The organism is Flavobacterium pectinovorum, from assembly GCF_006438875.1.
GTDB classification, from domain to species: domain Bacteria; phylum Bacteroidota; class Bacteroidia; order Flavobacteriales; family Flavobacteriaceae; genus Flavobacterium; species Flavobacterium pectinovorum_A.
Window position 1 is genome coordinate 115,344 of record NZ_RCZH01000009.1, and the last position, 57,671, is coordinate 173,014.

51 protein-coding genes and 1 tRNA gene (1 of these 52 only partly in view) are annotated in these 57,671 nt (G+C 32.7%); 20 read left to right on the forward strand and 32 right to left on the reverse strand.

The window, feature by feature from the left end:
* The first annotated feature begins 57 nt into the window (after positions 1-57).
* Positions 58-1,269, forward strand: coding sequence for a cytochrome c3 family protein (locus EAH81_RS14835; protein ID WP_140508429.1), 1,212 nt, complete (start codon positions 58-60; stop codon positions 1,267-1,269).
* Here EAH81_RS14835 and EAH81_RS14840 read toward each other — a convergent pair whose 3' ends face one another.
* The 3 genes from EAH81_RS14840 to EAH81_RS14850 form a co-directional block, all read right to left on the reverse strand.
* Complete coding sequence (locus tag EAH81_RS14840) at positions 1,270-2,013, reverse strand: UDP-2,3-diacylglucosamine diphosphatase (protein ID WP_140508431.1); 744 nt, start codon at positions 2,011-2,013, stop codon at positions 1,270-1,272.
* Positions 2,014-2,105: 92 nt separating this feature from the next.
* Entirely contained in the window at positions 2,106-2,558 is a 453-nt protein-coding gene (locus EAH81_RS14845) for a 6-pyruvoyl trahydropterin synthase family protein (protein WP_140508434.1), read from the reverse strand.
* Between the two features lie 139 nt (positions 2,559-2,697).
* Positions 2,698-3,462 carry an enoyl-CoA hydratase/isomerase family protein gene (locus EAH81_RS14850; protein WP_140508436.1) on the reverse strand — a complete coding sequence of 255 codons (765 nt, stop codon included), beginning with the start codon at positions 3,460-3,462 and terminating at the stop codon, positions 2,698-2,700.
* A gap of 105 nt (positions 3,463-3,567) precedes the next feature.
* Between EAH81_RS14850 and EAH81_RS14855 the strand changes: the two genes are divergently transcribed.
* From EAH81_RS14855 to EAH81_RS14865, 3 genes are all read left to right on the forward strand, one after another.
* Positions 3,568-3,641 (forward strand) — tRNA-Ala (locus EAH81_RS14855).
* A 457-nt stretch (positions 3,642-4,098) separates the two neighbouring features.
* Complete coding sequence (locus EAH81_RS14860) at positions 4,099-5,040, forward strand: helix-turn-helix domain-containing protein (RefSeq protein WP_241676570.1); 942 nt, start codon at positions 4,099-4,101, stop codon at positions 5,038-5,040.
* Positions 5,041-5,197: 157 nt separating this feature from the next.
* Entirely contained in the window at positions 5,198-6,679 is a 1,482-nt protein-coding gene (locus EAH81_RS14865; protein ID WP_140508440.1) for a serine hydrolase domain-containing protein, read from the forward strand.
* A 293-nt stretch (positions 6,680-6,972) separates the two neighbouring features.
* Here EAH81_RS14865 and EAH81_RS14870 read toward each other — a convergent pair whose 3' ends face one another.
* From EAH81_RS14870 to pyrH, 3 genes are all read right to left on the reverse strand, one after another.
* On the reverse strand, positions 6,973-9,468 hold the full coding sequence (locus tag EAH81_RS14870; protein ID WP_140508443.1) for a DUF5686 family protein: 2,496 nt from the start codon (positions 9,466-9,468) through the stop codon (positions 6,973-6,975).
* 118 nt (positions 9,469-9,586) lie between these two features.
* Positions 9,587-10,150, reverse strand: coding sequence for a ribosome recycling factor (gene frr / locus EAH81_RS14875; RefSeq protein ID WP_140508445.1), 564 nt, complete (start codon positions 10,148-10,150; stop codon positions 9,587-9,589).
* Positions 10,151-10,225: 75 nt separating this feature from the next.
* On the reverse strand, positions 10,226-10,933 hold the full coding sequence (gene pyrH / locus EAH81_RS14880) for a UMP kinase (RefSeq protein WP_026983543.1): 708 nt from the start codon (positions 10,931-10,933) through the stop codon (positions 10,226-10,228).
* 190 nt (positions 10,934-11,123) lie between these two features.
* On the opposite strand from pyrH, the gene EAH81_RS14885 reads away from it, so the two are divergent.
* Complete coding sequence (locus EAH81_RS14885; protein ID WP_140508447.1) at positions 11,124-11,741, forward strand: thioredoxin family protein; 618 nt, start codon at positions 11,124-11,126, stop codon at positions 11,739-11,741.
* A 406-nt stretch (positions 11,742-12,147) separates the two neighbouring features.
* On the opposite strand, the gene EAH81_RS14890 is transcribed toward EAH81_RS14885, so the two are convergent.
* The 7 genes from EAH81_RS14890 to EAH81_RS14920 form a co-directional block, all read right to left on the reverse strand.
* Complete coding sequence (locus EAH81_RS14890) at positions 12,148-12,687, reverse strand: hypothetical protein (protein WP_140508449.1); 540 nt, start codon at positions 12,685-12,687, stop codon at positions 12,148-12,150.
* Between the two features lie 13 nt (positions 12,688-12,700).
* Entirely contained in the window at positions 12,701-13,390 is a 690-nt protein-coding gene (gene truB, locus EAH81_RS14895) for a tRNA pseudouridine(55) synthase TruB (protein WP_140508451.1), read from the reverse strand.
* On the reverse strand, positions 13,390-14,196 hold the full coding sequence (locus EAH81_RS14900; protein ID WP_140508453.1) for an undecaprenyl-diphosphate phosphatase: 807 nt from the start codon (positions 14,194-14,196) through the stop codon (positions 13,390-13,392). Before EAH81_RS14900 ends, truB begins: the two co-directional genes overlap by 1 nt.
* Before the next feature lie 97 nt (positions 14,197-14,293).
* On the reverse strand, positions 14,294-14,548 hold the full coding sequence (locus EAH81_RS14905) for a DUF3098 domain-containing protein (protein WP_140508455.1): 255 nt from the start codon (positions 14,546-14,548) through the stop codon (positions 14,294-14,296).
* Between the two features lie 84 nt (positions 14,549-14,632).
* Positions 14,633-15,508 carry a cell division protein FtsX gene (locus EAH81_RS14910; protein WP_140508457.1) on the reverse strand — a complete coding sequence of 292 codons (876 nt, stop codon included), beginning with the start codon at positions 15,506-15,508 and terminating at the stop codon, positions 14,633-14,635.
* Positions 15,509-16,339: 831 nt separating this feature from the next.
* The gene (locus EAH81_RS14915; RefSeq protein WP_140508460.1) at positions 16,340-18,895 is read right to left on the reverse strand and encodes a TonB-dependent receptor; all 2,556 of its coding nucleotides are present in this window, start codon (positions 18,893-18,895) and stop codon (positions 16,340-16,342) included.
* A gap of 98 nt (positions 18,896-18,993) precedes the next feature.
* Positions 18,994-19,341: a winged helix-turn-helix domain-containing protein gene (locus EAH81_RS14920; protein ID WP_140508462.1), complete on the reverse strand. Its 348-nt coding sequence runs from the start codon at positions 19,339-19,341 to the stop codon at positions 18,994-18,996.
* Positions 19,342-19,616: 275 nt separating this feature from the next.
* On the opposite strand from EAH81_RS14920, the gene leuS reads away from it, so the two are divergent.
* From leuS to EAH81_RS14945, 5 genes are all read left to right on the forward strand, one after another.
* Positions 19,617-22,484 carry a leucine--tRNA ligase gene (leuS, locus tag EAH81_RS14925; RefSeq protein ID WP_140508464.1) on the forward strand — a complete coding sequence of 956 codons (2,868 nt, stop codon included), beginning with the start codon at positions 19,617-19,619 and terminating at the stop codon, positions 22,482-22,484.
* Between the two features lie 452 nt (positions 22,485-22,936).
* Positions 22,937-23,785 (forward strand): alpha/beta fold hydrolase, encoded by an 849-nt coding sequence (locus EAH81_RS14930; protein ID WP_140508466.1) that lies wholly within the window; start codon positions 22,937-22,939, stop codon positions 23,783-23,785.
* Between the two features lie 2 nt (positions 23,786-23,787).
* The gene (locus EAH81_RS14935; RefSeq protein ID WP_140508468.1) at positions 23,788-24,261 is read left to right on the forward strand and encodes an RNA polymerase sigma factor; all 474 of its coding nucleotides are present in this window, start codon (positions 23,788-23,790) and stop codon (positions 24,259-24,261) included.
* Complete coding sequence (locus tag EAH81_RS14940) at positions 24,248-24,841, forward strand: hypothetical protein (protein WP_140508470.1); 594 nt, start codon at positions 24,248-24,250, stop codon at positions 24,839-24,841. The genes EAH81_RS14935 and EAH81_RS14940 overlap by 14 nt, the downstream gene beginning before the upstream one ends.
* A gap of 228 nt (positions 24,842-25,069) precedes the next feature.
* Positions 25,070-25,762, forward strand: coding sequence for a zinc metallopeptidase (locus tag EAH81_RS14945; protein WP_140508473.1), 693 nt, complete (start codon positions 25,070-25,072; stop codon positions 25,760-25,762).
* 145 nt (positions 25,763-25,907) lie between these two features.
* Here the strand turns inward: EAH81_RS14945 and EAH81_RS14950 are convergent, their stop codons facing one another.
* From EAH81_RS14950 to EAH81_RS14960, 3 genes are all read right to left on the reverse strand, one after another.
* Positions 25,908-26,378 carry an Lrp/AsnC family transcriptional regulator gene (locus EAH81_RS14950; protein ID WP_041518480.1) on the reverse strand — a complete coding sequence of 157 codons (471 nt, stop codon included), beginning with the start codon at positions 26,376-26,378 and terminating at the stop codon, positions 25,908-25,910.
* Between the two features lie 397 nt (positions 26,379-26,775).
* A complete protein-coding gene (locus tag EAH81_RS14955) occupies positions 26,776-27,525 on the reverse strand; it encodes a uroporphyrinogen-III synthase (RefSeq protein ID WP_072964327.1) in 750 nt (249 codons plus the stop codon).
* Positions 27,526-27,539: 14 nt separating this feature from the next.
* Positions 27,540-28,232 carry a DUF4271 domain-containing protein gene (locus EAH81_RS14960; RefSeq protein ID WP_140508475.1) on the reverse strand — a complete coding sequence of 231 codons (693 nt, stop codon included), beginning with the start codon at positions 28,230-28,232 and terminating at the stop codon, positions 27,540-27,542.
* A 107-nt stretch (positions 28,233-28,339) separates the two neighbouring features.
* On the opposite strand from EAH81_RS14960, the gene EAH81_RS14965 reads away from it, so the two are divergent.
* Genes EAH81_RS14965 through EAH81_RS14975 form a run of 3 tightly spaced genes read left to right on the forward strand, consistent with a single transcriptional unit; the run spans position 28,340 to position 30,905 of the window.
* Positions 28,340-29,065, forward strand: a complete 726-nt coding sequence (locus EAH81_RS14965) for a polyprenol monophosphomannose synthase (RefSeq protein WP_140508477.1) — start codon at positions 28,340-28,342, stop codon at positions 29,063-29,065.
* 10 nt (positions 29,066-29,075) lie between these two features.
* Positions 29,076-30,416 (forward strand): dihydroorotase, encoded by a 1,341-nt coding sequence (locus EAH81_RS14970; protein ID WP_140508479.1) that lies wholly within the window; start codon positions 29,076-29,078, stop codon positions 30,414-30,416.
* A gap of 9 nt (positions 30,417-30,425) precedes the next feature.
* Positions 30,426-30,905: a DUF4296 domain-containing protein gene (locus EAH81_RS14975; protein ID WP_140508481.1), complete on the forward strand. Its 480-nt coding sequence runs from the start codon at positions 30,426-30,428 to the stop codon at positions 30,903-30,905.
* A gap of 2 nt (positions 30,906-30,907) precedes the next feature.
* Here EAH81_RS14975 and EAH81_RS14980 read toward each other — a convergent pair whose 3' ends face one another.
* Positions 30,908-31,909: an NAD-dependent epimerase/dehydratase family protein gene (locus EAH81_RS14980; protein WP_140508482.1), complete on the reverse strand. Its 1,002-nt coding sequence runs from the start codon at positions 31,907-31,909 to the stop codon at positions 30,908-30,910.
* A gap of 222 nt (positions 31,910-32,131) precedes the next feature.
* Here EAH81_RS14980 and tyrS point away from each other — a divergent pair, with 222 nt between their 5' ends.
* The 3 genes from tyrS (at position 32,132) to EAH81_RS14995 (ending at position 34,279) form a co-directional block, all read left to right on the forward strand.
* Positions 32,132-33,427 (forward strand): tyrosine--tRNA ligase, encoded by a 1,296-nt coding sequence (gene tyrS / locus EAH81_RS14985; RefSeq protein WP_140508484.1) that lies wholly within the window; start codon positions 32,132-32,134, stop codon positions 33,425-33,427.
* 39 nt (positions 33,428-33,466) lie between these two features.
* A complete protein-coding gene (locus EAH81_RS14990; protein ID WP_140508486.1) occupies positions 33,467-33,670 on the forward strand; it encodes a type II toxin-antitoxin system Phd/YefM family antitoxin in 204 nt (67 codons plus the stop codon).
* Positions 33,671-33,934: 264 nt separating this feature from the next.
* Positions 33,935-34,279 (forward strand): hypothetical protein, encoded by a 345-nt coding sequence (locus EAH81_RS14995; RefSeq protein WP_140508488.1) that lies wholly within the window; start codon positions 33,935-33,937, stop codon positions 34,277-34,279.
* A 383-nt stretch (positions 34,280-34,662) separates the two neighbouring features.
* Here EAH81_RS14995 and EAH81_RS15000 read toward each other — a convergent pair whose 3' ends face one another.
* From EAH81_RS15000 to EAH81_RS15015, 4 genes are all read right to left on the reverse strand, one after another.
* Positions 34,663-35,643, reverse strand: coding sequence for an acyl transferase (locus EAH81_RS15000; protein ID WP_140508490.1), 981 nt, complete (start codon positions 35,641-35,643; stop codon positions 34,663-34,665).
* 143 nt (positions 35,644-35,786) lie between these two features.
* Positions 35,787-36,125, reverse strand: coding sequence for a T9SS type A sorting domain-containing protein (locus tag EAH81_RS15005; RefSeq protein ID WP_099709703.1), 339 nt, complete (start codon positions 36,123-36,125; stop codon positions 35,787-35,789).
* A gap of 105 nt (positions 36,126-36,230) precedes the next feature.
* Positions 36,231-37,421 carry a hypothetical protein gene (locus EAH81_RS15010; RefSeq protein WP_140508492.1) on the reverse strand — a complete coding sequence of 397 codons (1,191 nt, stop codon included), beginning with the start codon at positions 37,419-37,421 and terminating at the stop codon, positions 36,231-36,233.
* Between the two features lie 199 nt (positions 37,422-37,620).
* Positions 37,621-40,437, reverse strand: a complete 2,817-nt coding sequence (locus EAH81_RS15015) for a TonB-dependent receptor (RefSeq protein ID WP_140508494.1) — start codon at positions 40,435-40,437, stop codon at positions 37,621-37,623.
* Between the two features lie 233 nt (positions 40,438-40,670).
* On the opposite strand from EAH81_RS15015, the gene EAH81_RS15020 reads away from it, so the two are divergent.
* The 3 genes from EAH81_RS15020 (at position 40,671) to EAH81_RS15030 (ending at position 44,180) form a co-directional block, all read left to right on the forward strand.
* Positions 40,671-41,354 (forward strand): response regulator transcription factor, encoded by a 684-nt coding sequence (locus EAH81_RS15020; RefSeq protein WP_041518469.1) that lies wholly within the window; start codon positions 40,671-40,673, stop codon positions 41,352-41,354.
* A 282-nt stretch (positions 41,355-41,636) separates the two neighbouring features.
* Entirely contained in the window at positions 41,637-42,716 is a 1,080-nt protein-coding gene (locus tag EAH81_RS15025; RefSeq protein ID WP_140508496.1) for a sensor histidine kinase, read from the forward strand.
* 168 nt (positions 42,717-42,884) lie between these two features.
* Positions 42,885-44,180: a porin gene (locus tag EAH81_RS15030; RefSeq protein WP_140508498.1), complete on the forward strand. Its 1,296-nt coding sequence runs from the start codon at positions 42,885-42,887 to the stop codon at positions 44,178-44,180.
* A 142-nt stretch (positions 44,181-44,322) separates the two neighbouring features.
* Here the strand turns inward: EAH81_RS15030 and EAH81_RS15035 are convergent, their stop codons facing one another.
* The 10 genes from EAH81_RS15035 to EAH81_RS15075 form a co-directional block, all read right to left on the reverse strand.
* On the reverse strand, positions 44,323-45,405 hold the full coding sequence (locus tag EAH81_RS15035; protein ID WP_140508500.1) for a glycosyltransferase: 1,083 nt from the start codon (positions 45,403-45,405) through the stop codon (positions 44,323-44,325).
* 246 nt (positions 45,406-45,651) lie between these two features.
* Positions 45,652-46,248: a hypothetical protein gene (locus EAH81_RS15040; RefSeq protein ID WP_140508502.1), complete on the reverse strand. Its 597-nt coding sequence runs from the start codon at positions 46,246-46,248 to the stop codon at positions 45,652-45,654.
* 63 nt (positions 46,249-46,311) lie between these two features.
* A complete protein-coding gene (locus EAH81_RS15045; RefSeq protein ID WP_140508504.1) occupies positions 46,312-49,743 on the reverse strand; it encodes a hypothetical protein in 3,432 nt (1,143 codons plus the stop codon).
* Positions 49,744-49,825: 82 nt separating this feature from the next.
* Positions 49,826-50,047, reverse strand: coding sequence for an ATP-binding cassette domain-containing protein (locus EAH81_RS15050; RefSeq protein ID WP_140508506.1), 222 nt, complete (start codon positions 50,045-50,047; stop codon positions 49,826-49,828).
* A gap of 16 nt (positions 50,048-50,063) precedes the next feature.
* Positions 50,064-50,912 (reverse strand): carboxypeptidase-like regulatory domain-containing protein, encoded by an 849-nt coding sequence (locus tag EAH81_RS15055; RefSeq protein ID WP_140508509.1) that lies wholly within the window; start codon positions 50,910-50,912, stop codon positions 50,064-50,066.
* 64 nt (positions 50,913-50,976) lie between these two features.
* Positions 50,977-53,133, reverse strand: coding sequence for a peptidase domain-containing ABC transporter (locus EAH81_RS15060; protein ID WP_140508512.1), 2,157 nt, complete (start codon positions 53,131-53,133; stop codon positions 50,977-50,979).
* A 7-nt stretch (positions 53,134-53,140) separates the two neighbouring features.
* A complete protein-coding gene (locus tag EAH81_RS15065; protein ID WP_140508515.1) occupies positions 53,141-53,662 on the reverse strand; it encodes a TlpA family protein disulfide reductase in 522 nt (173 codons plus the stop codon).
* Positions 53,659-53,826 carry a hypothetical protein gene (locus tag EAH81_RS27455; protein ID WP_161595816.1) on the reverse strand — a complete coding sequence of 56 codons (168 nt, stop codon included), beginning with the start codon at positions 53,824-53,826 and terminating at the stop codon, positions 53,659-53,661. The genes EAH81_RS15065 and EAH81_RS27455 overlap by 4 nt, the downstream gene beginning before the upstream one ends.
* A gap of 1 nt (position 53,827) precedes the next feature.
* Positions 53,828-54,463, reverse strand: coding sequence for a hypothetical protein (locus EAH81_RS15070; RefSeq protein WP_140508517.1), 636 nt, complete (start codon positions 54,461-54,463; stop codon positions 53,828-53,830).
* A 497-nt stretch (positions 54,464-54,960) separates the two neighbouring features.
* Positions 54,961-55,206, reverse strand: coding sequence for a hypothetical protein (locus EAH81_RS15075; protein ID WP_140508519.1), 246 nt, complete (start codon positions 55,204-55,206; stop codon positions 54,961-54,963).
* A gap of 1,004 nt (positions 55,207-56,210) precedes the next feature.
* On the opposite strand from EAH81_RS15075, the gene EAH81_RS15085 reads away from it, so the two are divergent.
* Positions 56,211-56,591, forward strand: coding sequence for a helix-turn-helix domain-containing protein (locus EAH81_RS15085; protein WP_140508524.1), 381 nt, complete (start codon positions 56,211-56,213; stop codon positions 56,589-56,591).
* A 50-nt stretch (positions 56,592-56,641) separates the two neighbouring features.
* Here the strand turns inward: EAH81_RS15085 and EAH81_RS15090 are convergent, their stop codons facing one another.
* A protein-coding gene (locus EAH81_RS15090; RefSeq protein ID WP_140508542.1) for an aspartate kinase crosses the window boundary here: on the reverse strand, positions 56,642-57,671 show its 3' portion. 230 nt of this gene lie beyond the right edge of the window; 1,030 of the gene's 1,260 nt are visible here — the last part of the coding sequence; the start codon falls outside the window, past its right edge; it ends in the stop codon at positions 56,642-56,644.

Sequence of the window (57,671 nt, forward strand, 5' to 3'; positions counted from 1 at the left end):
ATTTTTCATTATTGAAATGTATTTTGATTTTATACAAAAAAAAGTATATTTACAGCAATGAAAAAAACATGCATTTTCTTTGCTATACTTGTTTTGGCCGTTTTTTTATCAAACTGCACAAACAAATCTGATGAATATATTGATCCTCGCGGCACTGATTACGCAGGTTCAGAAAGTTGTATTGATTGTCATAAAACACAATATGACATGGCTTTGCAAAGTTCTCACTTTAAGGCAACTGCTCCTGCAATTTTAGGTAATGTTCTGGGTGATTTTGATAAAAAAGATCACGTTTTTATCTATGATAAAAACACCAAATTGGTTATGGAACAACGCAATGACAGTCTTTATCAGGTTTTGTATAAAAACGGAAAAGAAGTTGAAGCGCATCGTTTTGAAATCGTTTTTGGCACTAAACATGCTCAAACTTCCGTTTATTGGCGCGAAAATAATACTTATGAATTACCTGTTTCTTATTATAGTTCTATAAAAGGTTGGGCTACAAGTCCGGGATTTCCTGCTGATAAACCTTATTTTGACCGAATGGTGATGAAGGATTGCTATTCCTGCCATGCTTCAAATATTAGTAGTCGAAATGTAGGGCAGAAATCAACAGAAAAAACTTTTATGTCTATGGACGTTGAAGATATTATTGATCCTAAAACAATTGTTTATGGAATTGATTGTGAGCGTTGCCATGGACCAGCAAAGGCACATGTTGAATTTCATGTTAAAAATCCAGATGTAAAAGTTGCCAATAGTATTACAAGTTATAAATCATTAAATCGGGAACAAAAACTCGATGCTTGTGCACTTTGTCACGCAGGAAATGACGGAATGAAATTGAAATCCCGTTTTGATTTTAAACCCGGAAATAGTTTGTCTGACTTTTATAGAGAAACAAGAAGTATCACTGATACAGCAAAATTCGATGTACACGGAAATCAATTTCGTTTGATGTCGCAAAGCAAATGTTTCATTAATAGCGAAAAAATGGATTGTATCACCTGTCATAATCCTCACGAAAATGCTTCTAAAAACATAGCTTCGTATTCTAAAATTTGCATGAGTTGTCATCAGGGTTTAAAACATACTGAAACGACTCTAAAAACAATGTCAGGAAGCTTATTGGCTACTAATTGTGTAGAATGTCATATGCCGAAAAAATCATCGGGAGCCATTAAATTTCAACTTTCTAATAGTAAACAATTATCGAATTATATTTTGAGAACGCACAAAATTGGAATTTATCCAGCGAATCAGAAATAATTATTGTTCGAATTTTTGAAGTTCAAAAGTTTCACCATCAAAAACACCATAGGTAAAATACCCAATCCAGTCGCCCAGATTTATGTATTTTGATTCTTCTCCCACAGGAATAATCATAGGTAAGTGGCGATGTCCGAAAATGAAATAATTATAATGTTTAGTTTCAAGTTTGCGTTTTGCATACAAAACCAGCCATTCGTTTTCTTCACCCAGAAATTTTACATCTTCATCTCCTGAAATCAATTTGTTTTTTACGGATAAATATTGGGCTAAACTCACACCAACATCAGGATGTAACCAACGGAAAAGCCATTTTGAAAACGGATTTGTAAATACCTTTTTCATTCGTTTATAGCCTTTGTCTCCGGGACCTTTTCCGTCGCCATGACCAATTAAAAAAGTTTTTCCGTTGAAGGTAAATTCTTTGTTATCATGATAAACCGGAATGTTTAATTCAGTTTGAAAGTAATCATTCATCCATAAATCATGGTTTCCCACAAAAAAATAAATCGGAATTCCACTGTCACGAATTTCGGCCAGTTTGCCTAAAACGCGTACAAAACCCTTTGGAATAACGGTTTTGTATTCGAACCAAAAATCAAATAAATCACCTAATAAAAAAATAGCTTCTGCATCTTGTTTTACGACATCTAACCAAGCAACAAATTTTTGTTCACGAGGCAAACTCAATTCGGGAGTTGGAGCTCCAAAATGCTGATCAGAAGCGAAATATACTTTTTTCATTGAAGAAGTTATAAGTTATTGGTTATGAGTTAAGCGACTCAACGCTTGGAATTTGGAATTTATCCTAAAACTTCAGGATTGGAATTTAATTTTTAGATATTATCAGAAGCGTACCATTCGGCAAACGACGATTCAGTTTCTTGAAGTTTTAGTGAAAAAAGAGAAATTCCGGCAGGCAAACGTGCAATGATTCTATCGGCAAAATCTACAACCATATTTTCGCTGGTTGGCTGATAATCAACTAAAATAACGTGATGGCCACGATTTTTTAATTCATTTGCCAATTCGATATGCGGAGTTGTTTCGTTAAAAACCGTAGCGTGATCAAACTGATCGACAATCTCTTCTTTTACAATTTTCTTTAGATCCGAAAAATCAATTACCATTCCGAATTTTACATTTGATCGATCCATAATTGGCGAACCAATAACGGTTACCGACAATTTATAACTGTGACCGTGAACGTTTTTGCATTTTCCATCATAACCGTACAAAGCATGTCCGGTTTCGAAACTAAATTGTTTTGTAATTCTGATATTACTCATCGATTTGAATTTTAGGTTGCAAATTTACGAATTAATAACCGTTTAAATAATAAATTCCAAATAAAGAAAAATTCCAAATTCCAATAAGAATCGAATGCAATTGGAATTTGGAATTTAAAAATATTGGAATTTACCCTTTCTATTTTTTAAATTGCCTCAAGGCATTTCTGCTGAAATCGGATAAAACTAATTTTCCGGTAATTGCGGCACGTTCAACAAGTAGTGATTCCCAATGTTCTGTTCCTTCCCAGATAATTTTTTTCATTTCGAATAAAGCTTCAGGATTGTATGAACTTAGTTTTTCTGCGAAATTTTTGACGGCAATATCCAGTTCATTTGCATCGTGAAGCGATGCATAAAGTCCGTTTTGAAGCGCCCAGTTTGCCGATTTCCATTCGTGTGCGGCAAGTGTCATTTCGGACATTGCTGTTTTTCCAATTTTTCGGGTCACTGCGGGCTCAATCACAAACGGACCAATCCCAATGGCAAGTTCAGATAGTTTTATGGCACTTTCCGTTGTAGCTATAGCATAATCGCAAGCAGCAATAATACCAACGCCGCCACCAACAGCTTTGCCCTGAACGCGGCCAATAATTATTTTAGAACAAGTGCGCATTGCATTTAATAAATGAGCAAATCCGGAGAAAAACTCTTTTCCCTGTTCTTCATTTTCTACCGCCAGAAGCTCATCAAAAGAGGCGCCGGAACAAAACGCTTTTGCGCCTTCGCTTTGTAAAACAATAACTGAAACGGTTTCTTTTTGGCTTAATAAATTAATTTCGGCAGTTAAACGATTTAATAATTCACGAGGAAAAGAATTGCTTGCGGGATGACCAAATTGTACTGTTGCGACAGCATTATGAAAAGTAGTTTCTAAAGAACCATTTTGATTTTCTGAACTCATAAAAATAGATTTGATCGTAAAGTTACGGTTTTGCAAAATATTTTCGGGAGAAGCGATTTGAAATTTGTTTTTTGAAAATTAATTGACTTTATTTGCTAACGCTTTGGGGGATTAGCTCATTTGGCTAGAGTACTTGCCTGGCAGGCAAGGGGTGACCGGTTCGAATCCGGTATTCTCCACAAATATTTTTAAGTCTATAAATCTTGATTTATAGACTTTTTTTTGTGCCTTATAGTTTTTTTCTTAGATAATTATGGAATGTTTTTTATGTTTAATTTGCTGATTTTTAGATGTGTTTTTTAAATTGTCAGTGTGAGATTTATAATTTCTAAAACCAAAGAATATTTTACTATTTTTGAATAGATTAGCAAACCTTTGTTTTGCATTTATAAGCGTTGCAATAATTATAAACCCTAATAATACCAATAGAAGATAATGAATGTTAAGATTGATTTATTAATTATTGTAACGGTAGTTTCCTTATTTATTTCATTATTTCTTGCATTTTTTTTGTTTTCAGTTAAAACAAAGCATAAAACAAGTAATTATCTTTTTGCTGCTTTTTTAATATTATGCGCAATAGATACCAGCCAAACTTTATTTAACTTAATAATTGATAAACCTTCAAATTTTGGAATGTTAAGAGGCTTATTTGCTTTCTTGCAAATTCCTGTTTTTTACCTATATGTATTATCTGTTTGTTATTCTGATTTTAAGCTTAAACCTAAACACTTATTGCATTTGCTTCCATTTGTAATTGCAAATGCAATTTTGATACCTCGTTTTTATGCTGTAGATGATACTTCTAAAATTAATTTTATTAAAGGTTATCAAAAAATGATTGAGATACAGTTCAATCATATTCTTATACATGTTCAGTTAATTGTATATATTATTGCTGTTTTTATGGTTTTAAGAAAAGCAAAAAAACTATATCTGGAAAATTGTGCAGGTACAAGTATTAGTTCTTATAATTGGCTGTTTCAGTTTACAGTTGTACTAACTATTTTGTATTCAGGCGCTCTTTTAAAAAATATTTTCAAGTTCTCTGATTATCCCTACATTTCTGAATGGATAAAAATTGGACTTCTCGTATTTCAGTTGCTTATTGTTTGTTGGTATTTGTTTAAAGCATTAAATAATCCCGGTTTGTTTAGGAGTATTGATTCGAAATTAAAACTGGTTTCGGATATTGTTTTAGAAGAAAAAAATAAGGAGCAATTAGCTGTAAGTGAAAAAGAATACAACGAAGAATTATTGAAATTGCAGCACTATATGGTCGAAGAAAAACCGTTTCTAAATCCTTCTTTAACGATTCAGGATGTTTCTGCAACTATTGAAATTCCTGTTCGGGATTTATCTCTTTTAATTAATCATAAATTAGAACAGCATTTTTACGATTTCGTTAATACCTATCGTATTGAGGAAGCTATGGAAATTTTAAAAGATACTACAAAAAGTAAGATGACTGTTTTAGAAATTCTATATGAAGTAGGTTTTAATTCAAAATCTTCTTTTAATACTGCTTTTAAAAAACATACCGGTGATACGCCAACTGTTTATCGTAAAAGCGCTTAAAGTCAGTGTTTTGTAATTATTCGTACGCGTAGTTTTAATTATTCGTACTTATTTTTCGTGACAAATGCGTTCGAGTGTTTTTATTCGGTCGCACAGGTTTAATTTCTCCCACATCTTTGTATCGAAATAAATTTTTAACCTTAAAAATTACGATACGATGAAAAACATTATTTACCTATTACTTCTTGTAGTGACAATTGCAAGTGGTCAAACAAACCAAAAAGTATTATCAAAAGAAAGAGATTATAGCTTTCTTACGGACAGTTTAAATATTGATAAACAATTAGAAAAATATAAACTTGCCGGATTTAGTGTTGTTGTTTTTGAAAACTATGAGATTGTTTACTCAAAGCAATTTGGAGTGAAATCAATAAATTCTAAAGAGAAAATAGATAAAAAAACTACTTTTTCTACAGCTTCAATTTCAAAACCTGTTACTGCGCTTCTTTGCTTTATGCTTGAAGAGAAAGGATTGCTTAATTTAGACGCTCCAATAGATGGTTATCTAAAACGCTGGCATTTGCCAAAGAGTAAGTTTACCGAAAATAACAGCCCAACCTGGAGACAATTTCTTAATCATACGGCTGGGACAAGTCAAGGTGGATTCTCAGATTATTATGAAGGCGATACAATACCAACAATAAAGCAAAGTCTTTTAGGAAAGATTCCGCGTTATGATAAAGAAATTGAATTCTTGTTTACGCCCGGAACAAGTTGGGAATATAGCGGTGGCGGTTATGTAATTGTTCAAATGGCATTAGAAGACACTTTTAATATATCTATCGCAGAACTTGCTGCTGCATATATTTTTTCACCTCTTGGTTTGAAAAATACTACAATGATTCAGCCTGATGAAAAAGGATTTCCAACGAATGTAGCTTTCGTTCACGATGAAAATGAAAAGGTTATTAGAACAGGTTTGCCAATCACGCCGCAAGTTGCCGCATCAGGAATGTGGTCTACACCTACTGATTTGGCCAAATTTGCTATTGAGATGCAAAATGCTTTGCGCAATAAAAACAATAAAGTGATTTCTCATAATGTTGCAACAAAAGTTACAGAAGTAACCGCCTTAAAAGATGCTGTGGGCGGCTGGAGTTATGGATGGCAAAAGTCCTTTGGATATAATAACTATGATTGGTTTATATGTAATGGTTCAAATACAGGAGTTGGAGGCAGTGTTTTTGCTACTATGAAAGATGGAAACGGTTTTACATTTCTAACTAATGGCGAAAAACCAAATCGTTTTCCTGTGATGACTCAAACTCAAAGAAAGATTCTGAGTGTGATGGGTTGGGATAATAAAGTTTCTAATGAAGAAATTCAGGAAATGCCTTTAGATCTAAAAGAAAAACTAATTGGGACTTATGATGATTTTCTTTATGGACAGGGAGTGGAAACCAAAATTGTAGAAAAGAACAATCGACTTTATGTTGAATCTCTGTTAGTGGAACATTTTAAAGGGAAAAATGATGCTGAGTTAGTGTATCTTAAAAATGGATTATTTAAAATTATAGATTATCCAAACTTGTTGAAATTTGACTTTAAGGATGGGAAATTGAATTCAGTAATTTTAATAAGAGGCAATATGACTACAGAAGGTAAATTAAAGCCTAAAGAAAAACTTGCTAAACGTTAATGGTAATCTAAAAAAAAACTAGGWATTCTTATTAATGAGAAAAGTTTCTTTTGAAACCCAAAGCCCTAGCCCTGATGGGAACGGCATCCTTTTTATTCGCTTTTTAGCGGATAAAAAGATATAGTGGACAGCAGGAAATAGCTCCTGAAAATTAACAACTAAATTTAGAGAGTCTTTAGATATTCACCTTTGTCAAAGTTTTAAAACTTTGACAAAGGTTTACCCAATCTTGTCATCCCTCGTTCTTCGGAATGACAAGATTGTGGTTATGTTAGTTGTATGTAAAAGTCACATTACAACCCTAAATCAAGAACATAAGAGATCTTAACGGCGATATTGTCTTCAAATTTCAATAACTGATTTGGTCCATACCGATAAAATCCGCCCAGACCGAAACCTTTAAAAATCTTGTTTAATTCGATACCGGATTCAAAGAAACCTTTGTCCAGTGTTTTGTATGTTGGACCAACATGTTGTTCCGGATTTTTCATATTTCCCCAAGCCATTCGGGTTACAAGAACCAATGATGGACGAACTTTTTTGAAGATTGTAATTCGGTCAAAACCATGTTTGATTTGGAAAAATATATATTGACTGGAGAAAAACTCATTAAAATACATGGTTTCAAAACTGTTTCTACCCGCAAAAGTAATACGCTGAATAACGGTTTCTTTCGTTAAGTTATTAGGCATTGTGTTGTACAAATGCGTAATTGGAACATCGCCCATTGCGTAACCTCCCTGAAGGAGTAAACTGGTTTTTTGACCGTTTAAATATTTTTTTTCATACTCAGTCTTGAAATCGATCTTGCCAAAATTAAAGTCGTTTTCTAAAACATTTGGTAACGATTGTGTGTACTGAAAGGTAAATCGTGGGAATCTTTTTTCGGACTCATTTCTTCCGGTTGGTGTTTGCATGAAATCGCTAAAAGGTGCCCAAACAATCGAAACCATTGCCGTTGTCATGATATAGTTGGAGTACAATTTTCCGTTTAGATTAAAAAGATAATCAAATTCCGGCTCAACATATGTTCGGGCTAATTCTAAAACAGCTTCGGTTTTCGGAATAATTTTAGTCTGAACGTTGGCTTTCCAACTAATGTATTTGTAGAAAGTACTAATGTTAATTGGTCGTGGATCATAAATTTTAAAGACACGTTTGTCAACCGCAAAAACAGTACTTGCAATCTCACGAACATCATCTGTATAAGAACCGTTTATCCAAGTATTGGTACTTTTATCCAGCAAAACGCCCGAACCAATACTGTATTTAACTTCGCCATCTTTGGTTCCGTAAGCAGAATATCCTTCAATTCTAAAGCTTTTAGAAAAACGATCATTTGTGATTCCGCCCAAACCAAGACGAAAACCTTCATAATTATTGTAACTGATAATTTTTTTCAAGTCCAAATCAACAGGTCCAATTGGGAAATAACCATTAATAATTTTTCGTCCAAGACCTAAACGCTTTTCAATTCTTCGCTTAACAGAAAGACTGTCTAATAATTGATATGTTTTTTGGCTTTTCAGGTCCAAAATCTCTTTTCTGTAGGTATTCCAGAATTCTTCCGGTTTTTTGCTGGCATCGTCTTTAATTTCGATATAAAGAGATGGATTTTTTATTGGGCTGGTTGTGTTGTAATGGATATCAAAATTATTACTCTCTGAAAGTAAATAGGTAAAATCAGAAGCAGACTTTTTTCTCGGTTCAAAATTATCTTCAACATCTCCGTCAAACTGAATCGTTCCGCCTAAAATCTTGATATCATCATCATTCTTTCCTTTTACGATTTTGAATGTTGTGTTGCTTTGAAACCAGATTTTCTCACTCGGGACATATTCAAATTCATGGATTCCGCTAATGTCCAGAACGCCTTTTATTCGCATTACCGCTTTGGCTACAGCAAAATTTTCCTGATCAATATATAAAACACCTTCTAAACCTGATGATCTTCTTTTTTGTTTATTTTTAAAGTAAATCATATAAGTTTCGCGTCCTTTTATATTTACAGTATCCAATAATTTGTAGTTGTAATTTAAAGTAGCACTGTTAGAAATTGGGTTTTCATATTTGGTTTCGAACAATTCATATTTAGAATCGTAAATCGAAATAGATTGCAAGTTGAATGCAATAATCTCATAAATAGGCTGTTTGAACCCTGCAATTTTGGTTCCCATAACAGTTTCTTTGAGTTTGTGATCTCCAAATTGATACTGAGAAACTTTCTCTGTTTGAAACAAGTGCTGCTTGCTTATAATTTCCTTGAACTTATAATCTGAGGAATCGATGTTGATTTCTTTTTTATTGAAATCTTTATACGCTGCAGAAGAATCAATTCTGCCATCAATAGAGTCAGGATTTGCTGTTACAATCAGTTTATTGTATGTTTTGTATTCAAAACTGTTTAGCCTTTTTTGGGGATTGTTTTGGTTTTTATTGGCTATAACTTTCCTTATTATGGTCAAAGCCGGATTCTCGTTAGAAACAACGACTTCTTTTAAGTCATCTGTTTTTTGAGAAAGAGAAATAGAATAAAACTTTTTGTTTGCTGTTACCGCAATGATTTTAGTTTGAAAACCAATATAGGAAACGGCAAAAGTGGTTGTTTTCTCGGCTATTTTAAAATCAAACTTTCCGTCAACATCTGTAATAGTATTGTTGTTGTCCGGGGTTGTTATGGTAGCAAAAGGAAGAGGTTTGTTATTTGGATCCGTTACAATTCCGTTTATTTGAAATTGCGCCTGGATACTAAGCGTAAAGAACAAAGTCAAAAAACAAAATAGCTTCATAAGAGGATTATAGTTTCAAAAACGAAAACAATGTGTTTTTGGTATGCAAAAATAAGAATAAAAAAATCCGTCTGGTATAATTTTAACCAAACGGATTTTTAATTTGTTATTTCAAAAATTAAACTTTCATGATTTCAGCTTCTTTTGCTGCCAACAATTCGTCAATTTTTCTGATATAAGTATTGGTTAGATTTTGAACTTGTTCCTCAGCTGATTTACAAACATCTTCTGAAGTTCCTTCTTTTTCTAATTTTTTAATGTCAGTATTAGCATCTTTACGCACGTTACGAACACCAATTTTTGCATCTTCAGCCTCAGATTTTGCTTGTTTTGCTAAATCTTTACGACGCTCTTCTGTCAAAGGCGGAACGCTAATAATGATTACATCACCATTATTCATTGGATTAAAACCGATGTTTGCAATCATAATTGCTTTTTCGATTACGTGCAGCATGTTTTTTTCAAAAGGCTGCAATGTGATTGTTCTGGCATCAGGAACACTAATTTTTGACACTTGCGAAAGTGGTGTTGCTGAACCGTAATAATCTACAAAAACACTTCCAAGCATTGCCGGAGAAGCTTTTCCTGCACGAATATTAAGAAACTCTTTCTCTAAATGCGCAATCGAACCATTCATTGATTCTTCTGTACTATCTAATATAAATTCTATTTCTTCAGTCATTATTTTAAGTTTTCAGTTTTCATTCTCAGTTTTCAGTTCAGGTCGGCAATTGCGACTGTAAACTGTTGCTGATGACTATATATTTACTACCGTTCCTATGTTTTCGCCTTCACAGATTTTCAAAAGGTTACCAATTTTGTTCATATCAAAAACAACGATCGGTAATTTGTTTTCCTGACTAAGTGTAAAAGCGGTTGTGTCCATTACGTTAAGTCCTTTTTTAAGAACATCATCAAACGAAATGAAATCGAATTTTACTGCAGAAGCATTTTTTTCAGGATCACAATCATAAACACCATCAACACGTGTTCCTTTTAGGATAACATCAGCATTGATCTCAATTCCTCTTAAAACTGCTGCAGTATCAGTTGTGAAATATGGATTTCCGGTTCCGGCTCCAAAAATTACAATTCTTCCTTTCTCAAGGTGACGATCTGCTCTTCTTTTGATATATGGTTCTGCAATAGATTCCATTTTCAAAGCAGTTTGTAAACGCGTTTTCATTCCTTTGTCTTCAAGCGCGCCTTGTAACGCCATTCCGTTAATTACGGTTGCAAGCATTCCCATATAATCGCCTTGTACTCTATCCATACCCGCGCTTGCACCGGCAACGCCTCTAAAAATATTTCCTCCTCCAATAACAATAGCAATTTCTACTCCTTTACTGTGAATTTGCTTAATTTCTTCAGCATATTCGGCTAGTCTTTTAGGGTCAATTCCGTATTGTAAATCACCCATTAAGGCTTCGCCGCTAAGTTTTAGAAGAATTCTTTTATATTTCATGTTCGTGTTGCGTTAATTTGTGCAAATATAGACATATTCTGATTTTTAAAAATAATGTTTACAAAAAATTAATTGCTCTTTTCTTTTTATGGAAATAAAGCTTTTATAATTTATTTCTGTTGAATCTGATAAATGTCATTCTTGGGTCTGCTTTTAATTTGTAAATTTATCATAATCAAAACGAACCCTTATGAAAAGTATTGTAGCCAAAGCGTTATTCAACAGTTATTCTTATGCAGAATATCGAAAATTAGTTACCGATTTATTGTCAGAAGGGAAATCAACAGGAAATGAACAATCTGAGAGTTTAACCCATTATACAAGTCTGAATGAAGCCAGAATGAATCGATTGGAGAAAACAATCAAGATTTCTGAAGAGGTAATTTCGAAACTACAAAACTTAGACAATCATTATATTTGGCTGGTATTATCTGAAGGATGGTGTGGCGATGCCGCTCAAATACTTCCAATTATTGATAAAATGGCGCATGAATCGAATAAGAAAGTTGATCTTAGGATTGTATTGCGCGATCAAAATGACGATTTGATGAGTTATTATCTCACTAATGGCGGAAGAGCAATCCCAAAAGTTGTCGTAATTTGTAAAGAAGCTGGAATTGTTCGCGCCGATTGGGGACCAAGACCAAAAGGAGCTACGGAATTAATGGCGAACTACAAAAAAGAATTTGGTGTTATTGACGAAAAAATCAAAACCGATTTGCAATTATGGTATTTGGCAGATAAAGGAGTTTCTGTTCAGGAGGAATTAGTTGAAATTATGGAAAATATTAAATATAACCGATTGTAATTTTTGCATTAAAAAAATCGTTGAAACGCTATGTTTTTCGGGCAATCAACTGAAAATTAGAATTTTGACAGTAAAAAATGTATTAAAATATTTTTTAACTAACCTAAAATTTTGTAACTTGCTCATATAATCCCACTTCTACTATTTGCTTTCTGACTTACTCTTTTTATTGGTGTTTCTTTAATATTAAACAATTAAAAAATACACTATCATGAAAAAGTTATTCGACAAGTTTTACGATTTTATTTCAGGTTTATTGTTTGGCGGAAAAAATATACCTCACTATTAATTCCAAAAAGGGTCAAGTATGGAATAACTTTACTTTAGCTTAGAAGTGAGCACATTACTATTGCCTTATTTGTAGTGTGCTTTTTGTTTTATTCTAATTAAGGACGTATTAGATTAATTAATAATCAAAACTTAGAATTGATACACCTAAATTAATACTATTGATGCTTTCCTCATTGTGAAGTACAATGTCGTATTGGGCAGTTTCTATAAAGATAGTGAAATCATCAGTGCCTATTCCGATTCTTAGTTTTCGATATTCTCCGCTTAAGTTTCCGCGACCTAATGCAAATCCTTTTCCATAACCTGCTTGCGCTGTTAGTCTGGTGTTTTCGCCTACTTTAGGGTGAAATCCTAAATTTAGATAAATAGGAACGGCAACAAGTTTATCGTCCCATTTCCAATCTACTCCGCTATGAATTCCCAGAGTAATCCATTTTTTGTACTGAACACCGTATCCAATTTTTGAGCCTAAACCATCGGGAACAAACCAGTCTTGATTTTTTTGTCCGGGATAATCTTCTGATTCATATCTTTCAGTATTACCTGTTAAGGAAGCAGAAACGTCAAATTGAATGTAAGTGATTTTTTTATTTTGTGCCTGAACAAATGAATTTGCAAAAAAAACAAATACAAACGTAGACAAAAAATATTTCATATTTGGGATGTTTTTATTGAAGACTTTGTTCAAACAATGTAATGTCAATTGCATTTTTTACGTCATAATCTCCGATTTTAGTTCGGCGTAAAGCAGTTAGATGCGACCCTGAATTCATGGCCTTTCCAAAATCAAAAGCAAGAGAACGAATGTAAGTTCCTTTACTGCAAACAACTCTAAAATCAATTTCGGGTAATGCAATTCTCGTAATTTCGAATTCGTGAATAGTTGTTTTTCTGCTAGCAATTTCTACCGTTTCTCCGGCGCGTGCGTGTTCGTACAAACGAACTCCATCTTTTTTGATTGCAGAAAAAATTGGTGGTTTTTGATCGATTTCGCCAAGAAACTGTTTTACTGTTTCGTGAACCAAAACTTCATCAATATGAGAAATTGAAAAAGTTTCATCGATTTCGGTTTCTAAATCATACGATGGAGTAGTGGCTCCAATATAAAAAGTTCCCGTATATTCTTTGGCCTGACCTTGAAGTTCAGAAATTCGTTTGGTAAATTTTCCGGTACAAATCAATAACAAACCTGTTGCCAAAGGATCTAAAGTTCCGGCATGACCAATTTTGAACTTTTTTGGAAGTCCGACTTTATTGATCAAAAGGTATTTTAATTTATTGACAGCTTGAAACGAACTCCATTTTAAAGGTTTGTCTATCAGTAAAATTTGTCCGTCTAAATATTCTTCAGTTGTCATTAGCTTACTGTTAGAGGATGTATGAAAAAGTGAATTACCAATAAGGCAATTCCAAGAATTATTCGATAATATCCGAAAAATTTAAATCCATTTTTAGTTAGAAATCCAATGAAAAATTTTATTGACGCATAAGCTACTATAAAAGCAACAATGTTTCCAATTGCTAAAATTCCTAAATTATCTGTACTTAAAACTTCTGGAGAATTTTTATAAACATCATAAATGCTTTTTACTGTTGCAGCCATCATGGTTGGTACTGCAAGAAAAAATGAAAATTCGGCTGCTGTTTTTCGAGTTAATCCTTGTTGCATTCCACCAATTATTGTAGCTGCGCTTCGACTTAATCCTGGAAAAACAACTGCTAATGTTTGGTAGCAACCAATTAAAAAAGCTTTTTTATTGCTTATCTCTGCGTCGTCATTAATAATTGGATTGGTAAACCATTTGTCTACAAAAATCAGAATAATTCCACCAAGTAAAAGTATAATAGCAATAAAAATTGGTGTTTCCAGCATTGCCTCAATATGCTTTTTGAAAAGCCCACCGATAATTAAAGCTGGAATAACAGCAATGATTAATTTGATATAAAATTGAATTCTACTAAAGTCAAAGAATTTTTTCCAGTAGATAACTACAACTGATAAAATTGCAGCTAATTGAATAACTATTTCAAAAAGTTTTGTAAAATCATCTTTTGCAATTCCCATAAAAGATGAAGCAATAACCATGTGACCAGTTGAAGAAACAGGTAAAAATTCTGTGATTCCTTCAATTATGGCAAGAATGATAGCTTGTAATGTATTCATTTAATTTAGATTGTTAGATTATTAGACTTCTTAGAGGTCAGACTTTTTAAAGAGATTAATCTAAAGATCTAAGTTGTCTAAGCAGTCTAAAGAAAGTCTATTTAGATTTTTTGAAAATAGAATAAATAGTGATTCCAAAACCAATTAGAACCGTTGTTGGCGCTAAACGAATACGTCTAAAATTGAAAATTTCTTCATTAAAAACATTCGGATTATCACTTCCTCCACCAGACATTAAGATAAAACCTAAGGCGATAACACCAATTCCGATCAAAAGGATTTTGTAGTTAATACCATCAAAAAGGAATTCTTGTTTTTGTGGTTGTTCTGTATTGTTATTATTGTCTTTCATTTTGTCATTGCGAGGAACGAAACAATCTCAACCTCTTTATTTAAGTTTATTTTTAATCTAAAGTCTAAAATCTACAATCTGAAATTAATAAAGATCGTCAGTTCTTAAATTCAGGAAACGTTGTGTTGCAAAGTGTGTACTTACCCAAGTAATCAAAACTCCTAATCCAAAAACAGCTAATAAAACCAATCCTATTAACGCCTTGTCTTCTAAAATTCCTAATCCCGGGAAATTGGTTTCTACATATAGTAAAACTCCAATTAAGGCAATAATAGCCAATCCCGCACCTAACATTCCTAATTTTACACTACGCATTACAAATGGTTTACGGATAAACGATTTTGTAGCACCAACCATTTGCATGGTTTTGATAATAAAACGATTCGAATGAATAGATAAACGTAAGGAGCTATTGATTAATAAAACCGCAATTATCGCAAGGAAACCGCTGATAATCAAAATCCACATACTTACTTTTTTGATATTGTCATTTACCAGATTTACCAATTGTTTGTCATAAACAATATCTTCGATCATCGTGTTTTGACGTAAGTTGCTTTCGATTTTAGAAATACTGTCTCTCTCAACATAATCAGCTTTTAAGTGAATGTCATACGAATTCAATAATGGATTTTCTCCCAAAAAGGTTAGGAAATCTTCACCAATAATATCGGTATGTTCTTTTGCGGCTTTTTCTTTAGAAACATAAGCATAAGATCTTGCGAAAGGTGCTCTTTTCAATTCGGTGTTGAATGCTTTTATCACACTATCATTAGCCTCATTTTTAAAGAAAACCGTCATTGCGATTTTTTCTTTAAAATCATTGGCCAGTTTTCTAGAATTGATAATGAATAATCCCAATACTCCTAAAAGGAATAATACCAGAAATACACTTAACACAACCGAAAAATAAGAGGAAATTAACCTGCGCTTTTGAAATTTATCAAAGTTAGAACTCATAGTTTGCTTAAATTATGTGGTAAAAATAATAAAGTATTTCTTTATTTAAAGTTAATAACGATCAAACTTTTAACTTTCGTACAATAAATATACGATTAGATAATTTATAAAAAGTTTATTTAACCGCAAAATGAGTTTGAGTTTTACCGCAAACTGAATGTGGTTTAACCGCAAAGTTCACCAAGTTTTTTATATACGAGCTTTTCATAAAACACAAAGTTCACAAAGCTTTGTGCTGATGCAGCTTTGTGAACTCTGTGTTTTCTATGCAGAATACAATATTAAATCTTGGCGTTCTCGGTGTTTGATTTCTTATGCTAAAAGTTGAGTTTTTTAACCACAAAGAAGGCAAAGTTTATCAGCCACGAATTTGCTTCGCCATTTCGCTATCGCTCGGGCAATGTCATTAAGTTAAGGAAAATAGCTTTAAAATTGTAGTTAGTAAATCTCTCACAAAAGCATAAAATCGCAAAAATTTTGTCGTTTCGACGAAGGAGAAATCACATAACGTTGCTCGACAACAGTGCGTTCTCCCCGCGTGTGATTTCTCCTCCGTCGAAATGACAAAGCAGGTAGATAAGCATTCTAATAATTTGTGAAAATTTGTGAAATTTGTGGTTAAAAAAATCATTTTAATCTATATAATCTGTGGCAAAAAATTAACCGCAAAGAGCGCGCAAAGTTTTTATTAGCAAGACATTATAAAAACACAAAGTTCGCAAAGCTTTGTGTTGATCTAGCTTTGCGAACTTTTCGTTTATTATACGTAACGAGTGATAAAAAACTTGGCGCACTTTGCGGTAAATTCTCTATCCCAAAATCGTGGTTAAATTATTTCGTTTCCCAAACCAATGACAGATAATACAATCCGCCAATTGATGGTCCGCCAAGTATTGATGTATAAGGTTTGTTTAAGATATTAGTCCCTCCTAATTTAGTTGTTAAACCCGTTTTTTTGAAATAATAATTTACTTGTGCGTCCATCGACCAATATGCAGGAACGGTTCCGCTAACCAAAAATGAAACATAATCAAAATTCGTTTGATATCTTGCTGTTGCACTTGCGCCAAGATTTTTCCAGATATTTTGTGCCATTAAAGTTCCGTTTACATTAAATTCCGGAGTATTAAAACCATCTTCCAGACCATCTTTATCGTCAGTTCGATCGAGTTTGGTGTACGTAAGATTGGTCAGGGCTGTAAAGATTTCATCAATTCGATATTTTAAACCTAAACTTGCGCCGTAATTGTAAATTTTACTTTTAGAATTTGTCCAAAGACGATATCTGTTTTGAGTATTTTTTGAATACAAAGCCGTCGGAATCTTACCAAGATCTGTTGTGTTTGGAATGCTGGCTTCAACTTGTGCAATAAAGTTTTTGTATGAGTTGTAATAAAAATCGGCATCAATAAGAAGATTTTTATTTAATGTAATTGCTTTAAAACCAAATTCAAATGATTTTACAAATTCCGGTTCTAAATACGTGTAAGGATTTTTTTGAATCGTATTTTTATTCTTTTCGATAGCTTGTGCCTGTGTTAAACCAAGAGTGTTTACATCACTATTTACCTGTGATTGAAATTTGTCTATAGAAGCTTTGGTATAGGAGTTTTCAAAAATTCCGTCAGACATAATTCGCAATCCGCCAACACGTTTTACACCTCCGGAATTTACATTGGAAAAACCTTCAAAAATACTCGGAAAGCGATATCCGTTTTGGTAAGATGCCCTAAAACTCAACGTTTCTTTTGGAGAATAAACGGCCGTAAATTGAGGTGTAAATTTAGTATCAAAATAATCGGCTTTATCCATTCTTATTGTGGCGCCCAATCGCAATTTTTCTTTGAAGAAATCTTTAGTCAGTTGAGTAAAAGCGCCTGTTTTTTGATACGTTAAATTTTCAGAAGCATTTACGGGATTGATAAAATAGTTTCCGTCCGGAACAATGATATATTCTCTGTAATCAAAACCACTTAATAATTTAGCTTCGATTTTATTAAAGAAAGAAGAGAACGCTTTATCCCAATTAATCAATCCTTCGCCATGAACCAAAGTCGATTTTACACGTAAAGCAGCGCCAATATCCCAATTATTTATATTAACTAATTCATTTTTCTTTTCTTCATATGCCGCCGTTCCGGGTTCAAAACGACCTTGATCTGATGATGTTCTGGCAATTTTATGTGCATCTGCAACACTTGCTCCGTTTGTAACTGCATTTTTGTAAGCAGTTGAGTAATCCGCAAACCATTTGTCATCAGATTTATAAGCGCGATCCATGTTTTCGGCAAGCGAACGCATATTGTATGAATCGCCTGTATTTTCAGTTGTTGCATAAGCTTTTACTTGAAAAATAGGTGTGTGATAATCAACCGAAAATTGGTTTAAAGTATAATTGTCTAATCGAAATCGGTTCGAACGCTGATAAATTGTATTAATTAATGCTGTTTTATAAGTCACCGCTAATTCGTTTCCTTTTTTTGGACGAAAATAAAAACCAACGTCAGCTTTATAGTTTTTTATATCATAATCTGAAATATCAGTTTCGCGATACCCTGTTCTGGCAACGACATAATTTTTACCGTTAAGATTTAGTGTTTTTCGATTTGCCGATTCATTTCCGTAACCATTCACTTCGTCGTAAGCCGGATTATCGGCACCATATAAATTGGTTGAAGCATTTGCCTTTGGCGCGAGATCAGTTCGATCATCCGCAACCCAATCCGTTCCGCCTGTAGTTGAAGCATTTATTTTGAAAGCGAATTTTTCATTAAATGCTTTTGCAAAACGTAAATTAAACTGTGAATACAATTTAGGCGAAAATCGGTCAATATTACCAACATGATTTATTCCGGTCAATTGCTGAATACTTATACCTTGATATTCAAAAGGATTTTTAGTCTGAATATTTGCTAATCCATTAATAGCGTTCATTCCGTACAAAGCGGCGGCAGTTCCAGGAATAATTTCTATTTTATCGATGTCGAGATCATTCGCGCCAAGCGCATTTGCAATTGGCGCACCCAAATGTGGCGCCTGATTATCAATTCCGTCAACTAATTGTGCAAATCTAACATTGGTCGAATTGGCAAAACCTCTTGTGTTAATTACTTTAAAGCCTAAACTTGGCGTAATAATCTGAACGCCTTTTACATTTTCAAGCGCTTCATAAATACTTGGAGATCCCATATTTTTGGCTTCTGCCGATTTCAATTGTTCAATACTTATAGGAGAACGCATTATTTTTTCGGAACGGCGGGAAGCTGTAATTACAATTTCGTTCAGCTCTTCTTTTTTAATGCTGTCTTGTGTTTTTTGATGAATTTCTGTTTGAGAAAAGCTTTTTAGGCAGATAAAAAATAAGAACAGGTATAATTTTAAGTTCATAATCAGAGTGTAATTTTCAGTATGTTTTGAAATGAATACTGAAGGTTAAAAAAATTGGTTTTGGTTATTTGGTTTTTTAAAAGGAATAATAAAGGGTTTTAAAATTTTAGATTCTGAGTTTCTTTTAAAGCAAAATCTTTAATGCGTTTTTCGACTTCGTAAAAAATGGTAATGGCTTTTTCTCCGGCTTCGGTTAGTTTAGCACCGCCACCGCCTTTTCCGCCAAGGAGTTTTTCAACTAAAGGAATTTCGGCGCGCTGGTTCATTTCTTCGACTAATTGCCACGCCTGACGATAAGCCATTTTCATTTCTTTTGCGGCATTGGTTATCGATCCCGTTTTTCGAATATTTTCGAGCAGCCAGATTTTTCCAATTCCTAAAAATGGTCCTTCGGTTTCTTCAATCCAAAGACGAACTTCAATAGAATATTTTTTATTATTACCCATTTGATTCTTTATTTATGCTGGACTGAAGTCCAGCCCTACAATATAATTTGTTCCTTCGGAACTTTAAATAGATTATTTAATTAAAAAATATTACTAAGTATTAAAATGCAAACATACGTATTTTTACGTAATTAAAAATAAGTATTTTGTTATTTTATTTGTTTGTCAACGAAATAGCTTTGGTACAATCTACAATAAATGTAAATTTGCGCCTTAATTCATTAAAGTGATGAAACCTTAGAACCTTTGTCACTTTGCAACTTTGAACCTTAAAAATGAAATACAATCCGAACGAAATCGAAGCGAAATGGCAAAAATATTGGGCTGAAAACCAAACTTTTGCTGCAAGTAATAATTCTGAAAAACCTAAACATTATGTGTTAGATATGTTTCCTTATCCGTCCGGAGCGGGATTACACGTTGGGCACCCGCTGGGTTATATTGCTTCAGATGTATATTCTCGTTTCAAAAGACATCAGGGATTCAATGTTTTGCACCCAATGGGATATGACAGTTTTGGATTACCTGCTGAACAATATGCGATACAAACCGGACAACGTCCCGAGGATACAACGCGCGTAAATATTGACGGTGGAGTTGATAAAGAAGGAAAGCAAATTGCCGGATATAGAAAACAATTGGATAAAATTGGGTTTTCATTTGATTGGAGTCGTGAAGTACGAACTTCAAATCCTGATTATTATAAACATACACAATGGATTTTTATCCAATTATTCAATTCGTGGTATTGCAGAAAACAAGGAAAAGCATTTGAAATTTCGGAGCTTGTAAAAGTTTTTGAAGAAAGTGGAAATGCTTTAGTTGAAGCCGTATGCGATGATAATGTTGCGATTTTTACACCTGAAGAATGGAATTCTTATTCTGAAGATCAGAAAGAAAAAATACTTTTGCAATACAGAATGACTTATTTGGCTGAAACAGAAGTAAACTGGTGCCCCGGTTTAGGAACTGTTTTGGCAAATGACGAAATCGTAAACGGAGTTTCTGAGCGCGGTGGATATCCGGTTATTCGTAAAAAAATGACACAATGGAGCATGCGTATTTCTGCTTATGCAGAGCGTTTGTTGCAAGGATTAAATGATATTGACTGGAGCGAATCTATTAAAGAATCACAAAGAAACTGGATTGGAAAATCGGTTGGAGCTTTAGTAACTTTTAATGTGAAAGACCATAATGAAGTTATCGAAGTTTTTACTACCAGACCCGATACAATCTTTGGAGTAACGTTTATGACTTTGGCGCCAGAACATGATTTGGTTGCGAAAATTACAACTCCGGAACAAAAAGCGGCTGTTGAAGCTTATATTGAAAAAACAGCAAAACGTTCAGAGCGTGAGCGTATGGCAGATGTAAAAACGATTTCTGGTGTATTTACCGGAGCTTATGCAGAACATCCTTTTACAAAAGAAGCGATTCCGGTTTGGATTGGAGATTACGTTTTGGCAGGTTATGGAACTGGTGCTGTAATGGCGGTTCCTTGTGGAGACGAAAGAGATTATGCTTTTGCAAATTTCTTTAAGCACGAGAAAGGAATGCAAGAAATCAAAAATATTTTCGCTAACGTTGATATTTCTGAGGTGGCTTATGGCTCTAAAGACAATGTTGAAATTGCAAATTCTGATTTCTTAAACGGATTAAATTATAAAGAAGCTACTCAGGCTGCAATTACAGCTTTGGAAAAAATAGGACAAGGAAGCGGAAAAACAAATTACCGTTTGCGTGATGCTGTTTTCTCTCGTCAGCGTTATTGGGGAGAACCATTTCCGGTGTATTATGTAAATGGTTTGCCAAAGATGATCGATGCGCAACATTTGCCAATTGTTTTACCTGAAGTAGAAAAATATTTACCAACCGAAGATGGTTTGCCTCCGTTAGGAAATGCAACAGTTTGGGCTTGGGATACAAAAAACAATAAAGTTGTCAAGACAGATTTAGTAGATCATGTAACGATTTTTCCTTTAGAATTGAACACAATGCCAGGTTGGGCAGGAAGTTCTTGGTATTGGATGCGTTATATGGATGCACATAACGAAAACGAATTTGCAAGCAAAGAAGCTTTAGCCTATTGGGAAAGTGTTGATTTGTATATTGGAGGAAGCGAACACGCAACCGGACATTTACTATATTCTCGTTTCTGGAACAAATTCTTAAAAGACAAAGGTTTTGCTCCAACCGAAGAACCATTTAAAAAACTGATTAATCAGGGAATGATTTTGGGGACAACAGCTTATGTTTATAGGTTAGAAGGAACAAATACTTTCGTATCTAAAAATAAAATCGCAGATCAAAATGTTCAGCCAATACGTGTTGATGTTCATTTTGTGAATTCGTCTGATGAACTAAATATCGAAAAATTCAAAAACTGGAGAGAGGATTTTAACACTGCAGAATTTATTTTTGATGAAAACGGAAAATACATTGTGGGTCGTGAAGTCGAAAAAATGTCGAAATCATACTATAATGTAGTAACTCCTGATGATATCTGTAATGAATATGGTGCTGATACATTACGTTTGTACGAAATGTTCTTAGGGCCATTAGAGCAGGCAAAACCTTGGAATACCGCTGGAATCTCAGGTGTATTTGGTTTCTTGAAAAAATTATGGAGATTGTACTTTGATGAGAATAACGGTTTAATCGTAAACAACGATGCACCAACAAAAGACAACTTAAAATCATTACACAAAACCATTAAAAAAGTAGCAGAAGATATTGAGAGTTTCTCTTTTAATACCTCAGTTTCTCAGTTTATGATTTGTGTAAACGAATTGTCAACTCAAAACTGTCATTCGAGAGCAATCTTAGAACCTTTAGCAATTTTGGTTTCACCTTATGCACCACATATCGCTGAAGAACTATGGTCGCAATTAGGAAACACGGAATCAATTGCAACAGTTGCTTTCCCGGTTTTTGAAGCTAAATATTTAGTTGAAACCAATAAAGAATATCCAGTTTCTTTCAACGGAAAAATGCGTTTCACAATCGAATTGCCTTTGGATCTAACCGCAGCACAAATCGAAGAAATCATCATGAAAGACGAAAGAACACTACGTCAGTTAGATGGTAAAACACCAAATAAAGTGATTATTGTTCCTGGGAAAATTATTAACCTTGTAGGGTAAATAAAAATTCCAATATTATAAATTCCAAATTCCAATTCTCGTTGGGGTTTGGGATTTTTTTTTGGGCTAGTTTGTCATTTCGACCGAAGGGAGAAATCACACTTGAAACTCCGCACAGAATGTTGCTAATCTTTGTCGAGTCACAAGTGTGATTTCTCCCTTCGGTCGAAATGACAAGATTGTAGTCTTTCTTTGTTTTTTTTTTTTTTTTCGCCACGAATTTCACAAATTTTCACCAATTCAATTCGTGTTAATTCGTGGAATTCGTGGCAAAATTTTACCCTACTCAAATTGGAATTTGGAATTTCTATCATTGGAATTTCCCCGTAAATATTGGAATTTGGAATTTGAAATATTGGAATTTATTTTTTTTCAAAAAAATCTGTAACATTTTAAAACCTCTCGTATCCAAAAGGCGAATTAAATCATTTAACAACTTAAAACTATTAAAAATGAAAAAGTATATCATCTTGGTTATCGCCTTATTATTTTCAGCATTATGTTTAAATGTATTTGCACAAACAAAACAATATCCGTTTGAGGTTCTTAAAACCGGAAAAGGAAAACAAGCCATAATTTTTATTCCGGGATTCGCTTCTTCCGGAGAAGTATGGAAGGAGACCAAAGTCAATTTTGAAAAAGATTTTACCTGTTATACACTTACAATGGCAGGTTTTGCCGGAGTCAAACCACAAGAAAATGCAACATTTAAAAATTGGGAAAACGAAATTGCTAATTACATAAAAGACAATAAAATTGTGAAACCAATCGTAATTGGTCATAGTATGGGCGGCGGGTTAGCATTGGCAATTGCAGCTGATTATCCGGATTTGATTAGCAAAATTGTTGTAGTCGATGCATTGCCATGTTTAGCTGCATTGATGGATCCTTCTTTTAAATCAAAAGAAAATAATGATTGCGCTCCAATGGTCACTCAAATGACAACAATGACCGATACTCAATTTTTGGATATGCAGAAAAAGATGATTCCAAGACTTTTGCAGGATACTACAAAAACCGAAATGCTTTTGGATTGGAGTGTAAAATCAGATAGAAAAACTTTTGCCGAAATGTATTGTGATTTCTCAAATACAGATTTAAGAGATAAAATTGCAACTATAAAATGTCCGTCATTGATTTTGTTAGAATCTTATTTTATAAATTTAAAACCTGCAATCGATGAGCAGTATAAAAATCTGAAAACCGGAAAATTTCAATATGCAAATAAAGGATTACACTTTATTATGTATGATGACAAAGAATGGTATTTAGAACAGTTAAGCAATTTTATAAAATCTTAATAATGGTATTTGAAGAGATCTATAAAACGTATTGGGACAGAATATTCAGGCTCTGCATGGGTTTTGTGAACGATTATGATATCGCACAGGATCTGGCTCAGGAAACCTTTGTTATTGTTTGGCAAAAGCTGGACACTTTTAGAAATGAATCAAGTATAGGAACCTGGATTTTCAGAATTGCCTCTAATAACTGTTTGCGACAGATTGAAAAAGAAAAGCGTTTTCTTAAATCAGATTTACCCATTAATCTGACCGAAGAAAAACAACAATCGATTGAACCGCAAATTCAGTTTTTATATAAATGTATTGCCGAATTACCGGAAACCGAGCGTATTGTTATTTCACTGGAACTCGAAGATATTAAACAAGCAGAAATTGCTAAAATCGTCGGACTTTCGGAAGCGAATATACGGGTGAAAATTCACAGGATAAAAGAAAAATTGACTCAAAAATTTAAAGAAAATGGACCACAATAACAATATAGATTTTAAGGATTTATGGAAAAAACAAACCGTAAGTCAGCCCAATATCGAAGATTTATTGACAAGATTAAAACAATTTAAAAAAGCTGGTTTACGTAGTTTATGGATGACCAATATTTTGCTTTTTGCAACTTGCGCCTTTATCATTTTTATCTGGTATTCTTATCAGCCTGAATTTATTTCGACAAAAATCGGAATTGTTTTAACGATTCTGGCAATGGTTGTTTATTTGATCTTTTACAATAGATTGATTTCAATTTATAAAAATATTGTTACGGCTCAAACCAATCAGGAATATTTGCAGAAACTGATTTTAATTAAAAAGAAACAGCAATTTATGCAATCTACCATGTTGAGTTTGTACTTTGTATTGCTTGGAGTAGGTATTGGTTTATATATGTATGAGTACGCCGTTAGAATGACCGCTTTTTGGGCAAGCTTCACATATGGTATAACTTTGCTTTGGATGGGCTTTAATTGGTTTTATATTCGTCCAAAACAAATTAAAAAACAGCAATCCAAGTTGAATGATTTAATTGCCAAATTTGAAGAGGTAAATAATCAATTGCTGTAATCAATTCTAATTTTGAGTTTTAGATAAATTCAAATTCCAATGTTTGTTGGGTTTGGATTTTTAATTTAGAATTTTTGCCGAAGCTCTTAATTAATATCTAAAATTGGGTGTCATTTTGGCATTTTAGAAAAATGGTTCGTAAATTGCTGTTTTCTATAGGATATTAAAGATGTGTTGTAGGACATCTTGTGATTATTTAAGTAAATAACAATTAAAAAATATAAAGATATGGGAATGGGATATTTAATTATTGCCGGCGCTATAATGTTGTTTAGTTGGCTGGTCAGTTCAAAACTGAAAAGTAAATTTGAATTATATTCTAAACTGCAGTTAAGAAACGGAATGAGCGGTGCTGAAATTGCTGAGAAAATGTTGGCGGACAATGGTATTACTGATGTTCGTGTTATTTCGACTCCGGGTCAATTGACAGATCATTATAATCCAAGTGATAAAACAGTAAATTTAAGTGAAGCAGTTTATAATCATCGTAATGTGGCTGCGGCGGCTGTTGCGGCACATGAATGTGGTCACGCTGTACAGCATTCTGTAGGGTATCAATGGCTGACTATGCGTTCGACATTAGTGCCAATTGTAAATGTGGCATCAAATTATATGCAGTGGGTTCTTTTAGCCGGAATTCTAATGATTCAGGTTTTTCCTCAATTGTTGTTAATAGGAATTGTGCTTTTTGCAGTAACCACTTTATTTTCGATTGTAACTTTACCTGTGGAATATGACGCAAGTAATAGAGCTCTGGCTTGGTTGGAAAATAAACATATGCTCACACAAGAAGAACAAGCCGGAGCAAAAGATGCTCTTAAATGGGCAGCAAGAACTTATCTTGTAGCGGCTCTTGGGTCAATTGCAACGTTACTGTATTATATCTCAATTTATGCGGGAAGTAATAATAGAAGAGATTAATGTGCTAATTAGATAATGTGTCAATTAGATAATTAGTCAATTAGATAATTTATAGCAAACCCGATTGGTTTTTAAAACCTGTCGGGTTTTGTTGTATTTATAAATTTGAGACATTATCTAATTTTCTAATTGACACATTCTCTAATTACAATTGAATTTGTCTGTCAATTTGTTGATCCAGCGAAATAAAGGTTTCGGTTCTTGAAACCCCTTCTATGGCTTGAATTTTAGTGTTTAAAAGCTGCATTAGATGTTCGTTATCGCGACAGATGATTTTAATTAAAACGGACCAGTTTCCTGTGGTATAATGACATTCCAGAACTTCGGGTATTTTCTTTAGATCTTTTACGGCTTCAGAGTTTCGGGAAGCTTTATCAAGATAAACGCCAATAAAAGCCATTGTATTGTAGCCTAAGACTTTTGGGTTTACGGTAAATTTTGATCCGGAAATTACACCGGATTGTTCCAGTTTTTTTAAACGCTGATGAATTGCAGCTCCTGAAATCCCTATTTTGTTGGCAATTTGCAAAATTGGTTTTCGGGCATCATCCATTAAATAACGAAGAATTTCTTTGTCGATACCGTCGATTTCAATTATAAGGGAGTTAATTTTCATAAGAGTTGTGATTTGAAACTAATTTTAGTGATTTGGTTTTAGTTAGAAATCAAATTTAAGAATAAAACTTTTAAATGAATACAAATCTGTTGTTTTAAATCTTTGTCAAAGTTTTCAATAAGGAACTTAAGGAATTTTGACAAATGTTTACCCTCAAAGTTATTATACGCATTTTTGTCATCCCGAGGAACGAGGGATCTCCGCAAGTAGCTTGACAAAGATAGGCGACTTACTTTACGGAGTTTCTTGCGGAGATCCCTCGTTCCTCGGGATGACAATGATTGTGTTTAACGATGCTTAATCTCTTAATGGTAGAATCTCGTGTAGTAAAAAGAAAAATTCCAAATCCCAACAAAGAAAGTTGGAATTTGGAATTTTAATATTGTGATTTAAAGGATTATTTTCCTTTATTTGCTTCGCTAATGTATTTTTCTAAAGCCATTGTCATAGAAGGAGTTTCAGGAGTTGGAGCAAGAATATCAATTCTTAAACCATAATCAAGAGCTTCTTTTTGAGTTGTACTTCCAAAAACAGCAATTCTGGTTTCATTTTGTTTAAAATCAGGAAAGTTTTTAAACAATGATTTTATTCCGGTTGGACTAAAAAATGCTAAAACATCATAATAAACATCAGCAAGATCAGATAAGTCGCTCATTACAGTTTTGTAAAAAACAGCTTGCGTCCAATCTACTTTTAGATTGTTTAACGTTATCGGAGCATCAGCATTTAATTGATCAGATGCCGGAAGTAGGAATTTTTCGTCTTTATACTTTTTGATAAGAGGTGATAAGTCTGCAAAATCTTTTGCTCCAACGTAAATTTTACGCTTTCTGTACACTACATACTTTTGCAGGTAAAATGCAACTGCTTCAGATTGACAGAAATATTTCAATCCTTCAGGAACTTTATAACGCATTTCATCTGCTACTCTAAAAAAATGATCTACCGCATTACGGCTCGTCAAAATTATCGCAGTATAATGATTAAGATCGATTTTTTGCAATCTAATCTCTTTTGCATTAACCCCCTCCACATGAATAAATGGTCTGAAATCAATTTTTATTTTGTGTTTTTGTTGGAGCTCAAAGTAAGGAGAATTTTCCACTTTAGGTTCAGGCTGTGACACCAAAATTGTTTTCACTTTCATATTGTAAACTTTTTCTAAGCACTCCCTTTTGTAATCCAATAATAGAGAAAATAATAAGGGGCTATTTCAAGAGCGCAAAGATATAAAATAAAATAAAATAACTTACCGATTATTACGTTTTGATATGTTTTTATTGAAATAAAATATGAGTACAGGCTAATACACAGCGAAATACCTATAATAACAAGGGGTATAGTTTTTGAAATATCATCATAATAGAACAAAACAGCATTAATAGGAAGGATTAAAATGCCAATATAGGTGCGATATGTGACTTTTTGTAAGTTAAAAAGCTCCATGAATTCGTCGATATTGAATGAAGCCGCTACAATTTTTTCAATTAAATATTTTGCCAGAATAAAATAAAGTAAAAATGTCGCAATCTGAACAAATAAAATCCAATCTGTTTTTAATACATTATAAGTTCCCGTTTTGGGATTATGCGAAAATATGTGCATCGTAAGCTGAATAAAAAAAGCATAGGAAATAATTTGCACAAAAAACAAACCAACCGTAAAACTGCTTTTCAAATGATTATTGTCACGATAAATTTTTGCATATTTATCTGAAAAAATAAGCTTGCTAAATTCGCTAAATCTAGTTTCATAAGCTGATTTAGTCATGGCAACAATGGCAAAAGTCAACACAAATAAAAGTGTTGCCCAGTCCTTGTTCTCTAGTATTCGGGGGTGTAGGTGTTCAATCATAACGATCACAAAATTAGTAATTTTTTGTATCAATACTTTTATTATATATTTATTATGAATCAAATGCTATAAAAAGTTTACTTTTGCGGTGAAATTACCCAAGAAAAATGAATGATTGTATTGTCATAATTCCCACTTACAACGAAATTGAAAATATTGAAAGTATAGTTAGAGCTGTACTGTCACAACATAAGCCTTTTCATCTTTTGATAATTGATGATAATTCGCCTGATCATACTGCTAATAAGGTGATTGCGTTACAGGAAGAATTTCCTGAGAGGTTGTTTTTAGAACAAAGGGCTAAAAAATCCGGTTTAGGAACAGCTTATGTTCATGGTTTTAAATGGGCATTGGAACGTAAATATGATTTTATTTTCGAGATGGATGCTGATTTTTCGCACAATCCCAATGATCTTGAAAAATTGCTTGACGCCTGCCATTTTGGAGGTGCAGATTTAGCTATTGGCTCCCGTTATGTTACGGGTGTAAATGTTGTAAACTGGCCTTTAAGCCGAGTTTTAATGTCTTATTTTGCATCAGTTTATGTGAAATTTATAACCGGAATGAAAATTCATGATGCCACAGCCGGTTTTGTTTGTTATAAAAGAGAAGTATTAGAAAAAATTAATCTCAATAAAATAAAATTTGTTGGATACGCCTTCCAAATCGAAATGAAGTACAGGACTTATTGCGGAGGTTTTGAAATTAAAGAGGTTCCAATTATCTTTACAGATAGAACTAAAGGAGTTTCAAAAATGAGCAATGCCATTATTAAGGAAGCAATTCTCGGTGTGATTTCACTTAGATTAAAAAAATTAGTCAATACATTATAATACCACGGTAATGAACAGGATTTTAATAAAGAATGCCAAAATTGTAAACGAAGGATCTATTTTTGAAGGTGATGTTTTGATCGAAAACGACTTAATCGTTGAAATTTCAGATAGTATTAGCTTAAAAACATCCGATTGTATTGTTATTGATGCCGAAGGAAGTTATTTAATGCCGGGCGCTATTGATGATCAGGTACATTTTAGAGAGCCGGGATTGACTCATAAAGGCGATATCGAATCTGAATCCAAAGCTGCTGTTGCCGGAGGAATTACCTCTTTTATAGAGCAGCCAAATACGGTTCCAAATGCGGTTACTCAGGAAATACTTGAAGATAAATATCAAATTGCAGCAGTAAAATCATTTGCGAATTATTCGTTTATGATGGGTGCAACAAACGATAATCTTGAAGAAGTTCTAAAAACAAATCCTAAGAATGTTGCCGGTATAAAAATCTTTTTAGGTTCTTCTACAGGAAATATGCTTGTGGATAACGAAGCGACTTTAGAAAAAATATTCTCAAGTACACCAATGTTAATTGCAGTTCATTGTGAAGATGAAACTACAATTCAAAATAATCTTGCACTATATAAAGAGCAATATGGAGATGATGTTCCGGTAACGGCGCACCATTTAATTCGTAGCGCCGAAGCTTGTTATATTTCATCTTCTAAAGCGGTTGCTTTAGCGAAAAAAACTGGAGCTCGTTTGCATATCTTCCATCTTTCTACTGCGAAAGAAATGGAGTTGTTTACGAATAAAATTCCATTAGAAGATAAAAAAATTACTGCTGAGGTTTGTGTTCACCACCTTTGGTTTACAGATGAAGATTACAAAACAAAAGGGAATTTCATAAAATGGAATCCTGCTGTAAAAACCAAAGAAGATAGAGCTGAACTTTGGAAAGCGCTGAATGATGGTCGTATTGATGTAATTGCTACAGATCACGCTCCACATACAAAAGAGGAGAAAATGCAATCGTATTTGAATGCTCCTTCCGGAGGTCCGCTTGTACAACATGCTGTTATAGCAATGTTTGAAGCGCATCATCAAGGGAAAATTACAGTAGAGAAAATCGTGGAGAAAATGTGCCACAATCCTGCTAAAATCTTTAAAATCGAAAAAAGAGGTTTTATTAAAGAAGGTTATTTTGCAGATTTAGTGATCGTAAATCCAAGTTTACCGTGGAGTGTAAAACCAGAAAATATTCTGGCTAAATGTGGATGGTCTCCATTTGAGAATTATACTTTTAAATCCAGAATTACACATACTTTTGTAAACGGTGAATTGGTTTATAATAATTTTAAAGTAAAAGATATCCGTCCGGGTAAACGATTATTGTTTGATAGATAAAAAGCTGAAATGAAGAATTTTATAGTAATAATGTTGGTTTTGTTTCTTTCTGTAAGTTGTAAAAAAGAGTTGGTCAAACAACCTGCAAAACTTATTGAGAAAGGAAAGATGATTGATATTATGTATGATTTGTCTCTTTTGGAAGCTATTAAATATCAAAACCCGATGTCGGTAGATTCAAATGAAACAAGTCCGACTAAGTTTATTTTCAAAAAATATAAAGTCGATAGTTTGCAATTTGCACAAAACAATATGTATTATGCTGCCGATTATGACAGTTATAAAGATATGTTTGACGAAATTGGCAAACGATTGGCAAAGAATCAAAGAGCAACAGATTCTCTGGTTAAAATTGATGAAAAGAAAGAGGCTAAAACCAAGAAAAATGACTTGAAACAAGCTATTAAAGATCCTGCTGTTGAAAAGTCTTTGAATAAAGTAAATGTAGATTCTATTAGGAGAATGATTAATTTGAATAAAAAAAAGTAATTCTATAATTTCGAAACTTCTTTGATGTATTGATGTACATCTGAAAAAACCGTTCCCAGAGCGGTTTTTATTTTTTCATTAGAATACAGATTTTTAGAATAAGAAGCTTTTGCGGTTGCTTTTGTTAAACGTCTTTTCTGGAAAAATAAAGTCGAAAATATTCCGTCAGCAATCCACAGGAAATTCATGAAGATTGGTTTTGCATGAATAGTTGGTTTCTTTACTTTTAAAACTTCTGCAATTGTATTAAGAATATCTCTGAAAACAATATTATCAGAAATCAATGTAAAGCGTTCGTTTTTAATATCACTGTTCATTAATTCTCTTGCTATTTTGACAACGTCATTGACGGATATAAAACCGGTACTTCCTAAAGTGTAAAAAGAAAGTCCGTTGGCTACTTTTGAGTAAAGTTCAGAACTTCCTTGTTCCTGGCTTTTTGTTTTAGGAATTGGTCCTAAAATTACACCCGGATTTACAATTATAATATCTAAACCTTCCTGAACGGCACGCCAAACTTCCATTTCGGCACCATATTTAGAAATGGCATAATCACTGTGCGGTTTCTCCGGATTCCAATCTGTTTCTTCGGTAATGTATGTTTCATGCGGAGCCAAATCTCCCAAAGCGGCGATAGAACTTACAAAGCAAAATTTCTTTATTCCTTTCGCAAGGGAAAAATTGACCATATTGGCAGTTCCTTCGATATTGGTCTTTCGAAGTGCATCTTCATCTTTTGGATCAAATGAAATTAAAGCGGCGCAATGATAGACATATTCAATATCAATAAAAGCAAATTCTAAGGAAGGAACGTCTAGAATATCGGCTTCAAGCCAATTGATTTTTTCGAATAAATCAGCTTTTTTGTATAATTCAAAAACCGATTTTGTCTTTTGGATATTATTTGGATTTCGGTAAATAGCCCGAACGTTTTCTCCATTTTCAATTAAATGAAGTAATAAATGCGCGCCTACTAAACCTGTTCCTCCAGTTACTAATACCATTTTGTAAATATACCATTTTGGTGTAAAGGTGCAAAGTTGCAAAGGCACAAAGTTGCAAAGGTTTTGATAAAGGTTCAAAGTTACAGAGGTACAAAGTCACAAAGTTTTTCTGTTTACATTGTTATTGAAATTGTTTTTTAAAGCTAGTATTGTTATTTTCATTGAAATTGTTTTTTGTCATTGCCATTGCCATTGATTACATTTGCACAAATTATTTTAAAAATGAAGAATCTAGTTGAAGAATTAAAATGGCGTGGGTTATATCATGATAGCATGCCTGGAACGGAAGAACAATTGCTAAAAGAGGTAACGACGGCTTATATTGGTTTTGATCCAACGGCAGATTCACTTCATATTGGTAGTATGGTTCAGATTATTTTATTGGTTCACCTAAATAGAACCGGCCATAAAGCGATTGCTTTAGTTGGAGGTGCAACCGGAATGATTGGTGATCCATCCGGGAAATCTGATGAGAGAAATTTGTTGAACGAAGAAACTTTGGCTAAAAACGTTGCGGGAATCAAAAGTGTTTTGTCACGTTTCTTAGACTTTAATTCAACAGAAGCAAACGCTCCGGTTATGGTAAATAACTATGATTGGATGAAAGAGTTTTCGTTTATTGATTTTGCGCGTGAAGTTGGAAAACGTATCACGGTGAATTACATGATGGCGAAAGACTCTGTGAAAAAGAGATTAGGTGGAGAAGGTGAAGGAATGTCTTTTACTGAATTTACATACCAATTGATTCAGGGATACGATTTTTATCATTTATATAAAAACAATAACTGCCTTTTGCAAATGGGTGGTTCTGACCAATGGGGGAATATTACTACTGGTACAGAATTAGTTCGCAGAATGGGTGGAGAAAATGCTAAGGCTTTCGCATTAACGACACCTTTAATCACAAAAGCGGACGGATCTAAATTTGGAAAATCTGAAGGTGGAAATGTTTGGCTGGATGCTGATAAAACTTCAGTGTATAAATTTTACCAATTTTGGGTAAACGCAACAGATGTTGATGCTGAAAAATACATTAAAATCTTTACTTTCTTAGATAAGGAAACAATTGATGCTTTAATCGAAGAGCACAAAGCGGCACCACATGTAAGAGTTTTGCAAAAGAAACTGGCTGAGGAAATCACCATTTTTGTTCATAGTAAAGAAGAGTTAGAAAAAGCAATTCAGGCTTCTAATATTTTGTTCGGAAATTCTACTGCAGAAGATTTAAAGCAACTGGATGAAGCTACTTTTTTAGAAGTTTTTGACGGTGTTCCTCAAGCCGAAATCGCAAAAGCTGATTTAGAAAATGGATTGGATATCGTTACTGTTTTAAACGAAAAAACAGGTTTCTTTAAATCAAATGGAGAAGCAAGACGTGCATTGACAGCGAATTCAATTTCTGTAAACAGAGAGAAAGTAAAAGAAGATTTTGTATTGACTGCAAATGATTTAATCAACAATCAGTTTGTGTTGTTACAAAGCGGAAAGAAGAACTATTTTGTGATAAGAGTGGTTTAAAATTGTTTAAATTTACCTGAAATAACAATTATTAAGCTTATGAAGACGCAATTTTTAACAGACAAAAAAGGGAAAAAAACAGCTGTTTTGTTGCCTATAAAACAATACAAAAAGCTTTTAGAAAAATTGGAAGATTTAGAAGATTTGAAATTGTATGATGAAGCTAAAAGAAATGATGGTGGTTTTAAGATTTCTTTCGAAGATTATGTAAAAACAAGAGAGGTAAGGAAATTAAATGTATAATATTGATTCTTAAAAAAGCACAATAAGCTTTATAAATCAGAGTTAGTGATGAAATATTTTTGATAGATGTTATCGATTTAGGACATTGAAAAGATATTTATGAATAATTTCGGTTAACCGATTAAACGAAATAACGATTACTTTAAAATAAATACATCCCAATACCTCGAAAGAGTTGTTGGGATTTTTTTGTAGAGAAATTTTCTGTTGAAAATCAAATAATAGTTTATTTTAGTAAGTTTATTACCTAAAAACTAAAAAACTATGATTGGATTTTTATTTATTTACTGGATCTGGAAAGCATTCACAAATTTGGCTCTTGAATACGGTAAAAATAAGTGGGCTTATTTCTTTTTCGGAATAGCTTCTTATTATGGTGGTACTATTTTAGGAGGATTTCTTGTTGGAATTGTGCTGGGGCTTATTAAAGGTTTTGAGTATGTTGCAAATGAGAATTTTGACAATGCCGGATGGAGTATACTTTATGTTGTTTTGGGTGGTTTAGCCTGCTATGGCACGCATAAACTTCTCGAAAACAAACTAGAGAAAGAAAGAGAGTCAAATAATAAAGAAGGAATAGATAATATTGGTGTAACCGAAGAAAACTAGTGTTTTGTTCAACTGTTTAATCGGTTAATTATTTAATCGATTGCTGGAATCTTATGAAAAAAACTCGATTAAATAAGTTGGAAAAAACGGCATTAGTTGTATGCGGGATTTTTATAATGGGAATGATTTTCGGTTATCTGTCAGGAAGATATAGGTTTAATGACTTTGGGATTTTGTATCATTTTTTCTGGATATCTAATTACATTTTTGTTTTATCTTCTTTTGTTTATGGAATAGTAAATGCAATTTTGATTTTTAAAGAAAATTATAATTGGAAAAGAAAGCTGATTTGGAGTATAACAAGTTTGTTGCCTTTTTTGTATTTCGTAATTATGATGACAATTGGAATGCTCCTTTAACCAATTCAACAAATCAACGTTAAACTATAAAACCATTAGGTTACAACCACGAATATCAGAATTATCAAAACGTCCCAATACCTCAAAAGAGTTGTTGGGATTTTTTTTGCCTAAATCCTGTGTGGCGATAAAAGAGCATGAATTTATATTGGCTAAATCAATAACATTAATTCCGCCTGTTTTTCCATCTTTCACGTAAGTGAGAGCATCTTCAGGATCGCGAACTAAGATGTGCATCCAGGATGGACATTCGAATACGCCTTCGCCTAAAGAATAGGCTTGCGCCAAAAGTTCCGTCATTCCATATTCGGAGTGAATTGCGGTAACGCCGAAACCTTTGCAAAGCTGTTCGTGTAATTCTTCGCGAATCATTTCTTTGCGCTTTCCTTTCATTCCGCCAGTTTCCATAATAATGGTATTCTGCAGGTTGAATTGATGTTTTTCGATCAAGTCTAGTAAAGCATAAGTAACGCCAATTAAAATCACATTTTGTCCTGATTCGTCAAGAGCTGTCAGTTTTTTAATTAAGTCTTCATGATTGTGTAAATAGAATCCGCTTTCAGATTGATTGGATAGTTTTATTAAATCTTCAACCATATAAATAAGCGAAGATCCATCGCGTTCAAGATATGACGGCAAAAGGGCTAAAATTACGTAATCTTCGATGTTTCCATAGAATTGTGAAAAACCATTGCGATAACTTTCCTCATATAGGGAAACATCGGTCACTATATGTCGGCTTGTGATCATTCCTGTAGTTCCGCTGCTGGTAAAAGTAACCTGAGCAGAATCGTTATTGGAAACTACATTATGACTTTTAAAAAATTGAATAGGCAAAAAAGGAATTTGTTCCAATGATTTTACCTGTTGCGGATTGACTTTTAAGAAATCACAGAAATCGCGATATACCTGATTGTTCTCATGCTGAAAACGAAACACTTTTAATGCTATTTTTTCAAATTGTTTATGACTCGAAATGGTAAATATATCGTTGGCTGTGATCAAAACTTTTTTTGTGCAAAGATATTTATTTTTAGTCGCAGTTTTCAGTTTTCAGTGACAGTTTTAACTGCAATCTAAAACTGAAAAGTGCGACTGAATACTGTAAACTACAAAAAAAGCTCCGACAGGAGCTTTTTTTGTATGTTTTATCGAATGATTAGCTTTCGTGTTGCTGAAGCATTTTCTTCGCTTATTTTAATGATATAAACGCCGGGAACTAGATCTGCAACGTTTAATTCTTTTGAGCTTAAATGTAGTTGAAGGACTTTTTTGCCCAGAATATCAAAAATGATGATTTCTTTTTCTAAATCATTTTTAGACGAAATATAAACTTTTCCGTTTGTCACTGGGTTAGGGTACAAGCTTAGACCCTCAATGGTTGTAGACTCTTGAGGTTTTGGTAATTGTTTACTGTCTTGTGCCGAAACACTTAGAGTAAAGAAAAAAGCCAATAAGAATGTAATATAAAAGTAGTTTTTTGCCATCGCATTTTTTTGATTACTGTAAATATACAAAAAAAATTACAAAAACTACGCCAAAAAAAAACATCCTAAGAATTTAGGATGTTTTTAACAATTTAGGATATTTTATTATTTAGTCAAATCTACACCGTCAACTGTAGCCCATGCACCAGGAGTTAAAGAAGCTCCAGTAGCTGTAGCGCTTGTAACGAAATTTCCTGTTGGGAAAACAACAATGATAGCGTCAGTAGCTCCAATTGGGTTAATGTTTGTAGTGTTACTGATTTTAACATTTAAAAGTTTGATTTTTCCAGTTTTAACTTGGTGATCGTTTGTTACACCATCTAAGATGCTAACAGCACTACCTTTGTAAGTAACTCCACCTGGAGTTGTAAAATTACCGTAACCATCAATGATGATGTTACTGTATTCTCCGTTACCTTCTTTTTTGAATTGGAAAGCATCAACTTGGTTATCACTACTTTCAGGAGTGTTACCAGCAGCTCTTTTTAAAGTAATGTTAGAAACTTTTGGAAAAAAAGCATTGTCATTTGACGAAGCCTCGATTTCCATTCCGTAGTTACCTTTTCCAGTTTGGTAAGCATACCAGTTTGTATTTGCTTGACCTTGCCATCCATCTTGCCAGTCAAATGAGTCATCTGTATTTCCGTAAGAAATAGCATTTGTTAAACTTACAGTTCCACCAAAGAATTCGTATCCGTCATCAGCACCCTTGTAAGATACTAAGTGATCTAAAGTTGTTCCTGAACCTACTGAATAGAAAGTAAAACCGTTGTTTTCTTTATCTCCATCAGCTAATTTAGCTCCAGCATATTCTACTCTTGTATATACTAATGATCCACTATTATCAGTTGGATTAGTTCCTCCGTAAGAAATTTTGTTACCATCTTCAGATGTACCAGTAGTTCCACCACCAGCTACTTTTGCAGGAGCGTCACCGTAAACGATAATACCTCCCCAAGAACCTGGAAGTTTAGATTTTTCTGTAAATACAACTGGTTTGTCAGCAGTACCTTTAGTGATTAATTTTGCACCTTTTAAAACAACTAATGCGTTGTCTCCAGTTTTTTTATCGATTGTGATTGTTGATCCGGCTTCAAAAGTTACTGTTGCTCCGGCTTTGATTTTTACAACTCCATTTAAAGTGTAGTTACCATAAGGATAAGTTACATTAGTTGTAATATCACCTTTAATTTCGCCTGTTGCAGGTGGAGTAACAGGAGTAGTATCGTCACTACTTGAGCAAGAATTTAAAAATAAACCTGTAGCAAGTGCTAAAGCAAAAAATTTAGTTTTCATAGTTTTTGTGTTGTATTATTCGTTTTTATTTTTGTCAAAATTAGAGCGGAAATCTTTCTAAGGTGTTATCTAAATATTACATTACAGTTATCAAAAAACAATTAAAATGTGAAGAGAATGTTAAGAGATTTCTGAAAGTGTCCTTAAATAAAAAAGCTCCAGATTTCTGGAGCTTTTGTTTTGTATATGAGCGATTTAATTAAAAAGTATATCCTACTTTGAAAGAGAAACCAACTCCTTTTTTATAGCTTTGAGCTAATAAAGATTCCTCTGCAACTTTTATTGTTCCTTCGTTTCCAAATTCTAATTTTCTTGCTGGATTTAATAAGTTGTCTGCAGTAAATTTCACATCAAAATGTTCTGAAATTTTGCTTGACCAAACAAGGTCCAATTGTGATACCGGTAATTCATAAGTATTATCCTGACCGTTTGTTCCTACTGCATAAATTCTTTTTCCAAATACACCATAAACAAGAGACATGGTATTTGTCCAATCTTTTCCTAAATTGAATTCATATTTCAAATCTGAGTTTACCAACCAGTTTGATGCACCTTGTAAATCTCTTGAACCTTTATGTGTTTCGATTGATGGATTAATTGTAATAATTCCATCTTCATCTTCAGAGGCATATGTTTTACTTATGTTTACTTTAGTAGACATTATAGTTGTGTTTAATCCAAATGAGAATGCTGCAAGATCTTCGCTAATTCTGTTTAATCCAAAAAGGAACTCAGCTTCTACTCCAAATAAGGTTGCATTGTCAGAATTTAAAAAAGTTGTAACAGTTCCTGTCGTAGCGTTAGAAACAAAAGTTCTTTCTATTGGGTTATCAAGATATTTTGCAAATGCACCTACTGTGAACATTTCTTTTGCAGAAGGGAATAATTCGTATTTTAAATCGACATTATAGTTATCACTATTTTTTAATAATGTATTTCCTTGTACTGAAGTTCCATCAGCATTTTGGTAAGAGATTGGGAACGATTCCATGATAACCGGTTTTGTATAAGTTTTACTTGCAGCAAAACGCAGGTTTGATTTTTCGTTTATCAAATATTTTACGTTCAATGAAGGTAAAAAGTAGAAATTGTCATATGATCTTACATGAAATGGAGAGTCAAAACTTCCTAATCCTCGGTATTTAGTTTCTTTAGTTGTGCTTTCGGCTCTAACTCCTGCGTTAAGTTCATATTTTTCTCCAAATTTCAAAAGTAAATTAGTGTAACCTGCATTTGCAGTTTCAGTAAGTTTTACTTTCCAGGTTGAATTAGAATTTTCTTCAAAAGAAGTACCATTATTAGCTTGAAGATCGCTTATGATGTGATCATTAATATTGTTTATACTTGAAGAGAATGCATCACCTCGGCTTGAAACAAATCTATAAGAAGATTCCATTCCTGTAGTATTACCATTATAACCTACTGTTAATTTGTTTTGTTTTCCGTCTTTTCCAAACTTAAGGTTGTATTCTGCCATTGCAGACACAAATGAATTTCCGTCTACAGTTAAGTATTGGCGTAAGAAGTTATTTGCTCCGTATGAAGTGTTAATCTCGTCTTCGCCTGTTTTTTGTCCTATAAAGAACTTTCTGTCCGGTTGCTGGTATTTAGTGTCTGCATAAGAAACACCTGCTTTTATAGTTTGATTTTTATCTTCAGTCAAATTATATTCTCCTAACAATTGAAAGTTCAAATAATCACTTTGGTCTAATTGATTCGTGCGGATCAATGTGTTTTGAATAGCAGTACCGCCAGACTGACCAAATTGATCTTTTATAGAGTTCAAAGTAGTTTTAATATACAAAGTATTAAAAGCTAATTTAAATCTGTTTGTGTTGTAGTTTAATCCTAATAATGCTGATGTTGTAGTTTTGAAACGGTAATCAGTAGTAACAAAATTATTAACATATTTTGAACCAGTAGTCTGTATATCCAAAGTTCTGTCAACACCTTCTCTAATTGCATAACTATTGTCATAGTTAATAGATAATAAATAAGCGAAAGAACGTTCATTACTTAAATCAAATTTTTCTGAGTGTAATAAATTCAAGCTTGAGTTTAAAGGGCTTTTACCTTTGCTTGCGCTGAAACCTTTATCTCCGCTTACAGAGCTTAAAGCCTGATCATTTGTAAAAGCAGTTTTTGAAGCGTTTGGACCTAAGAAATCTGGTATCTGTCTGTCTTTTCCGTTAAATCCAAAAAATCCTGCAGCAGTATCTGCATCGCTTGAAAGTAAAAAATCTTTAAAGCTGTTTCCGGTTGTGTATCCAAAACCAAGGTTTATTTTAGTAACGCTTTTAGAAGCTTTTGAAGTTTGAATGTTAAAAGTTCCTCCGGCGAAATCTCCGTAGATATTTGGGTTGAAAGTTTTGTAAACATCAATAACACCTACAATATTTGTTGGGAATAAATCTAAAGGAACGATTTTAGAAAATGGATTGTTTGATGGAGCGGCAAGTTCATTAATCAATAAATTGTTGTAACGGTCTTCAAGACCACGAACAAATAAACCTCTTGAACCTACTTTAGAAATTCCGGTAATTTTAGTTAAACCTTCTTCAACGTCACTTACACCTTTTCTGGACATTTCCTGTGCACCAATACTTTGTTTGATAACAACAGCATTTTTTTGGTCTAGTAATAATGCAGTTTCTTTTTCTTTATTTGCTGTCGATTTTACAACAACATCTTTTAGAGTATAACCTCCCGACGAAAGTACCTGATTAATAGTAACAGTTTCGTTTGCTTTAATAGTAACAGGTTTTTCAGCAGATTCATATCCTACGAAACTAAAAATAATAGTATAATTTCCTGGATTTACATTCAACGAATATTTTCCGTCAATGTCAGTGTTAGCGCTAATGTTTGTACCTTTAATTAAAACATTTGCAAAAGGTAACGCTTGGTTGTTCATTTCCTTGTCGGTTAATACACCAGAAATCGTACCTTTGGTTTGTGCGATCGAAATCGTACAGATGAATAATGTAATAAATAGAAATTTTAAATTGAATTTCATTTCAGTGTTGTGTTTAATTTATTTTTGTGCAAAGAAAGAAACGCTGTGTAAAGTTCATGTTAGGTACTCGTTATGTTTTCGTGTCTTGTAGATTATCAAATTGTTACCAGATTAAATTACGGTTAACTGCAATTTTTGACCGTTGTTTTATTAGTATATTTACCATCTCAAATGAAAATCATCGAATGTATAATAAAGAAAATTTGATGTAAGAATCTCAATTTTTGCTATTTATGAAAAAAACACAAACCAAGATTTTATTAGTTGACGATGAACCAGATATCTTAGAAATCGTTGGCTATAACCTTGCTCAGGAAGGCTACCAGATTGTAACAGCTTCAAACGGAAAAGAAGCTATAGCAAAGGCTCAGAAAGAATTGCCGGACTTAATTATTATGGATGTAATGATGGCAGAAATGGACGGAATGGAAGCTTGCGAACACATTAGAAAAATTCCTGAATTAAATAATGTTATCATAACATTCCTGACAGCGAGAAGCGAAGATTACTCACAAGTTGCTGGTTTTGATGCAGGTGCAGATGACTACATTACCAAGCCAATAAAACCAAAATTATTGGTCAGCAAAGTAAAGGCTTTGTTAAGAAGGTTAAAAGAACAAGAAGTAGTCAGCGACACCTTAAACGTTGGCGGAATCGAGATTAATCGAGAAGAATATAAGATCATAAAAGGCAATGTAGAAATTGCTTTACCAAGAAAAGAATTCGAATTATTTTACTTATTAGCTTCTAAACCCGGAAAAGTTTTTAAAAGAGACGAAATCCTGGATAAAGTTTGGGGTAACGAAGTTGTGGTTGGCGGAAGAACAATAGATGTTCACATTAGAAAACTACGTGAAAAAATAGGAGAAGATCTTTTTAAAACAATAAAAGGAGTTGGTTATAAATTTGAAGTTTAATTTTTTGAAGATGCTAAGTTCTAAGGTACTAAGTTTCTAAGTGATTTTGCTGAGGATTTAAACAGATTCGAATTACATAAAAAATGAACCATATAAGTAATATAAGTTCATTTAATTTATAGTCCGTACTTTTATATCAAAGTCAATCTTTGTCAAAGTTTTGAACTTTGACAAAGATTTCTTTTTTAAGTTCATATGTAATCGAAAAAATTACGCTTACTTTTAAATGAACTATACTACTTATATGGTAAAAAAATAATCTCTTAATGGTTGATACTATCAATGAAAATTAATTTTAAAAAAACATACAAATTTGCTGTAAAATCGGCATTATATATAAGTCTCTTTGGGACAGGATTTGTATTGATATTGATGAATTTATTCTATAAAAACGAATTAAAACATCAGGTTGCATTCGGGATAATCTTTATTATTTCGATTTATATATTCTCTTTTCTGGTTTTGCAATATCGTGTAGAACGTTTCATTTACAGAAGAGTTAAGAAAATCTACGATGAGGTTTCATTGCTGGAATCAACAACACTTATTAATCAGCCCATAACTACAGATATGGAAACACTTTCACGCGAAGTGAAAAAGTTTGCCACTGATAAAAAGTTAGAAATCGAAATGCTCGAAATTCGTGAACAATATCGCAGGGAATTTTTAGGAAACGTTTCGCACGAACTAAAAACACCTTTGTTTACCGTTCAGGGATATGTTTCGACTTTGCTTGATGGAGCAATGGACGATAAGAATATTAGAAAGAAATATCTAAAACGTGCTGAAAAAGGCGTAGAACGTCTGATCTACATAGTAGAAGATTTGGATATGATTACCAAATTAGAATCGGGAGATTTAGATTTGAACATGACTGATTTTAATATCGTTGAGTTGATTCAGAATGTTTTTGATTTATTAGAAATGAAAGCTGATAAAAAGAAAATCAAATTGGCGTTTGAAAGTAAAAATGTGCAATCAGTTATAGTACGCGGAGATCAGGACAGGATTCAGCAAGTTTTGGAAAACCTGCTCGTAAATTCTATTAAGTACGGTAAAGATGGCGGTTTGACCGAAGTTGGTGTTGTCAATTTAACCAAGAAGAAAGTTTTGATTCGTATCAGTGATAATGGAGAAGGAGTTGAAAAACAAAATATTCCAAGACTTTTTGAGCGTTTTTACAGAGTTGATAAAAGCGGAACCCGTTCAGAAGGTGGTTCTGGTCTTGGATTGGCAATCGTAAAACATATTATTGAAGCTCATAAAGAGAAAGTATATGTAGAAAGTGAGTTCGGAATTGGGTCTGAATTCTCTTTTACGCTTGAAAAAGCAAATAAAATCATAAAAGCTGAAGTTAAATAATTGTAAGCTATTTTCCGTCGAAGTCCGTAAACACAGGTGTTTTAACTTTAATGTAATACTTGCTGCCGGTTCGTAACAATAAATTTTTATTATAGTAACATCTTGTTAATGATTTCTTAACATAGGTGACACATCTTTGCACCTTGAATCTAAGGGAATTACAAAGAAATGATAAAAAGAAAAATAATAGCCGTTTTATTGCTGATTACTTGTGCTGCAAATGCACAGGATATGAATAAACAAGAGGTAAAAAATGAAGTAATTCGTATTTTAGATTCTATTAATAAAGCAAAACTTCCAGATACCAAATCAGGAGTTAGTGGAGAAGAACATTGGTACGATAAAATCTCATTGAGAGGTTATGCGCAAATAAGATACAATGGTTTGTTTTCTACAAACGATAAAGTTTCCTGCGAGCAATGTGATAAATCCTGGGGAACAACTTCGACAGCTCCAGATGCGAAAGCAAACAACGGACTTTTTATCAGACGTGCACGTTTAGTGTTTTCAGGACAGGTTCATCCAAATGTGTTTTTCTATTTTCAGCCTGATTTTGCCAGTTCTCCAGTTACGGGAATTCAAAATTTCGTCCAAATTCGAGATTTGTATTTTGATCTTTCTTTCGATAAAAAAAGAGAATATCGTGTTCGTGTAGGACAAAGTAAAATTCCTTATGGATTTGAAAACATGCAATCGAGCTCTCAGCGATTAGCTTTAGACAGAAACGATGCAATGAATAGTGCCATATTAAATGAGCGTGATTTAGGAATATTCTTTTATTGGGCTCCGGCCGAAATTAGAGAGCGTTTTGCAATGCTGGTTAAAGACGGTTACAAAGGGTCAGGTGATTTTGGAGTTTTTGCTTTTGGAGTTTACAATGGACAACTTGCCAACAAACTTGACGGAAACAGAGATTTGAATGTAGTTGCCAGAGTATCTTATCCTTTTGTAATAGGAAGCCAGATTATTGAACCCGGAATTCAGGCTTATACTGGAAAATGGGCTTTTACCGGAGAAATTTCACCGGGAGTTATCGTAAATGATCCGCAATATGTAAAAGACCAAAGGGTAGGAGCAACATTTGTTTTGTATCCAAGACCATTTGGTATTCAAACAGAATATAATATAGGGAAAGGACCTCGATACAATACATTGACCAATACAGTTGATGATACTGATTTAGATGGAGGTTACGTTTTATTGAATTACAAATTAGATCTGAAAAAACAACATATCTATCCTTTTGCCAAATTTCAATATTATAACGGTGGAAAAAAATATGAAAAAGACGCCAGAAGTTATGTCGTAAGAGATTATGAAGTAGGTATAGAATGGCAGCCTTTTAAAGCATTTGAACTTACAGCAGAATACGTTATTGCAGACCGAACTTTTGAAGACAGTGCTTTGTTAATTAATAGACAACAAGGAAATTTATTGAGATTGCAAGCTCAGTTTAATTTTTAAAAATAGGACACGGATAAAACTGATTCGCTTTCGCGAAGACGCGGATAAAAACGGATTTTTTCAGATATAATTTATAGTTATACTTTAAAAAATCCGTTTTTATCCGCGTTTTGCTTTAGCAATCCGCGTGATCCGCGTTCAATTATCTTGTTGTATTATCTTCAAAAACGGTAAACAAAGAATCCCAGTCGATATCTTCATCAAATTGGGTTAAACCTTTAAACGACTTTACTTTTGAAAGATCTTCAATGGTAAAGTCGTCTTGCATTGCATACGGTACCAAGTTCTCTTCCTGAAGTTTTATCGCCAAATATTCTTGTTCATATTGCCCCGGAGTTGGAATAAAAAAGGCTTTCTTACCCAATTTTGCCAAATCCATCACCGTTGTATAACCGGAACGGCATAAAACAAATTCACTTTCGTTAAATGTTTGTTCCAATTGTTTTGAGTTCATGAAATTGTAATAAGTTACATTTCCGGCTTGCCATTTATTTTGCGTTTTTTCGACAATACCTTGTACAAAAACCACTTTACCATTATAATTCACAATCTCTTTTTGCAGTTTTTCGTCCAGAAAAGTGCGCTGAGGTTCCGGGCCAGATAAAATAACCATTAAATCGTAGGCTTTCGGAATATCCTTTTTGCGCATTCTGCTCAACGGACCAATATATCTTAAGTTAAGATCACTTGTTTTAAGGTGTCCTAATTCCCCAGTCAAATTGACCTTCTCATTAGTATCAGGAACCCAGCATTCAGCATATTTTTTTATAATATGTTGATGGCATTTACTGGTAAACCAAGTTGTATTTCCAGTCATCACATTCAATTGATGTGTCATAAATACAGAAGGCACTTTTTTACTAAAAACGCCTAATCGGTTATCTGAAATAATGCCGTCAATTCCGTGTTTTTTTATCCAGTTATTTACTATTTTTTTCTCATCAAGAATAGCGGCGATCATTTTAGGTAAATTCTTAATCAGTTTCCACTTAAAATTTTTACCGTTTTTTGCATACTCAATATGATAAGATGGTAATTCCAACGTTTGTACGTAAGGAAATTCTTTACGTAATAACGCCAATGCAACTCCATCAGAAGCTATTATTGGGATATAATTGTTTTCCTGAAGCGCTTTGATAATAGGAATGCATCTTGCGGCATGGCCTAATCCCCAGTTTAACGGAGCAACTAAAATTGTTTTGTTCGCAGAATAGTCAATGCTCATAGTTTAACGCTTTTTAGAAACGAAGATAAAGAAATATGCTCTCCATGTTATTTCAGATGTATTACTAAATTATTAACTCTATAATCAGGTTTAAAAGGCGTTTTCGGACAAAAAAGTTTAAAAACAGTACAATTTACTACACAAGGTTATTTGTATGTTAACGACAAGTTTGTTGTCAGGAAGATTTTTTGCATAAAAAAAAGGAACCACTTAATGTAGTTCCTTCTTTATATTGATGTGATGTTATTATTTATCCTGAATATAAGTTTTGTTTCCATTAGAGTTAATGTAGTATCTACCACCTTTTGGTCCCGTATAAACTTTTTTTCCATTGTATTCTCCAGTAACTTTATCAGCCACTTTTGGAGCTTTTTCAGTCGTTTCTTTTAATGTTTTAGACGCACTTGATTTAGTCGATGTTGCATCTTTTTTAGCAGTTTTGCTTGCTGCATCTGCTTTTGCTGCTGTTTTTGTTACATCAGATTTAGCGCTTTCAGATTTAGCAGTTGCTTTTTTTGCTTTCGCAGAAGCGTCAGTAGCATCGGCACTAGCTTTTTTTGCTTTGGCAGTTTCTTTTTTCGCTTTTGCAGAAGCGTCAGTAGCGGCATCGCTAGTTGCTTTTTTTGATTTAGCTGTTGCTTTCGTTGAGGCTGCTGTAGCGTCGTCTGCTGCTTTTTTAGATTTTGCAGCTTCTTTTTTTGCATCAGCTTTTGCTTTAGAAGCATCAGACTTTGCTTTTTTAGCAGAAGCTTCCGTTTTGCTCTTCGTAGTTTTTGCTGTTTCCTGAGCATAGAAATTAGAAGAGAAAACAACTAGAAAACAGAGTAATAATAACTTTTTCATATGGTTTATAATTTAAATTTCAATTAAAATTAATCAATTTATTGTAATGTTTTTCGTTAAGGATCAAAAATATGCACGAAGCTGAATGTTTCCTGTATGAACCGTTGAACCAGTTTCGCTTTTTCTACCCTGATAGTTTAAGTTAACATCTAAGAATTGCGTTATATTCTTCTGTAATAGAAGCTTCCATACTAAATTTTGCCCCGCCTGAAGGCCTTCCAGCATCTGAAAACCTACAGATGAAAATTCATTTCCGGTAAATTTATTTTGGTAAAAGGAAAACTCTCCATTTAATGTAACCTTTTTTTCGCCGGCAAAAGAGAAGGAAGTTCCGAGTCTGTTTTGAACAAGTGTTTCAAAATTCCCTATTTTGTTCTCCTTGTTCTGAAATTCATAGAAGAAATCTAAACTTGTATTTTTCGAAAACAAATAACTGATTTTGGGAGCCAATTGATAGCCCTTAATATCGTAGTTTTTTTCGACAAAATCTTCAGAAACTAAATTCGTATTAATGGTTTTGGTAAAGAAATTAAACAACCAGCTCTTTTGATACAAATGAGTATATTGTAATTGATGCGAACTGTTTTTGACATCTTGTGAACCAATCGAAAGTAGATTTTTTCCTTTACTAATAAGATAGGTATACGTTACCGAGTTCTTTTGTTTTCCCCGATTGTAATATAAGCTGTTTCTGAAACTTGAGTTTAAGCCTAAAATATTTTCCTCAGATGAATTAAACGGATTCAATTCTAAACGTTCGCCCTGACTTTTTACTTTTCGATCCATAATAAAAGAAGTCTGATTGTAAAAATAAGAAAGCAGTTTTTTGAAACCCTTTTCGTTCTGCCATTGCAACGGATTCAAAGCAACAGATTGCGAAAATTTATTTTGATTGGTTTTAATATAAATTTGATTCGGTAAAAAGATCCTTATAAATCTTGCCTGATCAGGGAAAGTTGCGATTTCAAATTCCTCCAATTGCTTAATTCCATCACCATTATAATCATTCCAGGTATAAACTCCCTGACCCGTTGGAACTTCGATATACGTAAATTCTTGTTGTGCAATCGTTCCAGAACTTGTTTCATATGCCGTACCAATTTGCATCAACTGATTAAAAAAGCGATCGTTGTAAAGTATTCTCGAGTTTAAAGAAGGCTCATTTTTTCGGGTGGAATCTGTAAAATCTAAATTTCGATAACTTGCATAAACTGCTAAATCTGTTTTTTTATTCTGAATCAATTTCGACTTTAAAAAATAGGTTTGCGAATTGTTCACGTGTTGCAACAAACCATTTTGCAAACTATCATTTCGGCGTTGCAAATACCCTATTTCTACAAAAACTTTAGTACTATCACCACGCCCAACAAAAGCGCCATATTCTGAAAATCTTTGGCTCAAGACCGAAAATTGATTCGTTACTTTATCCCGTTGTTGATTGTTTTCGATTTGCATGCTGGCACCAATCCAGTTTTTTCCAAAATGATATTTTGTTCTGGTTTGATTCCTAATGAATTTCGAAGTCGAAGTTGTAGCATCCGAATTTAAAAAACTTCCCTGGTTTTCAATAGTCCATTGTCTTAGTTTGAAAAGTGCAGTTGTAGTATGTCTCGCGCCCGAATAACTTTCGGAATAATCTAATTTCTCAAATTGATAGGTAAACAAACCAATATTGGATGTTTTTTCTTTAGCAAATAAATCAAAATTCAAACCTGTAACCAGCAGACTTTGATTGCCCAAAAGAGTAGCATTTAAATTCCAATCCCTGCTAAACTCAATATTGTATAAACGCTCGACAGATCTAAAGTCTTCCTGAACAAATTGATAATTTGCAAACGCGTCTAATGTCCAGTTTTTGGTAAACAGACGTTTTTTAATGTTGGTTTTTAACGCAATCCCGCTATTATCACTATCATCAATGTCAGAAAACAAGTTTTTATCATTGTTGCTTATGGCGACTTCAAAATCGACCAATGTTTTTTCGTCAGGATTATATTTTCCTAAAAAAGTAGCGACCTGCAATTTTATAGGCGCAACCAATTGTACAATAGGTTCGTAATTTCCCTGTAAAATTCCACTAACGGGAGCGACATATTCATAAATACGCTCAACCGAATTGTTATTCTGAATGATATAATTTCCGGCGTTATTGCCAACAAGACTAAATTTTACATTGTATAAAACAGCAGTAGCATCGGTAGAATATTCATAAGCCTCAGCAGTGTTTACAAGTATTTTTTTGTACAAGATTTTATTAGCAGCATAAGTATCTTCATATGCTGATGGCGCTTTCATTAAATTTGGATCATCGCCCGCCTGACTTAAAATCTGAACCTGTTCTGTAGAAAGATTTTGCTGCAAAGGCTGATTCTTCATATCATTTTCCGAATATAAATAACCGCCAAAACTCCAGTTTTTATTTTCATGTGTAGCACCGGCGTATGTCACGATGCGGTTATAATTTCGATCTGAATATTGATATTCGATATTGATACGCATTTCAGATGTAATCGTAAAAAGCGAGGTAAAAGTAATTTCGCCTGCATTATAGTCGATTACATAATCATTGTTTTCGCCACGTTTAAGTAAAACACCATTAACATAAACGCGTTCAGAACCTGAGATGACCAATACATACAATTCACCATTTTGACCTTTTAATTTATAAGGTCCCTGATTTCCTTCCTGACCAGTAAAAGTACTTTTGGCATATTGTCCTTTTGCAAATGCAACCGATGCAAAAATATTAGTTTTGCTTTTTCCGGTATCAAAATCAAAATTTCCCGAAATTCCCTGTACTTTTTTATTGAAACTTAAAAACTGAGTTTTCCGATTTTCTAAGAAAACATCACCGGCGCGAATGTTCCAGTCATCACTAAAAAGTTCCATGAAAATATTATCAAACTGATCCAGTTTTTGGGAGTAACCACCATCCTGCAACGGAATATTACTGTCCTGAAGGGAAGCTCTTAAGCTAACTTTGTCGGATATTTTTCCGGTAATTTGCAAATCCAAATTAGAGTTCAAAACAGTATTTTGATTGTTCCCAACCGTTACGCCACGGGTAATACTTCCGGAAGTATTTAAACCATCAAATGGAGTGGTTTTTTTAGTGTTATTATTTTCAATTTTGTATAATTTCTCAGAGCCAATATCATTGGTAACAATTTGATTTGATTTATAAAGACTGTATTCTTTGGTAATAAAATCAGGATATTTTAGGTAATTGACAATTAAAGTATCTGACGCAGAAGTCAGTTTTTCGTTGAAAAACAAGGTTCCTTTTTGGAAATTTATTTTATAAAAAGTAGAATCAAGTAATTCATTTTTAGTATTTAAAATCTGAAAATAACTGGAATTGATACTAAATTCTTCCAGATGAATAGTGTCACGAGTTGCAATTACTTTTTTGGTTTTGTACGATGATTCCGTTTCCTGAGCCTGCAGACCAGAAAACCAAATAAGCAACGTTAAAAACAGTAATTTTTTAAGCATAAACACTTTAACTCTAAAAAGCCAAAAGTAGTATTTATAATTGGTAAATAATGAAGCTTTTCTCGGTTGGCAGTATTGTAAATTAGATTACGATTCTCTTGTTTTGAAACAGATTCATAGTGAAGTTTTCTGTGTTTCTATCTATTGCTGAGGTCGCTTCGTCAAGAATTAAAAATTGAGGTTTTTTGTATAAAGCTCTTACCAAAGCAATAACTTGTTTTTGTCCGCCACTTAAATTAATTCCTTCTTCGCTCAGATTAGTTGTCAATCCATGTGGTAATTGTTTAAAATATATTTTAAACATAATCCGATTTAATATTTTATTGTTTATAAGTTAACAACATTGCAGATGATATCATTTTATATTTTTTCCATTGTGATTGCGCACTCTGTTTATAATAGTGAACAGAATTAAAAGATGGTATAAGAAGTGGTAAGCTTAATATATCTCCTGTTTTTGATGCTTCGATCCATTCGACAGTCACGATCACATCATCTTTTACTACTATATTGTAATCAGTCAAACTTACATTTACCCAACCTTTTATATTCTGTACTTCCGAATAAATATCAATTTTGTTAATTCTATTTGTGGGAATTTCGTTGTGTACACTGTAGATATTGATTCTAAACTTAATTTTCTCGTAGTTGTTTTCTTTAATGTAAAATTTTAACTCTTCCAATATACTTGGCTTTTTTGAACTAAGAATGAATTTTCTACCTATTTGAGAGCCTAAGTTTATATTTTTAATTTCTGGATTAGCAAAAAAAACTTGATTTTTACTTTTAGTTTTTTCTTTACCTTCTGTGTAACGTTTTAGATTGTCAGTAGATATTACGACTTCTTCCAGTTCTTCAATATGACTTTCTAAAGAAATATCGGTTATCTTATTATCCAGTAAATTTTTAATTATAAATTCAGTGCTTTTAAAACCTAATGATGAAATTTTTAATGTATCTAAAGCAAGCGAAGCATCTATCTTTAGTATAAATTCACCTTCATTATTAGTAACTGTTCCTATTGGTTTATTTAGAATCCCAACATTAGCATATCGAATGGGCTTTTTTAGATTATCTAAAACGAAGCCTTTAATTGTTGTCTCTTGCGAAAAAACAGTAGTCAAACTAAATAGTAATATAATGGTAATTGCTCTTATCATTGTTTTCATAAATCAAATAATTATATTTTTTTGTTGAAGTTCCAATTGTAAATCGTTATCTATTTTATTAAAATCATTTCTTTTCTTCCCAGTAATCACTATAAAAATTAGGAGAGGCAATTAATTCCTGATGATTTCCAGAATTAGAAATAGTTTTGTTTTCTAAAATATAGATACAATCGGCAGTATTTTTTAGAATATTTAAACGGTGTGAAATAAATAAAATAGCACAATTTGGTTTTATCTTTTGAAACAGATTCATAGTGAAGTTTTCTGTGTTTCTATCCATTGCTGAGGTCGCTTCGTCAAGAATCAAAAATTGAGGTTTTTTATATAAGGCCCTTGCCAAAGCGATAACTTGTTTTTGTCCTCCGCTTAAATTAATTCCTTGTTCGCCAATAATTGTGGCTAAACCTTGAGGTAATTGATTGAAAAAATGCTCAAATCCATATTCCTGAATAAAATTAAGTAGGTTTTCCGGAGAGTCACTTGTCCCTAAAAGGATATTATCAATCACGTTTCCGTTGAATATTGTAATTTCCTGTGGAATAACGCCTAATAAATCTCTATAATTTTTGAGTCCAATTTCTTGAAGTTGATATTTATCGTTGATAACAATATTTCCATTTTCGAAGGAATAAAAGCGTTGCAATATTTGTCCGATGGTACTTTTTCCACTTCCGCTTTCTCCAACTATAGCCGTAAATCTTCCTTTTTTGATTTCTATATTCAAATCATGAAAGAGCTCAGTTCTTCCGCCAAATCTAAAGGATAGGTTTTGAATCGAGATTTTGTTGATTTCACTAATTTCTGCACCTTCTTCATTTTCTTTTTTTATGGATGCAAATTCATACATTCTGTTAAAAGCTATTTTAGCTTCATTTATCGGAATCGAAATTAAAGCCAAATTTGCGATCGAAGGTAATAGCGAACCAACAATTCCTAAAATTGCCATTAATTCGCCCATCTTAATTTCTTTATTAAAAACTTGTATCGATGTATAAATTAAGATACTAATTGAAAAAATAAGACTTGCTAAACCGGATTGCCAGGAAAGAGTAATATTGATTTTTCCGAGATTGAATATTTTTTCTTGATAATTTGCAAATATATGTTCGTTTAATTGCTTGAAAACAGTTTGTTTATTATCGTTTTTTATGGTCGAAATTCCCTGAATAGTGTTGATATAATTACTTTCGTTAATAGCATAACTTTGCATGATTTCTGTTTGTGATTCGATTATTATTTTATTATTTCTATAAATTATAAAGAAATAAATAGGTAAACTAAGTAAAGAAATCAAACCAAGTTTCCAGGAATAGCCAAATAGAAACACTAATGAAATAATAGCGACCAAAACATCAATTATTAAAGTGCTTGATAGCATTCTAATAACGCTTTGTATGCGTTGTATATCATTTAATCTCGCCACAAGATCACCGGTTTTTCTGCTGTCAAAAAATGATTTTGGGAGATGCAAAAGCGAGGAAATAAAGGAGTTGTTTATTCGGTTATTAAAATCCTTTGATTGTCTTAATGAAAAATATTGCCTTAAAATAGCAATTGCAACTCTGGCTAAAAGTAAAATGGTTAATAATGAAATTCCGGATATTAACTTTTTGATATTACGTGAAGGGAGAATATCGTCGATTAATTTCTGAGAAAATAGCGCCATTGACATTCCTAAACCGGCAATAAAGACACCTAACAAAATGGAGATCCAAATAAGTTTATAATCTTCTTTTAATAAATCAAGAAACCATTTTATCTGAGCTTTTTTATCTGTTTTTTCTGTGATGAAATTTTCATTTGGTTCTAGTATTAAACAAGTTTTTGAAACCCAAATTTTTTCTAATTCATTTATCGTTAAAAAATATATTCCTTTTGAAGGATCTCCAATCAAAAAACCTTCCTTTTCAGTGTAACCATAACAAACAATATAATGCTGTAGTTTATCTTCTAATAATAGATGCAAAATTACAGGTTGCTTATGGTCGATTAGAGCTTTAATATCTGCTTCACAACCTTCAGCAGTAAATCCCAATTGAATCGCAACTTGGTACAAACCTAACATTGTAGTTCCTTGCTTAGTCGTACCGCTTAATTCTCTAAGTTTCTCAAGAGATTGATTTCCGTTATAGAATTTTATGATAGATAATAAACATGCTACACCGCAGTCTGATTGGTCTAATTGTTGGGTGTGCGTTTTTTTGAGATGCTTTAAGTTCATTTGGAGCTTATTCAATGTTTATTTTTTTAATCAAAATTTCGACTTTTGTCTGACCTTTAATTTTCTCGATGAGCGTATTGTTTTTGTCGTAAAGTACTAGACAAGGCAACGCATTAACATCAAAAGTAGTTGCGAAAGTATTTTTGTTATCATGTAAAAAATAAACAGTATCATAAGTTGTTAGTTGGTGTTTCTGAGCAAATTTTTTAATTTGTTCCGGTTTTTCAGCGGATACAAAAATGAATTGCACATTACTAAACCGGGTTATATTTTCTTTAATGATTTTAGCTTCTTCATGGCAAAAATCACATTCCGTATTAAAATAAATAAAAATAGTTGAGGTCTTTTCTCTTAGGTTTTTGTTAGTAAAAGCAATTCCGTCTATGTTTTGATATGAAAATTCCGGAATTCTTTTTATGTTTTGAGCAATTTCATTTTTATGATTTATTTTTGATACAATTTGGTAACCTAAAAAAAGTAGAACACCTATAAATGTTACTAGAGAAGTGGTTTTTATAATTTTTTTCATGTTTCTGATTCTTTGTTCATAATTATCGACATAATAATGAATATCATCGTAATAACTCCCATAGAAGCCTGAACGATGTCTCTATTGTAAAAGAAGTATGAAACTATATGTATAATGAGCATGATAATACATGCAGCGAGAAATACTTTTTTTGTTCTAGACATTTTAAGAATAATTAAGAGTGAAAAACATTACTGTCGCTACCCACAATACTAAGCTGGGTACATAACTTAAACCGACAATTTTTAATCCATAATCAGCATACGTATTGGTTAGTTTACCTATTTGAAATCCTAAATAAATAATATAGAAAAGTTCGAATAAGTTGAGTGCTTGAAAAGGGTAAACAAACCAAGTTTCTAAATTTTTATATCCAGTAATATTTAAGGCTGATAATGGATAGAAATACTGAATATCTTCTAATGTATAATTGGTTTGAAAAAAGTAAAACCAAATAGTTTTAAAAACTGGAACTAACAAAAAGATGAATTCTGCTTTAATAGCGATATTCCAAATTGACTTATATGTTATTTCTTTTTGACTGAAAAAAAATGTTCCTATGTATAATATAATAGCAATTATGCTTGTTTTAATTGCAATATATATTGGAACGAAAAAATAAGAAACCCATTTCCATTTATCCTGAAATTCAAAATATTGATTTAATTGCTGAGAGGTTAATTTTTCAGCCATTGTATTATAAAATAATTTGTCAATATCTAGAACGACTTTTGTTGTTTCGCCAAATAATATTAGAATAATTGAAAGGAGTAAAAATATTAAAAGAGAATTTTTAAGCATATTTTGAAGATTGTAAGTGGAGAAACGAAAGTTTTTACAAAAGGCCCTGCTGAATTTTTTACTTTTTCGTATCAATTACTTAAATTTGAATAATTGATAATAAATTATTTATGATTTTTTTTTTAAAAGAACCTCAAGTGTTTAAAATACTTGAGGTTGAGTCTTCTAAGCTTTTTGATGAAATTATTCTTTTACTATGTTGTTTTTTCTTAGGAATGATTTAGAATAATAAAACTAATTATAAGTTGCTATAAAAGGCACCCTTTAGAAAGATTAAAATTAAAACTTCCTCCTCCCTCTATTCGGTATTCTTTAGTTTTTCTTAGTTTTATTTGTAAATAAAAAAATAATTATAAAAATTAAAAAAAGTAAAGGTGATGTGATGCTATATAATGTTTTTGTAACACATATACCATAAATTAAGGAGATGATAGAAAATAGAGTGGTTACAAGTAAAATAAAAGACAGATATTTATTCATAATCTCATATTGTTATTTTATAATTGACCGTGACAAGCACTCATTCCAATAGCACCTGATAAACCAGATAAGGAAGCTACAGCTATAGCTCCAAAACCAGCTGTTCCAACACCCAAAAGACCAATACCTACTAGGCCTAATCCCATAAGTCCGATAGCCATCATACAATCTTTAGTTAATCCTCCACCGTCATCAACATTTTTTAATTTTTGCTGAGCACCACCATTTAAATTCTCCATTTGATTTAATTCTAATTTTTTCATAATGTTATATTTAGTGTTAATAATAAAACAAAGTTATGTGCTGTTTGAAGTTATCCTTATGCAGAAATCGGTTATTTTAAGTCTAAATTCGRGTAATTCAGTTTTTTATTCTTACAAAATCTAATATATATTATGATGTAGATAACCGAAACAAATTATTTTTTCTTTTTGAAAAACATATTGCTTTTGTATAAAGCAAGAAAGATGGATAAATACAACTTATTGTTATTAAAACTATTGTAGGTGTTGTCATGCTAAGCCAATTTCTGGCTATAAATAAATAATACAGCAAAAGGGCTATAACTATTTTGGCAAGAATTAGAAAAATGCGCTTAGTTCTCAAAGTATAATTCCTTAAAATATTTGATAGTCCATAAAGGAATTATAAAAAGCAGGAAATCATTTTTCTTGAGAACATTTTTGCTTTTTAATCTATAATAATCTGTGAATATTCTATAGATATAATAAAATATCAGTAATACAACAAACAGGATAGGATCTTGCTTTGCTGCGAAATATAATAAGGGAAGCGGTAGTAAAATTTGGAAATAGTAAATAATTAAATTTTTCATAATATTCTAATTTAGCTAGTTCAACAAAGTTATGTGCTGTTTGAAGTTATCCTTATGCAGAAATCGGTTATTTCAAGTCGGAAATCGCATAATTCAGTTTTTCTTTTTCTTGTAAAATCTATTATATATGATATAAGAAGTTACTGATCCCTGTATAATGCGAGTTATTCCGATAAGAAAATCTTTTCCAAATGAAAATCCAAAAATTAGAATTTGATAAAATCCAAAACCTATCCAAAGGATACAAACAATAAAAAATATTATTATCATTAATTTACTAAAAGGTGACATGATTTTTCTTTTATGAGTTGTTAGAAGAATAAAATTACAGTGTAATTGAACTATGTCTAAGTCGATTTTCGGTTATTTAATTCTTTTATTTACAAAATAGTAAAATATTTCTTATGTTTACAGCAGTTAAATGGTTAAATTATGAATATAACTGTAGGAAATAGACTAAAACAATGGCGTAAAGCAAAGAATATGTCTCAGGAAGAAGTTGCTGATTTTTTACATATATCACAATCTTCATATGCAAGAATGGAAAGAGGAAAGAGTGGTTCCTGGTCAAGCTATGTTAAAGAAATATGTGAGCTTTTTGAAATAAACTCAGAAGAATTGATTAAAATTGGTTTAAGATCTGATACAAATGAAAATGCTGATTCAAACAAAAATGTTGTTAATCAATTATCAGATAAAATAATTGCGCAATATGAAGCAAGAATAAAAGAATTGAAAAAAATAATAAAGAATTTAATAAAGAATCAAAAGCAGATAATTCAGGATAATAAAAAAGGCTCCACAAATATGTAGAGCCCTTTTAGGAATATATTGAATTAATATAATTAACTTCTATAGCAAGATTAATTGATTTCTTTAGTCACTATTTGCATTGTTTCTCTACTCACTTGTTTTAGTAAAACTTCTTTGTTTTCTTCGACCGTTTGTGCAGCTTGTTCTGTAAAGTGACGAATGGTATATAATGTCACATTTTCGCTATAATCTACTTTGAATTTTTTCGAAAGTATCGCATTCAAATCATTGAAATTCTCAAATTTATCTTCCACACAAACAGAAAAACTAATCGCAGAATTCTGAATCAGGTTTACTTTGATTTTGAATTCATGAAACAAAGCAAAGATCTCACTGATATTTTCTTCCATTATAAAAGAGAAATCAATTGATGAAAGTGAAATCAAAAGCTGATTTCTTTTTACAATAAAACAAGGATATTGCGGTTCTAAATCAACACCTTTAGAAACACAAGTTCCTTTTAATAATGGGTTGATAAAAGATTTTACATATAATGGAATTTCTTTTTTCTGTAGCGGCTGTAATGTTTTTGGGTGAATTACCGTCGCACCATAAAAAGCTAATTCGATAGCTTCACGATACGAAATTTGATTTAGCAAACTGGCATTTTCAAAATAACGTGGATCGGCGTTCATAACACCTGGAACATCTTTCCAGATTGTAACACTTTCGGCATTTAAACAATAAGCAAAAATTCCTGCTGTATAATCAGAACCTTCACGACCCAGAGTTGTTGTGAAATTGTTTTCATCAGCACCTAAGAATCCTTGCGTAATATTTAATATTTTACGTTTTACATTTTTACTGATCAATTGTTGAGTCGTTTCCCAATCTACTTCGGCATCTCTGTAATTTGCGTTTGTTTTAATGAAATTGCGAACATCCAGCCATTGCGTCTGGATTCCCATAAAGTTCATGAAATGACTTAGAATAGTAGTCGAAATTAATTCTCCAAAACTTACAATCTGATCGTAAACAAAATTGTAATTAGGAGATTTATTATGTGCCAAAAAGTATTCCAGTTCTGAAAATTGTGCTGTTACAGCTGCAAAAACGGCATGTTTTTCATCATCAAATAAA

Coding starts and splice junctions, on each gene's coding strand:
- EAH81_RS14850 (WP_140508436.1), bottom strand. CDS start 3,462: ATGAGTTCAGAAAATCAAAATGGTTCTTTAGAAACTACTTTTCATAAT.
- EAH81_RS14905 (WP_140508455.1), bottom strand. CDS start 14,548: ATGAAAGACAATAATAACAATACAGAACAACCACAAAAACAAGAATTC.
- EAH81_RS15060 (WP_140508512.1), bottom strand. CDS start 53,133: ATGAACTTAAAGCATCTCAAAAAAACGCACACCCAACAATTAGACCAA.
- EAH81_RS14860 (WP_241676570.1), top strand. CDS start 4,099: ATGTTAAGAGGCTTATTTGCTTTCTTGCAAATTCCTGTTTTTTACCTA.
- EAH81_RS14930 (WP_140508466.1), top strand. CDS start 22,937: ATGAAAAAGTATATCATCTTGGTTATCGCCTTATTATTTTCAGCATTA.
- pyrH (WP_026983543.1), bottom strand. CDS start 10,933: ATGAAATATAAAAGAATTCTTCTAAAACTTAGCGGCGAAGCCTTAATG.
- frr (WP_140508445.1), bottom strand. CDS start 10,150: ATGACTGAAGAAATAGAATTTATATTAGATAGTACAGAAGAATCAATG.
- EAH81_RS15075 (WP_140508519.1), bottom strand. CDS start 55,206: ATGAAAAAATTAGAATTAAATCAAATGGAGAATTTAAATGGTGGTGCT.
- EAH81_RS14870 (WP_140508443.1), bottom strand. CDS start 9,468: ATGAAGCTATTTTGTTTTTTGACTTTGTTCTTTACGCTTAGTATCCAG.
- EAH81_RS14865 (WP_140508440.1), top strand. CDS start 5,198: ATGAAAAACATTATTTACCTATTACTTCTTGTAGTGACAATTGCAAGT.
- EAH81_RS14995 (WP_140508488.1), top strand. CDS start 33,935: ATGATTGGATTTTTATTTATTTACTGGATCTGGAAAGCATTCACAAAT.
- EAH81_RS14960 (WP_140508475.1), bottom strand. CDS start 28,232: ATGATTGAACACCTACACCCCCGAATACTAGAGAACAAGGACTGGGCA.
- EAH81_RS15020 (WP_041518469.1), top strand. CDS start 40,671: ATGAAAAAAACACAAACCAAGATTTTATTAGTTGACGATGAACCAGAT.
- EAH81_RS14840 (WP_140508431.1), bottom strand. CDS start 2,013: ATGAAAAAAGTATATTTCGCTTCTGATCAGCATTTTGGAGCTCCAACT.
- truB (WP_140508451.1), bottom strand. CDS start 13,390: ATGACAACTGAAGAATATTTAGACGGACAAATTTTACTGATAGACAAA.
- EAH81_RS14990 (WP_140508486.1), top strand. CDS start 33,467: ATGAAGACGCAATTTTTAACAGACAAAAAAGGGAAAAAAACAGCTGTT.
- EAH81_RS15085 (WP_140508524.1), top strand. CDS start 56,211: ATGAATATAACTGTAGGAAATAGACTAAAACAATGGCGTAAAGCAAAG.
- EAH81_RS14955 (WP_072964327.1), bottom strand. CDS start 27,525: ATGAAAGTGAAAACAATTTTGGTGTCACAGCCTGAACCTAAAGTGGAA.
- EAH81_RS15055 (WP_140508509.1), bottom strand. CDS start 50,912: ATGAAAACAATGATAAGAGCAATTACCATTATATTACTATTTAGTTTG.
- EAH81_RS14965 (WP_140508477.1), top strand. CDS start 28,340: ATGAATGATTGTATTGTCATAATTCCCACTTACAACGAAATTGAAAAT.
- EAH81_RS15065 (WP_140508515.1), bottom strand. CDS start 53,662: ATGAAAAAAATTATAAAAACCACTTCTCTAGTAACATTTATAGGTGTT.
- EAH81_RS14910 (WP_140508457.1), bottom strand. CDS start 15,508: ATGAGTTCTAACTTTGATAAATTTCAAAAGCGCAGGTTAATTTCCTCT.
- EAH81_RS15005 (WP_099709703.1), bottom strand. CDS start 36,125: ATGGCAAAAAACTACTTTTATATTACATTCTTATTGGCTTTTTTCTTT.
- EAH81_RS27455 (WP_161595816.1), bottom strand. CDS start 53,826: ATGTCTAGAACAAAAAAAGTATTTCTCGCTGCATGTATTATCATGCTC.
- EAH81_RS14845 (WP_140508434.1), bottom strand. CDS start 2,558: ATGAGTAATATCAGAATTACAAAACAATTTAGTTTCGAAACCGGACAT.
- EAH81_RS15035 (WP_140508500.1), bottom strand. CDS start 45,405: ATGAGCATTGACTATTCTGCGAACAAAACAATTTTAGTTGCTCCGTTA.
- EAH81_RS14890 (WP_140508449.1), bottom strand. CDS start 12,687: ATGAAATATTTTTTGTCTACGTTTGTATTTGTTTTTTTTGCAAATTCA.
- EAH81_RS14970 (WP_140508479.1), top strand. CDS start 29,076: ATGAACAGGATTTTAATAAAGAATGCCAAAATTGTAAACGAAGGATCT.
- EAH81_RS15040 (WP_140508502.1), bottom strand. CDS start 46,248: ATGAAAAAGTTATTATTACTCTGTTTTCTAGTTGTTTTCTCTTCTAAT.
- EAH81_RS14835 (WP_140508429.1), top strand. CDS start 58: ATGAAAAAAACATGCATTTTCTTTGCTATACTTGTTTTGGCCGTTTTT.
- EAH81_RS14940 (WP_140508470.1), top strand. CDS start 24,248: ATGGACCACAATAACAATATAGATTTTAAGGATTTATGGAAAAAACAA.
- EAH81_RS14975 (WP_140508481.1), top strand. CDS start 30,426: ATGAAGAATTTTATAGTAATAATGTTGGTTTTGTTTCTTTCTGTAAGT.
- EAH81_RS15015 (WP_140508494.1), bottom strand. CDS start 40,437: ATGAAATTCAATTTAAAATTTCTATTTATTACATTATTCATCTGTACG.
- EAH81_RS15010 (WP_140508492.1), bottom strand. CDS start 37,421: ATGAAAACTAAATTTTTTGCTTTAGCACTTGCTACAGGTTTATTTTTA.
- EAH81_RS14920 (WP_140508462.1), bottom strand. CDS start 19,341: ATGGGTAATAATAAAAAATATTCTATTGAAGTTCGTCTTTGGATTGAA.
- EAH81_RS14945 (WP_140508473.1), top strand. CDS start 25,070: ATGGGAATGGGATATTTAATTATTGCCGGCGCTATAATGTTGTTTAGT.
- EAH81_RS15050 (WP_140508506.1), bottom strand. CDS start 50,047: ATGTTTAAAATATATTTTAAACAATTACCACATGGATTGACAACTAAT.
- EAH81_RS14915 (WP_140508460.1), bottom strand. CDS start 18,895: ATGAACTTAAAATTATACCTGTTCTTATTTTTTATCTGCCTAAAAAGC.
- EAH81_RS14900 (WP_140508453.1), bottom strand. CDS start 14,196: ATGAATACATTACAAGCTATCATTCTTGCCATAATTGAAGGAATCACA.
- tyrS (WP_140508484.1), top strand. CDS start 32,132: ATGAAGAATCTAGTTGAAGAATTAAAATGGCGTGGGTTATATCATGAT.
- EAH81_RS14980 (WP_140508482.1), bottom strand. CDS start 31,909: ATGGTATTAGTAACTGGAGGAACAGGTTTAGTAGGCGCGCATTTATTA.
- EAH81_RS15045 (WP_140508504.1), bottom strand. CDS start 49,743: ATGCTTAAAAAATTACTGTTTTTAACGTTGCTTATTTGGTTTTCTGGT.
- EAH81_RS15025 (WP_140508496.1), top strand. CDS start 41,637: ATGAAAATTAATTTTAAAAAAACATACAAATTTGCTGTAAAATCGGCA.
- EAH81_RS15030 (WP_140508498.1), top strand. CDS start 42,885: ATGATAAAAAGAAAAATAATAGCCGTTTTATTGCTGATTACTTGTGCT.
- EAH81_RS14950 (WP_041518480.1), bottom strand. CDS start 26,378: ATGAAAATTAACTCCCTTATAATTGAAATCGACGGTATCGACAAAGAA.
- EAH81_RS14935 (WP_140508468.1), top strand. CDS start 23,788: ATGGTATTTGAAGAGATCTATAAAACGTATTGGGACAGAATATTCAGG.
- leuS (WP_140508464.1), top strand. CDS start 19,617: ATGAAATACAATCCGAACGAAATCGAAGCGAAATGGCAAAAATATTGG.
- EAH81_RS15070 (WP_140508517.1), bottom strand. CDS start 54,463: ATGCTTAAAAATTCTCTTTTAATATTTTTACTCCTTTCAATTATTCTA.
- EAH81_RS14885 (WP_140508447.1), top strand. CDS start 11,124: ATGAAAAGTATTGTAGCCAAAGCGTTATTCAACAGTTATTCTTATGCA.